The sequence below is a fragment of the Candidatus Nitrosocosmicus oleophilus genome, assembly GCF_000802205.1.
In the GTDB taxonomy this organism is placed as follows: Archaea; Thermoproteota; Nitrososphaeria; order Nitrososphaerales; family Nitrososphaeraceae; genus Nitrosocosmicus; species Nitrosocosmicus oleophilus.
In genome coordinates, this window is sequence record NZ_CP012850.1 from 57,672 (window position 1) to 115,342 (window position 57,671).

55 protein-coding genes and 3 pseudogenes are annotated in these 57,671 nt (G+C 33.4%); 33 read left to right on the forward strand and 25 right to left on the reverse strand.

Features of this window, described 5'->3' with window-relative positions; translation table 11 throughout:
- Positions 1 to 227: 227 nt before the first annotated feature.
- Entirely contained in the window at positions 228 to 950 is a 723-nt protein-coding gene (locus NMY3_RS00325) for a CbtA family protein (RefSeq protein WP_196816975.1), read from the reverse strand.
- Positions 951 to 992: 42 nt separating this feature from the next.
- The gene (locus NMY3_RS00330; protein WP_196816976.1) at positions 993 to 1,211 is read right to left on the reverse strand and encodes a CbtB domain-containing protein; all 219 of its coding nucleotides are present in this window, start codon (positions 1,209 to 1,211) and stop codon (positions 993 to 995) included.
- 319 nt (positions 1,212 to 1,530) lie between these two features.
- Between NMY3_RS00330 and NMY3_RS00335 the strand changes: the two genes are divergently transcribed.
- The 5 genes from NMY3_RS00335 (at position 1,531) to NMY3_RS00355 (ending at position 5,465) form a co-directional block, all read left to right on the forward strand.
- Positions 1,531 to 2,187, forward strand: a complete 657-nt coding sequence (locus NMY3_RS00335) for a DUF4443 domain-containing protein (protein WP_231100153.1) — start codon at positions 1,531 to 1,533, stop codon at positions 2,185 to 2,187.
- A gap of 213 nt (positions 2,188 to 2,400) precedes the next feature.
- Positions 2,401 to 2,802, forward strand: coding sequence for a ChuX/HutX family heme-like substrate-binding protein (locus NMY3_RS00340; protein WP_196816978.1), 402 nt, complete (start codon positions 2,401 to 2,403; stop codon positions 2,800 to 2,802).
- A gap of 198 nt (positions 2,803 to 3,000) precedes the next feature.
- Positions 3,001 to 3,198, forward strand: coding sequence for a hypothetical protein (locus tag NMY3_RS00345; RefSeq protein WP_196816979.1), 198 nt, complete (start codon positions 3,001 to 3,003; stop codon positions 3,196 to 3,198).
- Between the two features lie 307 nt (positions 3,199 to 3,505).
- The gene (locus NMY3_RS00350) at positions 3,506 to 3,994 is read left to right on the forward strand and encodes a cupin domain-containing protein (RefSeq protein WP_196816980.1); all 489 of its coding nucleotides are present in this window, start codon (positions 3,506 to 3,508) and stop codon (positions 3,992 to 3,994) included.
- A gap of 421 nt (positions 3,995 to 4,415) precedes the next feature.
- The gene (locus tag NMY3_RS00355) at positions 4,416 to 5,465 is read left to right on the forward strand and encodes a zinc-binding dehydrogenase (RefSeq protein ID WP_196816981.1); all 1,050 of its coding nucleotides are present in this window, start codon (positions 4,416 to 4,418) and stop codon (positions 5,463 to 5,465) included.
- Between the two features lie 124 nt (positions 5,466 to 5,589).
- On the opposite strand, the pseudogene NMY3_RS00360 reads toward NMY3_RS00355, so the two are convergent.
- A pseudogene (locus NMY3_RS00360) lies at positions 5,590 to 7,006 on the reverse strand (carotenoid oxygenase family protein).
- A gap of 164 nt (positions 7,007 to 7,170) precedes the next feature.
- On the opposite strand from NMY3_RS00360, the gene NMY3_RS00370 reads away from it, so the two are divergent.
- Together NMY3_RS00370 and NMY3_RS00375 are read left to right on the forward strand one after the other, a co-directional pair.
- Positions 7,171 to 7,998, forward strand: a complete 828-nt coding sequence (locus NMY3_RS00370; protein WP_196816983.1) for a helix-turn-helix transcriptional regulator — start codon at positions 7,171 to 7,173, stop codon at positions 7,996 to 7,998.
- Positions 7,999 to 8,256: 258 nt separating this feature from the next.
- Entirely contained in the window at positions 8,257 to 8,862 is a 606-nt protein-coding gene (locus NMY3_RS00375; RefSeq protein WP_231100154.1) for a TMEM175 family protein, read from the forward strand.
- A gap of 349 nt (positions 8,863 to 9,211) precedes the next feature.
- Here NMY3_RS00375 and NMY3_RS00380 read toward each other — a convergent pair whose 3' ends face one another.
- Together NMY3_RS00380 and NMY3_RS00385 are read right to left on the reverse strand one after the other, a co-directional pair.
- Positions 9,212 to 9,742: a DsrE family protein gene (locus tag NMY3_RS00380; protein ID WP_196816985.1), complete on the reverse strand. Its 531-nt coding sequence runs from the start codon at positions 9,740 to 9,742 to the stop codon at positions 9,212 to 9,214.
- 351 nt (positions 9,743 to 10,093) lie between these two features.
- The gene (locus NMY3_RS00385) at positions 10,094 to 10,540 is read right to left on the reverse strand and encodes a hypothetical protein (RefSeq protein ID WP_196816986.1); all 447 of its coding nucleotides are present in this window, start codon (positions 10,538 to 10,540) and stop codon (positions 10,094 to 10,096) included.
- A 257-nt stretch (positions 10,541 to 10,797) separates the two neighbouring features.
- Here NMY3_RS00385 and NMY3_RS00390 point away from each other — a divergent pair, with 257 nt between their 5' ends.
- Complete coding sequence (locus NMY3_RS00390) at positions 10,798 to 11,715, forward strand: DNA-formamidopyrimidine glycosylase family protein (protein ID WP_196816987.1); 918 nt, start codon at positions 10,798 to 10,800, stop codon at positions 11,713 to 11,715.
- 61 nt (positions 11,716 to 11,776) lie between these two features.
- Here the strand turns inward: NMY3_RS00390 and NMY3_RS00395 are convergent, their stop codons facing one another.
- Entirely contained in the window at positions 11,777 to 13,618 is a 1,842-nt protein-coding gene (locus tag NMY3_RS00395; RefSeq protein WP_196816988.1) for an ATP-dependent DNA ligase, read from the reverse strand.
- Between the two features lie 268 nt (positions 13,619 to 13,886).
- On the opposite strand from NMY3_RS00395, the gene NMY3_RS16610 reads away from it, so the two are divergent.
- From NMY3_RS16610 to NMY3_RS00415, 5 genes and pseudogenes are all read left to right on the forward strand, one after another.
- Complete coding sequence (locus NMY3_RS16610; RefSeq protein ID WP_231100155.1) at positions 13,887 to 14,084, forward strand: SDR family NAD(P)-dependent oxidoreductase; 198 nt, start codon at positions 13,887 to 13,889, stop codon at positions 14,082 to 14,084.
- 16 nt (positions 14,085 to 14,100) lie between these two features.
- Complete coding sequence (locus NMY3_RS00400) at positions 14,101 to 14,745, forward strand: SDR family oxidoreductase (protein ID WP_269464949.1); 645 nt, start codon at positions 14,101 to 14,103, stop codon at positions 14,743 to 14,745.
- 58 nt (positions 14,746 to 14,803) lie between these two features.
- A pseudogene (locus NMY3_RS00405) lies at positions 14,804 to 15,491 on the forward strand (MGH1-like glycoside hydrolase domain-containing protein).
- 29 nt (positions 15,492 to 15,520) lie between these two features.
- Positions 15,521 to 15,754 carry a hypothetical protein gene (locus NMY3_RS00410; RefSeq protein ID WP_196816990.1) on the forward strand — a complete coding sequence of 78 codons (234 nt, stop codon included), beginning with the start codon at positions 15,521 to 15,523 and terminating at the stop codon, positions 15,752 to 15,754.
- Between the two features lie 46 nt (positions 15,755 to 15,800).
- Positions 15,801 to 16,199, forward strand: a pseudogene (locus NMY3_RS00415) (MGH1-like glycoside hydrolase domain-containing protein); the annotation flags it as partial.
- A 118-nt stretch (positions 16,200 to 16,317) separates the two neighbouring features.
- Here the strand turns inward: NMY3_RS00415 and NMY3_RS00420 are convergent.
- Positions 16,318 to 17,190, reverse strand: coding sequence for a dienelactone hydrolase family protein (locus NMY3_RS00420; RefSeq protein ID WP_196816992.1), 873 nt, complete (start codon positions 17,188 to 17,190; stop codon positions 16,318 to 16,320).
- Between the two features lie 798 nt (positions 17,191 to 17,988).
- Here NMY3_RS00420 and NMY3_RS00425 point away from each other — a divergent pair.
- The 5 genes from NMY3_RS00425 to NMY3_RS00445 all read left to right on the forward strand — a co-directional run bounded on the left by NMY3_RS00425 (position 17,989) and on the right by NMY3_RS00445 (position 22,708).
- The gene (locus NMY3_RS00425) at positions 17,989 to 18,198 is read left to right on the forward strand and encodes a hypothetical protein (protein WP_196816993.1); all 210 of its coding nucleotides are present in this window, start codon (positions 17,989 to 17,991) and stop codon (positions 18,196 to 18,198) included.
- A gap of 395 nt (positions 18,199 to 18,593) precedes the next feature.
- Positions 18,594 to 19,649 (forward strand): NAD-dependent formate dehydrogenase, encoded by a 1,056-nt coding sequence (locus NMY3_RS00430; RefSeq protein WP_196816994.1) that lies wholly within the window; start codon positions 18,594 to 18,596, stop codon positions 19,647 to 19,649.
- A 300-nt stretch (positions 19,650 to 19,949) separates the two neighbouring features.
- Complete coding sequence (locus NMY3_RS00435) at positions 19,950 to 20,216, forward strand: hypothetical protein (RefSeq protein ID WP_196816995.1); 267 nt, start codon at positions 19,950 to 19,952, stop codon at positions 20,214 to 20,216.
- Positions 20,217 to 21,322: 1,106 nt separating this feature from the next.
- Positions 21,323 to 21,703 carry a response regulator gene (locus tag NMY3_RS00440; protein WP_196816996.1) on the forward strand — a complete coding sequence of 127 codons (381 nt, stop codon included), beginning with the start codon at positions 21,323 to 21,325 and terminating at the stop codon, positions 21,701 to 21,703.
- Positions 21,704 to 22,207: 504 nt separating this feature from the next.
- Positions 22,208 to 22,708: a hypothetical protein gene (locus tag NMY3_RS00445; RefSeq protein WP_196816997.1), complete on the forward strand. Its 501-nt coding sequence runs from the start codon at positions 22,208 to 22,210 to the stop codon at positions 22,706 to 22,708.
- A gap of 544 nt (positions 22,709 to 23,252) precedes the next feature.
- Here NMY3_RS00445 and NMY3_RS00450 read toward each other — a convergent pair.
- The 6 genes from NMY3_RS00450 to NMY3_RS00475 all read right to left on the reverse strand — a co-directional run bounded on the left by NMY3_RS00450 (position 23,253) and on the right by NMY3_RS00475 (position 28,190).
- Complete coding sequence (locus tag NMY3_RS00450) at positions 23,253 to 23,717, reverse strand: hypothetical protein (RefSeq protein ID WP_196816998.1); 465 nt, start codon at positions 23,715 to 23,717, stop codon at positions 23,253 to 23,255.
- A gap of 3 nt (positions 23,718 to 23,720) precedes the next feature.
- Positions 23,721 to 24,179 carry a hypothetical protein gene (locus NMY3_RS00455; RefSeq protein WP_196816999.1) on the reverse strand — a complete coding sequence of 153 codons (459 nt, stop codon included), beginning with the start codon at positions 24,177 to 24,179 and terminating at the stop codon, positions 23,721 to 23,723.
- A gap of 543 nt (positions 24,180 to 24,722) precedes the next feature.
- Positions 24,723 to 26,285, reverse strand: coding sequence for a cytochrome c biogenesis protein CcdA (locus tag NMY3_RS00460; protein ID WP_196817000.1), 1,563 nt, complete (start codon positions 26,283 to 26,285; stop codon positions 24,723 to 24,725).
- Between the two features lie 11 nt (positions 26,286 to 26,296).
- Positions 26,297 to 26,515: a hypothetical protein gene (locus NMY3_RS00465; RefSeq protein WP_196817001.1), complete on the reverse strand. Its 219-nt coding sequence runs from the start codon at positions 26,513 to 26,515 to the stop codon at positions 26,297 to 26,299.
- 129 nt (positions 26,516 to 26,644) lie between these two features.
- Entirely contained in the window at positions 26,645 to 27,067 is a 423-nt protein-coding gene (locus tag NMY3_RS00470) for a hypothetical protein (protein WP_196817002.1), read from the reverse strand.
- Positions 27,068 to 27,575: 508 nt separating this feature from the next.
- Positions 27,576 to 28,190 (reverse strand): hypothetical protein, encoded by a 615-nt coding sequence (locus NMY3_RS00475; protein WP_196817003.1) that lies wholly within the window; start codon positions 28,188 to 28,190, stop codon positions 27,576 to 27,578.
- A 222-nt stretch (positions 28,191 to 28,412) separates the two neighbouring features.
- Here NMY3_RS00475 and NMY3_RS00480 point away from each other — a divergent pair, with 222 nt between their 5' ends.
- From NMY3_RS00480 to NMY3_RS00490, 3 genes are all read left to right on the forward strand, one after another.
- Positions 28,413 to 29,183, forward strand: coding sequence for a copper resistance CopC family protein (locus NMY3_RS00480; RefSeq protein WP_196817004.1), 771 nt, complete (start codon positions 28,413 to 28,415; stop codon positions 29,181 to 29,183).
- 1,049 nt (positions 29,184 to 30,232) lie between these two features.
- The gene (locus tag NMY3_RS00485; protein ID WP_196817005.1) at positions 30,233 to 30,475 is read left to right on the forward strand and encodes a hypothetical protein; all 243 of its coding nucleotides are present in this window, start codon (positions 30,233 to 30,235) and stop codon (positions 30,473 to 30,475) included.
- 27 nt (positions 30,476 to 30,502) lie between these two features.
- Positions 30,503 to 31,813, forward strand: a complete 1,311-nt coding sequence (locus NMY3_RS00490) for a sialidase family protein (protein ID WP_196817006.1) — start codon at positions 30,503 to 30,505, stop codon at positions 31,811 to 31,813.
- A gap of 220 nt (positions 31,814 to 32,033) precedes the next feature.
- Here NMY3_RS00490 and NMY3_RS00495 read toward each other — a convergent pair whose 3' ends face one another.
- Together NMY3_RS00495 and NMY3_RS16820 are read right to left on the reverse strand one after the other, a co-directional pair.
- Positions 32,034 to 32,657, reverse strand: coding sequence for a hypothetical protein (locus tag NMY3_RS00495; protein ID WP_196817007.1), 624 nt, complete (start codon positions 32,655 to 32,657; stop codon positions 32,034 to 32,036).
- A 166-nt stretch (positions 32,658 to 32,823) separates the two neighbouring features.
- The gene (locus tag NMY3_RS16820; RefSeq protein ID WP_196818435.1) at positions 32,824 to 33,144 is read right to left on the reverse strand and encodes a winged helix-turn-helix transcriptional regulator; all 321 of its coding nucleotides are present in this window, start codon (positions 33,142 to 33,144) and stop codon (positions 32,824 to 32,826) included.
- A 2,157-nt stretch (positions 33,145 to 35,301) separates the two neighbouring features.
- Between NMY3_RS16820 and NMY3_RS00505 the strand changes: the two genes are divergently transcribed.
- From NMY3_RS00505 to NMY3_RS00520, 4 genes are all read left to right on the forward strand, one after another.
- Positions 35,302 to 35,556, forward strand: a complete 255-nt coding sequence (locus tag NMY3_RS00505; RefSeq protein ID WP_196817008.1) for a hypothetical protein — start codon at positions 35,302 to 35,304, stop codon at positions 35,554 to 35,556.
- Between the two features lie 567 nt (positions 35,557 to 36,123).
- The gene (locus tag NMY3_RS00510) at positions 36,124 to 36,717 is read left to right on the forward strand and encodes a dihydrofolate reductase family protein (protein ID WP_196817009.1); all 594 of its coding nucleotides are present in this window, start codon (positions 36,124 to 36,126) and stop codon (positions 36,715 to 36,717) included.
- A 1,245-nt stretch (positions 36,718 to 37,962) separates the two neighbouring features.
- Positions 37,963 to 39,012, forward strand: a complete 1,050-nt coding sequence (locus tag NMY3_RS00515; RefSeq protein WP_196817010.1) for a cupin domain-containing protein — start codon at positions 37,963 to 37,965, stop codon at positions 39,010 to 39,012.
- 446 nt (positions 39,013 to 39,458) lie between these two features.
- Positions 39,459 to 39,899 carry an SRPBCC domain-containing protein gene (locus tag NMY3_RS00520; RefSeq protein ID WP_196817011.1) on the forward strand — a complete coding sequence of 147 codons (441 nt, stop codon included), beginning with the start codon at positions 39,459 to 39,461 and terminating at the stop codon, positions 39,897 to 39,899.
- A gap of 548 nt (positions 39,900 to 40,447) precedes the next feature.
- Here NMY3_RS00520 and NMY3_RS00525 read toward each other — a convergent pair.
- A complete protein-coding gene (locus tag NMY3_RS00525; protein ID WP_196817012.1) occupies positions 40,448 to 40,690 on the reverse strand; it encodes a hypothetical protein in 243 nt (80 codons plus the stop codon).
- A gap of 412 nt (positions 40,691 to 41,102) precedes the next feature.
- On the reverse strand, positions 41,103 to 41,642 hold the full coding sequence (locus NMY3_RS00530; protein WP_196817013.1) for a VOC family protein: 540 nt from the start codon (positions 41,640 to 41,642) through the stop codon (positions 41,103 to 41,105).
- 343 nt (positions 41,643 to 41,985) lie between these two features.
- Between NMY3_RS00530 and NMY3_RS00535 the strand changes: the two genes are divergently transcribed.
- Complete coding sequence (locus NMY3_RS00535; protein ID WP_196817014.1) at positions 41,986 to 42,288, forward strand: hypothetical protein; 303 nt, start codon at positions 41,986 to 41,988, stop codon at positions 42,286 to 42,288.
- A gap of 630 nt (positions 42,289 to 42,918) precedes the next feature.
- Here the strand turns inward: NMY3_RS00535 and NMY3_RS00540 are convergent.
- A complete protein-coding gene (locus tag NMY3_RS00540; RefSeq protein WP_196817015.1) occupies positions 42,919 to 43,815 on the reverse strand; it encodes an arginase family protein in 897 nt (298 codons plus the stop codon).
- Between the two features lie 238 nt (positions 43,816 to 44,053).
- Positions 44,054 to 44,494, reverse strand: coding sequence for a hypothetical protein (locus NMY3_RS00545; protein WP_196817016.1), 441 nt, complete (start codon positions 44,492 to 44,494; stop codon positions 44,054 to 44,056).
- 334 nt (positions 44,495 to 44,828) lie between these two features.
- Between NMY3_RS00545 and NMY3_RS00550 the strand changes: the two genes are divergently transcribed.
- A complete protein-coding gene (locus NMY3_RS00550; RefSeq protein WP_196817017.1) occupies positions 44,829 to 44,999 on the forward strand; it encodes a hypothetical protein in 171 nt (56 codons plus the stop codon).
- A 241-nt stretch (positions 45,000 to 45,240) separates the two neighbouring features.
- On the opposite strand, the gene NMY3_RS00555 is transcribed toward NMY3_RS00550, so the two are convergent.
- Positions 45,241 to 45,711: a hypothetical protein gene (locus NMY3_RS00555; RefSeq protein WP_196817018.1), complete on the reverse strand. Its 471-nt coding sequence runs from the start codon at positions 45,709 to 45,711 to the stop codon at positions 45,241 to 45,243.
- Positions 45,711 to 46,013 (reverse strand): winged helix-turn-helix domain-containing protein, encoded by a 303-nt coding sequence (locus NMY3_RS00560; protein ID WP_196817019.1) that lies wholly within the window; start codon positions 46,011 to 46,013, stop codon positions 45,711 to 45,713. The genes NMY3_RS00555 and NMY3_RS00560 overlap by 1 nt, the downstream gene beginning before the upstream one ends.
- A gap of 186 nt (positions 46,014 to 46,199) precedes the next feature.
- Between NMY3_RS00560 and NMY3_RS00565 the strand changes: the two genes are divergently transcribed.
- From NMY3_RS00565 to NMY3_RS00575, 3 genes are all read left to right on the forward strand, one after another.
- Positions 46,200 to 46,823 carry a hypothetical protein gene (locus NMY3_RS00565; protein WP_196817020.1) on the forward strand — a complete coding sequence of 208 codons (624 nt, stop codon included), beginning with the start codon at positions 46,200 to 46,202 and terminating at the stop codon, positions 46,821 to 46,823.
- A 332-nt stretch (positions 46,824 to 47,155) separates the two neighbouring features.
- Positions 47,156 to 47,788 carry a CBS domain-containing protein gene (locus NMY3_RS00570; protein WP_196817021.1) on the forward strand — a complete coding sequence of 211 codons (633 nt, stop codon included), beginning with the start codon at positions 47,156 to 47,158 and terminating at the stop codon, positions 47,786 to 47,788.
- Positions 47,789 to 47,906: 118 nt separating this feature from the next.
- Complete coding sequence (locus NMY3_RS00575) at positions 47,907 to 48,140, forward strand: YwbE family protein (protein WP_196817022.1); 234 nt, start codon at positions 47,907 to 47,909, stop codon at positions 48,138 to 48,140.
- A 347-nt stretch (positions 48,141 to 48,487) separates the two neighbouring features.
- Here the strand turns inward: NMY3_RS00575 and NMY3_RS00580 are convergent, their stop codons facing one another.
- On the reverse strand, positions 48,488 to 48,949 hold the full coding sequence (locus NMY3_RS00580; RefSeq protein ID WP_196817023.1) for a hypothetical protein: 462 nt from the start codon (positions 48,947 to 48,949) through the stop codon (positions 48,488 to 48,490).
- A gap of 515 nt (positions 48,950 to 49,464) precedes the next feature.
- On the opposite strand from NMY3_RS00580, the gene NMY3_RS00585 reads away from it, so the two are divergent.
- Positions 49,465 to 50,529, forward strand: coding sequence for an MBL fold metallo-hydrolase (locus NMY3_RS00585; protein WP_196817024.1), 1,065 nt, complete (start codon positions 49,465 to 49,467; stop codon positions 50,527 to 50,529).
- Positions 50,530 to 50,890: 361 nt separating this feature from the next.
- On the forward strand, positions 50,891 to 51,235 hold the full coding sequence (locus NMY3_RS00590; RefSeq protein ID WP_196817025.1) for a hypothetical protein: 345 nt from the start codon (positions 50,891 to 50,893) through the stop codon (positions 51,233 to 51,235).
- 257 nt (positions 51,236 to 51,492) lie between these two features.
- On the opposite strand, the gene NMY3_RS00595 is transcribed toward NMY3_RS00590, so the two are convergent.
- Positions 51,493 to 52,806, reverse strand: coding sequence for an endonuclease/exonuclease/phosphatase family protein (locus NMY3_RS00595; protein ID WP_196817026.1), 1,314 nt, complete (start codon positions 52,804 to 52,806; stop codon positions 51,493 to 51,495).
- Positions 52,807 to 52,934: 128 nt separating this feature from the next.
- Positions 52,935 to 53,081, reverse strand: coding sequence for a hypothetical protein (locus NMY3_RS00600; protein WP_196817027.1), 147 nt, complete (start codon positions 53,079 to 53,081; stop codon positions 52,935 to 52,937).
- Between the two features lie 373 nt (positions 53,082 to 53,454).
- Here NMY3_RS00600 and NMY3_RS00605 point away from each other — a divergent pair, with 373 nt between their 5' ends.
- Complete coding sequence (locus NMY3_RS00605; protein WP_196817028.1) at positions 53,455 to 54,315, forward strand: Ku protein; 861 nt, start codon at positions 53,455 to 53,457, stop codon at positions 54,313 to 54,315.
- Positions 54,316 to 54,421: 106 nt separating this feature from the next.
- On the opposite strand, the gene ligD is transcribed toward NMY3_RS00605, so the two are convergent.
- Positions 54,422 to 57,403 carry a DNA ligase D gene (gene ligD, locus NMY3_RS00610; protein WP_196817029.1) on the reverse strand — a complete coding sequence of 994 codons (2,982 nt, stop codon included), beginning with the start codon at positions 57,401 to 57,403 and terminating at the stop codon, positions 54,422 to 54,424.
- Positions 57,404 to 57,671 lie beyond the last annotated feature (268 nt).

The window sequence follows — 57,671 nt, forward strand, 5'->3', positions numbered from 1 at the left end:
TAGACGGATCGAGTAACCATTGGTCCATGTTCGATCTGATTAAGAAACTAAATTTTAGTTGTATTTACAAAATAATCGTTTTATAATTAACTAACTACTTGAATATCAAGATCGAGACTATCAAATACACACATCTTTTATGTCAAGTTGTAATCGATACTATAGTAGGTGATTGAGAATACTCAGTGATCCATTAAAGTTCTTGATAATGGTAAAAAAAGATGTTGTTAGGCAGTTATTCTGGCTGTTTCATGGGGCTTAAATTTATTCCACATAATTCCAAATATAGTACCTAGAACTAAATAGAACATAACCATGGTACCAAAAGTAACGGCTCTAAATGCGTTGACTAATTCCATTGGAGCAGTTATTTCATCAGGATTTGCTGGAAATATTGCATAAATAGAAGCAACCAGACCCAAGTAAATTACAATAATTACATACTTGCTGTAACCAATTCTTCGTAATTTATACATGAGAATACTGACACCCAAAGCTATTAATCCAGATGCCAGTTGATAGTTAGTATACAAACTATCCCTTAATCCAATAGTCTCCGGATCTCCTACGGCAGGTGGGTTTGCAGGATACTTGATGAATGGAACAACATATAATGATAAACACATTATGGCTGCTAAAATAAGTGCTTTTTTCCTATCGTCCGAGGACGGCAAATACTTTCTTGATATTACATAAACAATCCCTAAAATCGCACCATATGTTAACCCCAAAAATGCTCCTGCCGCAAAAGTTCCTTCCTTTTGCCACACCCTGTATGAACTCAATTCATCAAAATCAACTACCTCGCCAGATGCAATACTGTTATCCACCTCAATTCCTATAGCTTGATCTATAAATGGCTCTGCAACAAAGTAATTAACGCCTGCTAAAATTACTCCAGCTATAATACCAGACAAAAGAGATATAAAAATAAATGTTAAAGATTTCATGATCTATAATCTACTTCACTAATGTATATGAAATAACAAAAATTAATGGCACGGGAATCCTGCTGCATGTCTTATATCATGAGTAAATTCATGAAGCCACATTGTGTCATAAGCTTCACTTCCCTGCACCAAACTAAATAATTGGCCTTGATCATATCCGACTATATATATACTAAAAATTGCAATAATGGCTAAAACTGCGATTGAAACCTTTGGAATTCCATCTTTTTCTACAACTCTTTGATCATGATGTAGACTCATGATGCATTTACCATTTTCGAGATATATAAAGTATTGTATGGTTTATCCAACAATTCATGATTGAGACTAAAGGAGAAGTCAAAGAGAATAAAGTGACGCTTGAATCCACAAAAATCTGAATTTTTTACTAGTTTAATACCACATTATGTAATAGATAAAATTTTTGAAACATAGATTATGATCTTTGGTAATAGATAGTAATTTGGAGTTGAGTATTCAGAATCTGGTATCGACATTAATTATCGCGTCAATCATGAGAACCAAATAAAAGAAGAGATAAAATTAAATTTGCAAGATACTAATTTATAATGTGCATCTTGTGGTCAATACCCTAAAAGCCATATCTAGTAGATACGCACCTAGTAGAATTCTTTCTTTCAACTCTGCCCATGTATTCAAGACACTACAACTATTAAAAAGGGATGGGCACGTTAGTAGACTTTTATTGATTAATGAGCTGGGTTTAGGAGAAGGCTCCATAAAGACTTTGATAAAGCATCTTAAAATGGAAAAATTAATTCTTACAACTCAAAAGGGAACGACGATGACTGAAAGGGGGGAAAAGATTTTTGAAGAGATGTCACAATATATTTGCTCTGAAACACAAGTACCCAAAAGCTCGATATCGATTGCTGAATATAATCATGCCATTCTTTTAAGAAATTTGAAATTTGCTATTAAGCGAGGCGTTGAGCAAAGGGATGCAGCAATTAAAGTAGGAGCAAAAGGAGCTACGACACTCCTGTATAACAATGGGAAATTTCTTATCCCGGGTTCTAAATTTAACGCTCTAAAAGAAGAAAAAGCTATAGAGAAGTTGTTGAAAGACAATCTAAAGCCCATAGAAAACGATATCATCGTGATTGGAAGCGATGACAATAGCTACATAACTGCTGAGCTTGCATCTAAATCTGCTGCACTTCAAACGCTCGAAAATCATGAAGATCATAAGGGATTAGAATTTATCATTAGATAATTTATAACATAATAATAAATAATGAAAAACAAGGATCAGTAAATGTATTATTCACATAACGCAAATTAAATGTCAATGATGATCAATAAATAATGAAACATAGTAAAAGGCCCTTTCCTTCGTAACGTGCATCAAATGTAAATAGAACACATCCCGATCAATATTACCAATTCTTATTAATGTGGCTTTTTTACAACATATATGAATAATCCTGTGAGTACCATTTTCGAGGAATTAGTAAAAGATGTAATTTTACTTGATGACATTATGTTATCGATAAGAAGTGATGGTGCAATAGCAGAGGTCAGACTGGAAAAAAATACTCCATTTCGAATTAAGGAACCATGGGCTACTATAGGAGATGAAAAGGGGGCATGGCATGTTCACGTCAATATCCAAGAAACAAAAGAGGCCAAGTTCATCATTGAATCAAGCGAAGATGGTCGAAAAAGATACAGTATTAGATTCTTTAACTCTGAAAATAGATTAGTCATGCGTGTGAATTTTACGAAAATGTATAATGCAGAAAATGAGGTAATTAAGGAAAGTTTAACAAGATATGAAAATTTATTCGCAAAATACGGGAAAAAAGAAACAATAGTGTTACAACCCTGATGCTACCAGATATGATTTTTCCCCAAGATACCAAATAGTTGTAATGAAAGTAGTCCCCCGCTCATCCAGATGATTTAGAATTCTAAAAAATTTAGAAATATAATGTTTAAAGTTATTGTTAATGAAATTTCTAATTAGAGTTTCAATTCCAACTACACAAGGTAATGAAATGGTAAAGGATCCAAATTTTTAAAAAATATGGAGGACTATATCAAAAGTACAAATGCTGAATCAGCATATTTTACTGTTTACGAAGGGGACAGAACAGCAATTTTCACAATTGAAGTTATCTCAGCAGATCAAATGCCAAAAGTTTGCGAACCCTTGTTTATGTTGGGTGGAAAAGTGCACTGGAATATGGTAATGACTCTTGATGATTTAAAGAAGGGATTGTAACAAAGGCAAGAAGAACAGCTCTTGTTTTTGTATCCCCGTTTTCCTTGTTGAGACGCCAGCATTTTAATATAGAATTATGGAATCTTCTTGAAATAACAATCGTGATTTAACAAATTCATTCAAATATTGGAACGAGAATAATATTTCACTCCAATGATCCCTTCTCCTATGCAAGGATGTGATTTCTTAATAAAATTTGCTCAATATTTGACAATAAGGGTCTGCAGATGAAATGTAATAAGCACTCTTAATATTGGACTTTTAGGTTTTGCAAATATTTATATCATAATATTGTCATATATTGGTTATGAATGTAAATAATTCCAATAATTTATCACATTCTTCAAATGACGATGATAAGTCATTTCAACAGTTTGATTTAGATGGTATAGATTTTAACATAGTATTATCAGGAAATAAAACAGGTGGAAAATATTCATTGCTTGAATTGCACTTCTCGACAGAAAAAGAAAACGAAGTCCCCTTGCATCTGCATAGTAGAGAAACCCTAGTAATTTATATCCTTGAAGGAAACTTTTCCTTTAAATATGGTAACGAGAAAATAGATGGAAATCAAGGAACTCTTTTAAAATTTGAAAAAGATATCCCACATTCATATAGAAAAACTGGAAAAACTCCAGGACGATTGTTAATATTATTTTTTCCTGCAGGCTTTGAAAACTTTTTCCTAGATTTAGGACTTAACCAAAGCAAAATGAAACAGTCTCGCGAAGAGGATCAGGTTCTATTACATGTATTGGAAAAAAAATATGGTGGAAAATTTGTGTTTGGATAGGATATTTTTTATATAGTAGCAGGGAAAAGATTACTAAAATCAAATTGTCTATAGGAATATTAAAAAGTAATAAATTAAGCCTTGAAAATGAATTTATTGTTTTATCAATTTTATCGTTCTAAAGACAACTATAAAATCGTATGTAATGCCTCAAAAAATCGCATAAGATGAACTTTTTGATTCTTTCTCAAGTCAAAAGTTGTGATTATCAAAGAATCCAAAATTAATATGAATAACAAAGATTCCTCCTAGAAATTCATATGTGGGAAAAAGGGAGAAAATTCCAAAAAGTTATGACAAAATTAATAAATTTAACAACATAAGACAACAAGATATATTTTGATCTTCCATTTTTCCATATAGTTGTGAAAAGATTTTTCTATTTCTTTAACGCCGATTCAATAGAAATGGAGGCAAATAAATGAAGGCGGCAGTTTTTCGCGAACATGATAAAGACCCCGAGAAGGTTGTAAAAATAGAGGACATTGAAGTCCCAAAATTAAAACCTGATGAAGTCTTGATAAAAGTTGAAGCAACTTCATACAATTATAATGACTTGTGGGCTATCTGGGGGAGGCCAATTAAAGTTCCAATGCCCCATGTTTCGGGGACGGATATTTCGGGGACTGTGGTGGAATTAGGTGAACAAGTTACATCTCTTGAGAAGGGAGACAGGGTCGTATCCCACGGAAACCTAAGTTGCAGAATTTGTAGTATGTGTACATCAGGTAGAGAATATGATTGTGAAAAAAGATTAGTTTGGGGTTTTCAAACTGGTCCTCTATGGGGAGGATACTGTCAATATGCTCATCTACCAGAAGTCAATGTAGCAAAAATAAGCGACAACATATCATTTGAGGACGCAGCAGCGGTCTCGATGGTAGGAATGACCTCCTGGCACATGCTAGTTGATAGAGCCAGAATGAAACCAGGGCAGACAGTTTTGATAATGGGTGGAACAAGTGGCGTAGGAATGGTAGGTATTCAAATTGCAAAACTATACGATTGCACTGTCATTGCAAGTGCAGGCAACCAACAGAAAATGGATAAATGTTTAGAACTCGGCGCAGATTTTGTCGTAAACCACAGACAAGAAGATTGGTATAAGAAAGTAAGAGACATGACTCAAAAAAAGGGAGTTGATATTGTGTTTGAACACATAGGTAAAACCGTATTTCCACAAGAGGTATCCCTTTTAAAAATGGGAGGAACATTGGTATCTACAGGGGCTACTACAGGTTATGATTCCACGATAGATCTGAGGTATCTTTTCTTTAGAGGAATAAACATAGTGGGTGCAACACAAGGTACCAAAGCGGAGCTTGAGGAGGTTTTGTTTTGGACTTCAAAGAAGAAAATTAAACCATTGATAAACGCAGTGCTACCATTTAGTGAAATGGTAAAAGGACACCTGATGATGGCTAGAGGAGATCAAATAGGTAAAACTATCACGACACCGCAAAAACTCTAAATTTAAATAAAAATATTAATCTATGAGAAAAAAGTAAAGAAATCAAAAAATATGGTAAACCAGTGGGTTAATGGAACAAGCGTAGAACCACTCATTCTACACCTTGTATTATTTGCTATAGATCCTATGTTACCTCATCTCCATAATACTGACCGTGAATTCCAAATGGAATGTGATGTGGTACTGATGCTCTTGCAATTTCCTTAAATGATTTTGAATCTAGAACTAGTAAAAAGGATTTACCACTATTTGGATCAAGAACGACAGACAAAACCACCCCATCATCTTCCACTTTGGCACCATGTCGAGGCACAAAAACTGGTTCTCCGGGTTGACAATTCTGTTCAGTCCAACTAACAGAGTCTCCAGTTTGTACATCTATCTTGACTAATCGATATGTAAAACTGGTAACTGATGACATCCCTACAGCGTATAAAAAGTTATAATTCCTCGTATTAAGCTGATAATTTATCCTTGGTAACTCCAGACCCTCATGCATTATTTTGTATCCCACAGACCCGTCGTCTAGACCAATCGTAAAACGACGATATTGACTAACCGGAATATCCATGGGGTCGTTTCCTCTCAATACATCAAGATAGAGAGAATTTATAATGTTATTGTCTTTGTACGTTATCATATCAATGACTACCTTATTATCTACTTCAAATGCGTTTATGTGATGAAACGCAAAGAAAGGTTCAGAGGAGTAGATCCCAACTACCTTCCCATCCAGTCTATTTATTAATGTAAATTTTGTTCCCTGTTCTGGTCTCCATTTAAAATTCTCAATAAATGGTCTGCCTGATAAAAGCAAATCAAGGGAATTAACTACAAGCGGAAATTCTACCAAGACTATATAATGTTCAGTTAAACCAAAACTATGCATGTATGAAGGTGTCTTGGCTTCAATAGATGCTATCAAATTACGAGTCTTTCCAGCTGTAATGCTATATACATTATACTTGCTATTACGAGAAAAATGAGTAAGATAATTGAATGATTCGTTAGTATTATGATCGTAGTGGGGATGAGCAGTAGTAAGGTTCCCTAATAGTTTGTCATCATATCTCAATACCCCAATCGTATCAAGTGTTTCAGGGTCGTATTCGATTGGAATTGGAGTTTCTGTCATAGCTATAAATTTATTATCAATTTTTGTTATGTTGACGTTAGTGTTATCTGTAGTATCATATGAGAACATCGAAGAGACCTTGCTAAATATTGAACGGCAAGGATCGGTTGCAAATTCACGAAATGATATTTTTCCCTTTTCTTTTGTCTTGATAAAAGCATTGCTTTTTATGAATTGGTTAGTATGCTACTTTTCCAGCATTGAAGGAAAATTTGTGGAGCATAGCCAATCCATCAAACCAATGTTTTAGAGATTGTTTATCCAAGTCAAATTTGGCTGGCCCATTTCTAATAAGAGATCCTGACAGCCATTCAGGGATTTTTCCCTGCACGTGTAGATCATCAAGCATAACTTCTTCCTCTAAATTGGTAAATCCCAATTGTGACATGTTCTTTAAAGTAGTCATTTCTAACAACGATCCTCATTTATTACCAATATATGTGACCTCATTCCCAAGTGATTTAGATACCGTATGAAATTCTTTACATGATTTGTCGAAGACAAATATTTGTTGTAATTTTTTTTTACTTTTTTTTCCATACCTAACTATTGGAATTTGAACTAGATTAGATGTTTTCAACGGCATCGTTTAATATCAATGAATGTATTGATAGATTCGAAATGCAGCAATTAGCTGATCTTTTATTCATTCTTGCAAGTTTGGACAGATTAACCCTGCTTTCTGAAATAGATATGAACAAACAAAGACTTTCGCAAATTAATTCCAAAATTTCTGCTACCCCCCAAGAGGCTTCCAAACATCTCATGAGATTACGCAATGCAGAAATAATAGAAAAGGACTCAGAGGGATTTTTTAATCTTACATCATTTGGTAAAATAATATTAAGGTTACTACCCGGACTAGAATTTGCAAGTAACAATCGGGAATATTTCTTGTACCATGATTTGTCACTTCTTCCATTGGAGTTCAATGAACGACTTGGGGAGTTATGTGATTCAGAATTTACAGACAGAGTAGGACCTCTTTTATCATATATACAACAAACAGTAACCGAAGCGGAAGAATACATCTGGTTAATGGCAGACCACCCTATTGGAGGTGACGAATACGTAGGAGGAAAGAAACTAGAGATTAGTAACGTAAAATGGAGAGTAATTATCCCAAGGGGAACCGATTTTGATGAAACAACTCTCCGATCCCCACCACTATTGACAAAGCACAAGGGAAGAATTGAATATGCATTGATCGCAGATTCAAATGATATTAAAGCAGGCATCGTGTTAAACGAAAAAAGAGCCGGAGTGTCTTTTCCAGATATGACAGGAAAATTAGATTTTAATAGTGGGTTTAGGAGTAACGACCCGTTATTTCATAAATGGTGTTTTGATCTTTTTAATTTTTATTGGAACAAGGCAACAAGAAAAGTGGTGGTATAGTCTAGATGTATGGGCTAATTCAATCGGATTCCTGTTCTTTTTGTACTTGTTTAGTTGGTCCATTTACATAAAAAGAAATAACCAACATACAGTATATTGGTAGTAGTAGCCGCTAGGATACCTGATATTGGTTGCTAGAGACAAGAATTGAAAAGATATTAACATTCAATGGATTATTGAGATTTTTTACAGAGACCAAATTGAGTGATCATATCATTTTTATTTGAAGTTAACTATCAAGTGCAGATAATAATGGTTATGCTCAATAATGTTAAACTAGATCACGTAACATCATTTGGAGACGCTGTATTTGCTTTTTCAATTACTTTCATAGCAATTTCCATACAAATACCGCCTTTGCCAGACAATCTTTCTGAACTGGAAGTTGTAAGCAGGATGCTTCAGCTTATCCCTCAGTTTGAAATGTATTTCACAAGCTTTGTTGTTATAGGAATTTTTTGGATAAAATATCATTTGATTTTCAACAAGATAAAAGATTCTCAAAGTATAATGTTGTGGCTCAACCTTATCCTATTGTTCTTTGTTACTTTGATATCATTTGGAACTTCACTTAGATTTGAAAATCAATACACATCAACTTTTGTCCTTTATGCACTCATCTTGACTGCTACCAGCAGTTTACTTTCGCTAATATGGATTCACGCAACCAGATATAATTTATTGAAAGACGATAATATGACAAACCGTCAGAAAAAATTATACATAATTCAAGGAATTATCCCTACGCTAATATTTGCTAGTTCTATTGGAATTGCGTTTATAAATTTGCAACTTGCACAATATATGTGGATTCTAATTATCCCATCACAGATATTTTTTAAGAGAAAGACTCACTTAAATTAACTCGAGCCGGATTTGAATTCATTTTTTTCTTCTGTGTTAGAAACCTCATTTAAAGATGATAAATTTGGACCAGTAAGATCTTCGGATATGGGTATTATTAGATAGTTGGATTGGGTAGGTTTAATGTTAGAAAAAGTCGTGATCATTTTTATAGAAGCCGAATTGTAATAATCGGTTAAAGCTTTGATAAGATATACAAGTTTCTTTTTTTCCTTTCCATATACTAGTAATAAATAGACTACGTGTGGACTTGGGTTTGTTAATATTACTCGAATTTGAAATGGATTTTGTTATGTAGGTATGTTCACTCCTAGAATATGAATATAAAAATAAATAAAATTTGGATTTACTAATAATCGACTACAGTAGTTTTATTTAGCAAATTAGCCATTAAAGCAGGGGATCCGATTATGGATCCTTTTATTATGTCAGAATTATTATATCCGGCTATTTTCAAGCATACTTCACAAATCACAACGTTTCCCCCATTATTAATAAAATCAGATACATTTTTTGTCAAAGGTTCTAATCCCAGATAATGGTGGGGATTCTTTACTCCTATTTGTACACCCTCTATACTGAGCATCAAAGTCACATTATAACCCATTTTTAACATGGTTTGAGAATCCAATATAGCAATAGTAGACCTCCAAGGTTCATCACTACTTAGATGGTAAACAAGCTTGGTTTTATTAGCTTCCTGTGCAAATACAGAAGGCACAGAGGGATTAGAGAAAGAACGTACATCGTTAAAAAAAATCACGCTAGCGGTTGTATAAAAAGAGATCACAAATCCAAAGATAAGAAGCATGGAAATAGATGAATTAAATTTGAATTTAATTGCGCCTAGACTGGTCTCAATCATATGAGATAAGGTCATTTAAGGTTACTATTAATCTTTATAGTTTTGATTTGATAAATGTGGATCCTAAAATAAATTCTACTTTTATTGATGATATCATATATTTTCTTTATTCTAGTTGCAATAAATTTCACAATTCATGGAAATGGGTCAAATAGTGATTGATAGCTGATTGTGTTTGATTAGGATCTCTAGTCCTGTTTCTGTTTCTGTCTCTGTTTCCATTGACGGATCCAGATAATTATGAAATACAAAATAAATAATAAAGCAAGCAGATTATGATATCAACTACCAGCCAATTCATTACCTGATTACCCTCCCCCTCCATGATACTCTTGATTTTTAAGAAAATCACAAGAAATAAGATGCTTAGCTTTGTGCTAATGCGTTACTTCCTGTGTTTTCTTGACTTTGGACGTTAATGTTGTTACCAGAACCGATTGTGTCTCCACCAGATACTACTTGGCTGTTTTGGCTAGAAGATTGAGATTGACTGATACCTTGTTCTGCAGAGTTTCCACCCTGTCCACCTTGTGCTAATGCATTGTTTCCACTGTTCTTTTGGTGTTGGAAGCTGACATTGTTGCATGAGATAAAGGTTGTTACACCTGATACACATTGTGCATTTTGGTTTGATGATTGTGATTGGTCTATGGACTGTTTTGCTTTATTTTTCTTGTTGTGTGTGGCTAAAGCATCATCTACATTGAGCATTGGACTGACAAATAGGGCTAATGCTACCACTATTGCAATGGATGCGACAAAGAGCTTGTTGTTTTTGTTCTTGTTTTTGTTGTGAATATTTGTTTTATTCATAGCTTTAATACTGTAGAAAAAATATATTGGATTTGCTAACTAGGTGCAATACTCTAATATTCTAGCAGTTTTAGAATTATCATTATTGGTTGGATTGGATTTACAAATAATAAGAGGTTGTGTTTTTCAACTCACTTGGTTTTAATACAGCAAAACAGTAAAAGATTACTACATTACATACCACAGCTAGTAGCGATAAATAGTAAAAAAAATAATAGCAGAATAAAAAGTATGATGTAGACATTCTTTTAGTAAGTATGTCAGAGGGGCCCGAGGTAAAGATTACTGCAGACAAGATATGGAATGCGCTATCGGGAAAAAGAATTGCTAATATTTTGCATAACAAAATTGACAGTAGTCTGGAAGATAAAATAATTGGATCCTCTACAGAATATGTGAAGACATTTGGAAAAAATATTGTCATTAAATTTTCATCTGGGGTTTATCTAAGGAATCACATGATGATGTGGGGAAAATGGCGAATTTATGAAAGAGATGAATATGAAAGTGGGACTGCAAAATCACCACCTCGTTCCTCCTATACAAAACTCAAGCACAAAAACACAGATAAAATCCAGGTAAAGAGAGAAGAGGTATCGGATGTAAGAAAAGACTCTCGGACTAGATTAACCATTATTACATTGGACAAGGTTTTGGTTCAGTTTAATGGCCCCGTATTGCAATTTTCATTGAATGATCCTGCAACTATGGAACCTATCGCATCATTAGGCCCTGATGCAATGAGCCCTAATTATGACAAAGATACAGTAATGGATATTATGAAATCAAAATCTAAAAATACAGGAATGATAATCTCAAATGCCTTATTAGATCAGAAAATTTTGAGCGGAATCGGAAACAAGTATAAGTCAGAAATTTTATTCTTAAATAATACCTATCCTTTTGAAAAAGTGACAACATTCTCTAATGATGAATTGAATAGACTTGTGATGGATGTACCCAGAATATTAAAATTTGGATATCAAAATAGCGGTAGAACAAGAAGGCCCAAGACCACGGATAAAGAAAAGATCTCATGGGATACCACACATTGGGTATTTAGAAGATCTGGAAAACCTTGTTGGATATGTGGTTCCAAAATTGTATCAGAAAGAAAATTAACAGCAAGGCCAACTTTTTGGTGTCCTAATTGTCAACCAATCAAAGTCCACTAACATTGACAAATAGGCCGAGTCTTTTAATCACATCAGTTACATCAGGTAACTTTAAACTGTTTCATGGTTTACTTTTGTTTTTTATATGAAATTGATTTTGATATATTGTATCAATTTTTTCTAATTCATCAATGTCTTTTAGTTCTTTGTCATATCTGATGTTTTTTATCCTAGGAAAACGTAAAGCATATCCACTGTTGTGTCGATCGCTTTGTTGAATAGTATCAAAGGAGATTTCTAGAACAATTTCGGGCTTTACAATAATCTTACTACCTTCATCTCTTATTATGATGGACCTTAATTTTCTGGTCATGTAATCAATTTCTTTATTGGATAGACCTGAATATGCCTTACCTATTATTTTCAGATCACCAAAAACATTCTCCCCGTTTTCCGATGCTAATTGATTGTCGACAATACTAGTGGCGTAATCTTTTACTGCCAAAGTATAATCTGAAAGTGTTCCTGCTCGTTTTCCATGACCATATTCAGCAATTACTACTACCGCATCAATAGTATCTAACTCCTCCTTCAATTTTATCCAATATTTTCCTCTCTTACCAGGATAATACTGTGATAAAGGATCCTTAATGACCAATCCCTCATGTCCTTCATTTCTACTTTTTTGAAATCTATTAGTTATTTCATCCACAGATGAAACCGCCTTGCTTTGAGCAATAGAAATTATAGAGTCTTTAAATTGAAAATTTGTTAACAATCTCTTTCTAGATTTAAGAGTATCTTTGATTACCTGTCTTTGATCATAGAGCATTATGTCATATACAACATAACAAATTGGTATTTCAGATAAAATGGTGTTTGTCATGCTTTTTCTTCTCAACCGCTTTTGTAGTTCTTGAAATGGTAGTGGTCTGTCATCCTTGAAAGCTATTAGTTCACCATCTAAAATGAAATTAATATCGTCCCGATCGATGTTATCGGCATCACTCTTATCAGGATGTACATCATGCTTTTTTGGTCTTGTTTTTGCTTTTTTTATTCTTACATCCAAGGCAGAGTGAGTTAATTCTGGAAATGCATATGAAATATCGGCAAGATTTCGAGAGTAGAGTTTACAAACATTTCCGAATTTGTGCATTTGTACTCTAATACCATCATATTTATATTCACAAAGGAGCGGCCTGTCAAAATATTTGACAATCTCTTCTGCAGTAAACATGACATCAGCCAACATGAAACTCATAGGGACATATGGTTTAATCGTTACTAAGTTTAACTCATCTCTTTTTGACAATAAAGCAACATTTGCAATGTCTCCTGACATCAACATCGCTTCTCGTATACTCTCGACATTTTTTTCAAATGCTTTTGCAATGGCTATTTCTATAAGACCGTCATAGGAACCTATACGCATTTCATTGGATATTATTTTTACAAGGTATTTAGCCTCCAAAGGTGAGCATCTTAAAAGCAATCCTTTTAAGATATTTTTTTTGTCGTTGTTAGACCTGGGACCTCTAAGATTGGCTATCTTTTTAAACTGATCATATATTTCCTTTAAAGTTGGTTTTTCTTCTAGAGTTTCTACGCTATTGAAAAGTGTTACTATCTTTTTATTAGAAATTGCATACTCGGCAATAGTACCCATATCACCATGTTCTAAATGAAGCCGCATAACATCTGTCTGATCTAATCGAGAGATTTCTAACAGAGACTGTAGTATTGTTCTAAACCCTACATTTAGATTATAAATTGATCCCTTTGGGAAAATCTTTCCAGACAAAAATAGAACCGCGATAGGTAGAGAATCGTCATCCAAACCTGAAATATATTGTACGATTAAATCGACTTTTTTATTCTTGCTTGTCGTACTCCTTATTGATTCACACGACTCAACCAAGGCAGAAAAGTAAGATACCTTGTAATGAATATCATTTGTCAAGTTAATCGTCCCCAATCAACCTATGATTAGAGAGAATTTTACCTCAATATTAGGTACTGTGAGAACATTTCTAGACAGTCCGTGATTTATTATGTCAATACTGATCGAGTTCAAGGGTAGGAGAATGACAGTTGATAGTATGATCAAAAAATTTAGTCTACTCGCACGTATTGATAATTTTGTTCCTTTATAATCTTATAAATTATCATGATCTAGGTTTCAGCCTGATCTTTTTAAAATACCTTTCATTAATATCACACAACATAACATGAATAACAATAATCAAGATAATGAAGGTGTACCAAAGTCGGGAGAAAGGGTAGCAGTAATAACAGGTTCTAGTAGGGGAATAGGCAGAGCAATTGCTTTAAATTTTGCAAAATCAAAGGAATATTCATCCATAGTAATTAATTCAAGAAGGATAGATGAAGCCGAGCTAGTAGTACAAGAAATAAAAAAACACTAGTTGTGATTCGATTGCTATCCCCGGAGATGTTTCACAAGAGAAAGACTGCATAAGATTGATTGATGAAACAGTAGATAAATTTCAAAGATTGGATGTATTAGTCAATAATGCTGGGATTCAAAAGGACATTCCACTAACCGAAACAACTCTTCAGGATTGGTATAATATTATATCAGTAGATCTTACTGGTCCATTCATCTGCAGCAGAGAAGCTGTAAAACAAATGAAGGTCCAAAATAATCCTTGCGGCGGATGCATAATTAACATATCCTCTGTTCACCAGATTATTCCAAGACCCCACTATGTAGCATACGCAACCTCAAAAGGTGGAATCGAGATGATGACAAAAACCATGGCACTAGAGTTGGCTACCGACAACATCCGGGTAAATATCGTTGCTCCGGGCGCAATAGACACGGATATGAATATTAATTTGCGTACTAATGTTGAGGAACGTGAAAACACTTTAAGAAAAATACCCATGGGTAGAATAGGAAAGGACGAAGAAGTAGCAAACGTAGTGGAATTTCTTGCATCCCATAAGGCTAGTTACATAACAGGAAGCACTGTTATAGTTGATGGAGGAATGACCCTATATCCCTCATTTATTCTTGATTACGATCATAATTCCATCCATATTTTTCCAAAAGGTTCAATGTGAAAGAATGTAATAAGGAAGACAATATTAGAATGCGTATTAATGAAAAGTCAGATTATAAATGACAGATCTAAAAAGGCTGCTACAAAAATGTGAAGAAGTATTAGACAAGAATTGTAACGGATCATTTACCATACCTTCTGCAACACTATATCCTCATCAATGGAGCTGGGATGCTGCCTTTATAGCACTAGGCAATTCCTATACCCATACTGAAAGAACAATCAAGGAAATGCAATTTTTGTTTGATGCCCAATGGAAAAACTGCATGGTACCTCATATTGTATTCAACGAGAAAAAAAACATATTTTCCTGCAGCAGATTTTTACGAAATTACTCGTTCACCAAATGCCCCAGAACATATAGGCACATCCGGAATGACACAACCACCCGTGCACGCTCTTTCATGCTACTATATACATCAGAACTCCGAACATAAATTAGAAACAACAACCTTTCTCAAAAATATTCTTCCAAAATTAATGAATTTTCACAGGTATCTTTTAACTGATAGAGATCCGGAGGAGTCAGGTCTTGTCACTATTTTACACCCCTGGGAATCTGGAGAAGATGATTCTCCAATCTGGGACCAGACTTTATCTCGAATTTCTTTTACGAAATCGGATCTTCCAGATTTCAAAAGACTAGATATTATTGCAGTAGGAGCTTCCGAAACGATTCCCAGTGATGACGAATATAACAAATTCATCTATATGATAGAAATCATGAAAAAATGCCATTTAAAATAAAGGATTTATTATTTAGTAGCATTCTGTATATGGCCAACAAGTATTTATTAAAAATTATAGGCATACTGGAGGAAGCTGAAGGACTGGGATCAGCAGGAGAGGTTCAAAATTTAAAATCAAATTCTAAAGATGAAATTAGTAAATATAACAAATACAAGGTGGAAATACTACATTGGATAGCAAGAACTGAACGAAATTTCTATCGATACTTTTTGCCACCTTATTATTCTAAAGTAGGGAAAAGTGAACTTGTCTATTTCTAGATTATGACTTAATAGCAAAATACTGGATTAAGACCGAACAGTCTCATCACTCATTCCATTATCAACTGGATTATTATTACCGGAAGAGGCCGAAACGATGGTCAAGTTTTTAAAACATGCTTATCATTATGGTCCTGGAAAATATTCTCACGAACCCGTGTTGCCTAGCACTGTCCTTCGGGAAGAATATTTTAGTTCCCTTACTTATTGGCGGGGACCTGTTTGGATAAACATGAATTGGTTCTTCTGGTTAGGATTATTAGACTATGGGTACGAGAAAGAAGCTGAGGCGATAAGACAAGGAGTATTTGAACTAGTGCAAAGACATGGAGTTAGAGAGTACTATAATCCTTATCAAGGTAAAGGATTAGGAGGTAAAGATTTTTTATGGACAGCCGCACTAGTAATTGACATGCTCCATCACCCAAACAAAAAGAAAAATTGATGCTCTGCTTGAAAATGCTTCAGAATATTAGAAGAAATATTACCATTAATAATTATCGGAACAAAAAAGATAGGATATAAATTATTGAATTATTCAATAATTTTGTCTCATCACCCAACTAGCTTTGTAAATATTTACCTAAAAAGTCTAGAGTTTTTTTCCATGCATCTGCTGTCTCAGTAGGAGCGTAATTATCGTTAGATGGATTTGCAAAAGCATGACCAACATTAGGATAAACATAGATCTCGTTTGGCACTCCAGTATCATTTAAAGCCTTTTGGAATTGTTTTACAGAGTCAACCGAAATTGATTGATCCTTACCTCCGAATATTCCTAGAACTGGTGCTGTAATATTCGAAATCGCTTGAGAATCGTTGGTTAGTCTACCGTAATAGATAATTGTGGCGGCAATAGGGTCATCCTTGCTGTTGATGGCTAATTGCAATGACTGTTGACCTCCAAAGCACCAACCCAATGATGCTATTTTTGATGGGTCGACATTATCAAGGGATCTCAAATAACTTACAGCTCCTTTCATGTTTTCTATCGCAATGTTCGGGTTTTCTCTTATCTTCCCAGTTAGTTCTCCTGAGCGTTCTGAATTGTTGGTGACGACTTCGCCGTTAAATAGATCCACGGCTAGTACCACATATCCATTTTTGGCAAGTAGGTTAGCTGATTCTTTGATATAATCATTCAATCCCTTGTTTTCATGAATAAGAATGACGGCAGGAAGTTTTGCTTTTTCGCTGCTTTGGTTTTGGTTTGGGTAAACCAAATAGCCCGTTGTATTTCCTCCAAAATACGTTACCGTCTTGTTTTCTATTGATTGAAGATTTGCACCGGTAGATGAACTATTGTCTCCAAAACTCACCAGAGTCATAGCAGATAAACCCGTAGTTTGTTGAGCATGGATTGTCGGTGTAGATGCTATCAAGTAGGCAGGAAATATAAAAATTGCTAGTAATGTAATTATGGTAGATTTTTTCATCAAGAATAAAAACATATTATTGCTTTTAACTATTTTGTAAATCCATTAATGTTTTGATTATACTGGTAAGATTTATTTTTTATTTAACCAGAACGATTCCAATTCGTAAATATTATGATCAAAGAAGTGTCTTTGAAAACAATAAAACTTAATTGAATATTGAAGTGGGGTAGAGGTTTTCTTGGTGTTATCACTATTAAAAAAGGATTTCAAAATACTATTAGCAGAGCAACAGATTTACTTTTCAGAATTACTTGTTATTTTGAAATTGGATTCTTATGATCTTCAAGAGATAACCTATACAGGACTGTTCAAGCGAAGACATTCCATCTAAACAAAAGCCATTTTCTAAACTAACTTCTCCTATTAGTTCAATAGTTCGGAGCCATTGACCTCGTAACCAAAAGATCGGCGAAGGATAAAAAAGGTGAGGAACCTAAACAGACCGATAGTCCAAGGAAGCCGAAGTCAATAATATTAGAGAATAAAAAGTGTTCATAAGGATAAGCCTTGCAAGCCTGAAGGAAATACGATAATAATTTGATAGTAATGATAAATTTTTGATAACAGTCTTTTATACTTTTTATTTGAATAGGTGCACGTTTAATGGAAATATTATCAAAGACTGAAAAGAAAGCACTTGTCATAGTATTATACAAAGAAGGTTAAACGTACAAAGAAATAGCAGAGATCGTAAGAATTTCTCCAAGAGATATTGGAAGAATAATTAATGAATATTCTGGAGAAAGGACAACCATTTACACCAAATCTAGTACTTCGAAAGCTTACGATCTATTTTTGAAAGGCAAATCTCAGATTCAAGTTGCTATAAGACTTGATCTAAAATATGAAGAAGTAATGAAAGCTTATGATGAATATTTGAGTCTTCAAAGAATTAGATCTTTTGAAACTATGTACAAGACCTACAAGAATTATAGGTCTGATATACTTTTAATAATAGATAAAATAAGATATCACAAGATTTCAGCACAAGAGTTTAATCAATAATGCAAACAGATAGATGAAAATTGGCCATAGTACGCATAGAATATTTGTTTAACATGGTGATTATGGTGAAGCTTAGAAGTTAAATTTCAAACTAATAGGTTTGCCATTATTGGTTTGTTGTAAATAAATAAATTATTAACTAATATTTCGTTGGTTGCAAAAGGCAATGGAATATGTTTCGGAATTTGTACCTATAGAGAAATTCCCAGTCTTTTAGAGATCATTTTTAGATCTTAGTATAAATTATGATTCAGGTTGCACATAGTTTAACTTATCCTTAGATAAAGATAGATTTTCCTTAGCCATATAAGGTGCACTATTGTATTTTCCGGCTAACTTGATAAGGATTATTAAATATATTAAAAACTTAAATCACTTTTCTAGTTTTAGAAATTATGAAAATTGTTGCAGTGTTATATCCTGGAGGAGAAATAGCAAAAAGGACACCGGCGATTCTTGGTTCGGCAGAGAATGCTCTTGGCTTGACAAATTTTCTGAAAGATAAAGGACATGAATTTATTGTATTAACAGATAAAGAGGAGGAACTTGATAAACACATTTCTACTACTGATATTCTGATCACTACCCCCTTTTGGCCGGCCTATGTTACCAAAGAAAGAATTTCCAAAGCTTCTAACCTCAAGCTCATCTTAACTGCAGGCGTAGGATCAGATCACATAGATTTGGCTGCAGCAGCAAGTAGTAAAATAACTGTTGCAGAAATTACAGGTAGTAATGTGGTAAGTGTAGCTGAACAGGTTGTGATGCATATCTTGGCTTTAGTGCGAAACTACATACCAGCTTATAAACAGGTTATAGAAGGTAGATGGGATATAGCAGAGATAGCATCAAACGCGCATGATCTAGAAGACAAGGTTGTTGGAATTATCGGAATGGGAAGAATTGGACAAAGGGTTTGTGAAAGGTTGAAAGCATTTGATGTTAAAATGCTTTATCATGATCAAATTCCTCTACGGACTGCAGAAGAATTTGTGTTGGGTGTCAGATACACCCCTAGAGATCAGATCGTAGAACAGGCTGATGTGATTACAATAAATACGCCTTTAACGCCAGAGACCGATGGTATGTTTAATCGAGATCTACTTTTTAAAATGAAAAAAGGTGCATATCTTGTTAATACAGCTCGAGGAAAGATCGTAGATACTCATGCTCTTGTAGAATCTTTGGAGGAAGGTCATTTAGCAGGATATGCTGGCGATGTTTGGTATCCACAACCGGCCACAGGAGATCATCCTTGGAGACATATGCCTAATCATGCGATGGTCCCTCATTATTCTGGAACAACCCTCGAAGCACAAAACAGATATGCGAATGGAATAAAGGATTGTCTTATGCGGTTTCTAGAAAACCGTCCTCTTGAACAACAATACCTTATTGTCGATAAAGGTGGCGTGGTAAGCCCGAGTTACAGCTACGCTTTCAAGAAATAAATGGTGCTTTAGTCATTAGGCTCGATCTCGATCTATTTTTATTGAAGATTAAAAACGTCATATTGACATAATTTTATAGCTGCCAGATACATTTTATTTGTCTCTTAAGTCCTTTCATAAAGTTTCAAAAGGCCTTCCCCGTCCACAAGTCGAACCCAAATACCATCTAGTATATGAAAAGAATACTATCGCAAAAATTTCTTGCAGTTTTATATTCTAAGAATAAATTTCATTAAAATCTCGCAGTAACGAGTATCCAAACTATGATATGATTAATTTAACTTATACATTTCGACTATAATGAGTAACATAACAAAAACTAGTAAGATTGGTATTTTTGCAGTGATGTTTATCGCAGCAGACTTGATTGGTTCAGTTCTTACAATTGGTGACAACATTGCATTTGCAACCAAAAAACACAACGACGCAGAACAAGAAATTGAACAAGATCAGGATAGCGAACAAAATGCACAATGTGTATCAGGAGAAATTACCTTTGCTTCATGCAATAACGTAGGAATACAATTACAAGAACAATTAGGCGACTTGGCTTTAGGTCAACAATAAACTATTTTTTTTAATCAAGTTTCTATATTGTTACTAATGCAGGTTTATCTTTTATTTCTGCGCCATTCTAGAGATAGTTTAAACTCCAGTAACTGGAGAATACCTAGTATGATAAGGTTCTCTAATCTTGTCAAAAGATCGAATGCAGACTTTTCTTTTTCAACAAATAGTTTTATTACTAAGAATAAGAATACTATAGTCCTCCAGACCAATGAAGGACATTTTAATAAAACAGACTGTAAAATATACACAGATCAATAGTCAGTCACCTATGCCCTTGATAAATTAGAGGACTAGCTAATCCTGAAAGATATTTTATTTTTAGGTGCTGGTCTTGGACTGTTTTTAGCCGTCAGAATATTAAAAGGGGTAAGATCCCCACAATTCTCAGGGTGTTTAATATGTTCTCCTTATTAATACCTATTTATGTTATAATAGCATAGAACTTAATTCCCTTAAAGCTTAAATTCTAAATCTACATTCCTTTATTTGAGGAATTCTAGCCAGTGTCTCTCTCACCTGTGAGAAGTTATACTAAGCCCCTTCTCATGGGTAAATGCTAGTCTTTTAAAGAGCAGACAATCGAAACTCAAAGCTTAAAATGTCTTATACATGATATACGTAATAGCGACTAATTATCTAAAGAAATAATCATCCTTATTATATATCTCGGCCTTCATGTTACTATTAGATGTATTTATGTTATATACACAAATATAAAGATAAATGAATATTTTATTCCCATTATCAGAAAGATGTGATATGTTTAATTACTTAGTTGATTAGAAGTTAACAACCTAGAAAATAGTAATAGGCTACATTCATGTCATAGATAGTGTTGTAATAAGAGTTATGACAACGAAGGGTAAGTCGCAAACTACTTTCATTGATTCCTTATCAAAACCTATCAAAAACATGAGGCCTGAGATCAATCTGGATGATGACGTGATCACAAGTTTACTGATGCCTTCTTACTATTTTCTAGGAATATATTATTGCTTGCCTTTTATCATTCTCTAATTTCAAGTTCTAACATATAGATTCCAAATATTATTACAACCTTAAATCTTTTTTAATGGGCATGACATAATAATGAATTATAAGAAATGTCCTTACCCCATTCGGTCATGGTGGTGGACGATGAACCGGAGATCGCAAATCTGTATGAAGAATTTCTACGAAAGTCTGGTTTTATTTCGACTTGTTTCATCGACCCGCTACTTGCACTTGAGCACTACAACCAAAACCCTAATCGATACTCTCTTATTATCACGGATTTATGCATGCCTAGCCTTGACGGAATAAGATTCGCTAAAAGGATAAGAGAATTTGATACCAAAATAAAGATACTATTAAATACAGCATTTTATTTCAATGAAATGCCAGATACCGAAGAATATAGGGAAGCCAAACTAACTGGACTAATTCAAAAGCCTACAAGGCTCTCAGAATTAAGACAAAGAATAATAGAGTTGTTGTCGAAATGACCACAATTAATATTTTTTTGTGTCATTAGTTTGATTCAAAAGGATTAATCTATTTAAAAGGTATTTCAAGTTCATCTTCTTTATTCACGGCCATTGCTCTAGTATTTATTAGTAATTTTTTAGTTGAGTAAATAATAAAAGGTCCTACACAAGAGATGGTGTAAGACCGTAATGGAAGTGTTTCGACTATGGTAATTAAATATATTTCAAACATATTAAAAAACATTTTGATATTCAATTATTGATTGACCAATTATATAAAACTAATATTTTCTTATAGCTTTTAGTTTTTAAACACCATTTTATAACAATAACAGAATAGACTGTCAAAGCAACGAAATAATAGATGAAAAGAAAACCAAAATGTTTGAAGTAATCTGAAAAGCCAGTTTTGATAAATTGCCACATTAGTACAAAGCTATTCAACGAAAAAACAGATGCGACTGGTTTTAGAATCTGCAAGGAAATGCTTTAATTACCAAAATAAATGTTAATGAGGTGAATATGCATCTAAGATTTGAAAAAAAAGTAATGGTTTATGGTTTATCCATTGCAATATTAGCTGGTTTAACATTTACTATAGGTCAATTATTAGTGGAAAATGACAACTACGTATTGGCTCAACAAGAACAAAAAAATCAAACATCAATACAACATGATGCAAAAGGCCATGAGTCTCATCAAGTCATTATTTTTCAAAATTCGAGTGACGGTCTAAAATATTCAGGAACAGTGACATTTGATCTTTCAAAGCCTGCAGACGTCATATCATTCGAAGAAATCACAGATGGACAACCTGCAAATGCAACCAAAAAGATTTGGGAGGTCGGAGACAAAAAATTCGTACCGACCACACTTTTAAAAAATGTAACTGATGGATCTATTGACTTTAATGGAAGCGGCATACTAGCCCACAGTACTTCTAGCGACATATACACAGGCTCCTATATTCTTAATGACACAGCTTTTAGCAATAACAACAGCAGTAGCAGAGGTATTCAATAGATCTTTTTTGCTAAAAATACCAAGTATTAGTGCTGAGAGGAAGCAGCCCGTTAAGGGCATGGCTATAGCCGATAAGTTAGTTGTATTGATGATTCTCCATTAGGCAGACATCATATTCATCTAATTACGTTATGACATCTTCAATTTCTGTTTCTATCTCATTTTTTAGAATTTAATCTTCTTATCTGCACACAGATCTTTAACTCCTCCTCAGCGAGTCTTGTTAATCCGCGAGCCATTGTCATGAACATTGACATTGCATTTTTGGTAGCGATCACTTTTCACTTTATTTGATCAAACAAGTAGTCAGGTAGGTAAGTACCCTCTCTGAGTCTTGTAAATAGTGATGAACTTGTCGAGGTTCAGTAGCCTCATATAATCATCAAATAGAGTAACAACGTGATCAGTTTCCAGATTCAGAACAATGGTAATATCTACTCGATAGGACTCTCATGTTATATTCTATAAATTTACATTGTAGTGACTAGTTAACACGAGGTGGTAAGAATATCCTCCAGTGGAACATACTTACCTTATTCTAATTTTATGATCTCATTGCAAGGATATTAAATTTATCACCGGTAGAAAAGCCCATCATAGTACCATCTAATATAGGTATCAAACTTGGATTGGAGATTTCTTCGTTTTGTTTGGATGGAAAAGATAATTCGCCTAGTTTAGTACCCGTTTTGTTTAGTACCACAACATTTAGAATTTTTCCAGAGTCTCCATGACCAGATTCCCCACCTTCTTCAGATTCAGGGAGGGTGACAAAAGCCATCCAGATATTATTGTTCTTATCTACAACTAGATCCATGTTCGTATGGGAGGATGATACAAAGTCTGATGTGTGCACTGGAATTGGATCACTAAAGGTTTTGCCCAAATCATTAGAATTTACGGCGTAGTAACCAGGTCCATCAGTTCCATTCCCTGTAAAATATCCAACATGTAGTGTTCCTTCAGAGTCGAACTGCAGTCCAGGTCCAACCGATGGACAACCATTCATATATCACTCAAGTTTTTGGACTTTGACAGGTTCTGAATATTTTAGGCCTGAACCATTATCAAGAGTATGTGAAACTACTATATCTCTCGTAGTAGAATAAATAGGAACCTCTATTAGACCTTGTTGCAAGGCAGTCTTATCTACATACTCAGAATCAGATTGGTTCGAGATATATTTATCAGAATAGTCACTTAATAGAGCGTTCGTTCTTTTGCTATCACGCCATGAGAAGTATATCTCCCCGTCTGGTCCAGGTGTAGTTGCAGTATCACAGCATTGGCAGCCTTCTTTATCCAAGGTTAATTTTTTAAAAGTATTTCCATCGTCAGTAGATCGCAGTATGTTTATTTGGGTAATGTAATCTAGTTTGTCCATATCATATGCTACCGAGCTTTCATTTACCGCTACCAATTCGTTATTTACATAGGGTATCAATATTGTACCATTCTTTGAAATAGCCAAGTCAGCATACAGCTTCTCACTGATGGGTTCATTCTTTGCCGGGTAGCTAGTAGGCTCAAAGATTTTACCATCATCAATTGATTTAGCTAGTGGTATATCACCAATACCCCAGAATGTCTCGTGAGGAACTATCTTACCCCAAGATACAAAAATTTCATTGTTGGGCCCAAATCGAATCGGAGGAGAAATGTATGCAGGATCAGCATCTCCTTCCTTGGTTTTGTGCTGTTACTGATTCATAGTCAAAATCAACACTAAAGATAGCAAGGAACAATGTTGATATAAATATTGAAAATAAATGTACATAATCAGATGTCATAAAATGTGTCTGTTTTAATATTTTCATAAATGATTTACAATTGTTAATCAAAGATATTTTTTAAATAAGGTGTATAGTACAATCATAGAACTAATGCTTTTGAATTAAGAAGAAAAATTGAAAATAACGTAGTACAAGTATTCGCAATCCATCATGTTTCTCTAGATGGCCCAAGCTAAACTAAATAGAAAAGAAATTAAGGATTGGATTTGCTAAAAAAAATTCTACCCTAGCATAGGGAATGTTCCTCCCAAAGAGGCTGTAATAATAGTCAAGTATCCCGTGAGTAATAGAACACCCATAACCATCAACAATGCAACACTTATCCTGTGAATCCATGGCATATACTTGTTTAATTTCTTGTATGTTACTAAATATTTGTCAATGGCAAGTGCTGATAATATGAATGGAATTGCCAGTCCGCAAGAATAGACTACTAGTAGCAGTATACCATCATATAGAGAGGTGGTTACTGCAGCTACTGTCAGGATACTAGCAAGTATTGGTCCAATACAAGGAGTCCAACCAGCTCCAAATCCCATGCCTATTAACAGCGAACCTACATGTCCTGCGGGTCTCTGTGTGAATTTATATCCTCTATCTCTCTGAGCTCCTGGGATCTTTAATATACCAAGGAGATTAAGACCAAAGATTATTATCATGATTCCACCAATGATTTCAATCCAGCGACTATATTCGTGAAATACAGATCCAATTGCAGTAATAGAAGCTCCTAAAGCAACAAAGACTAGTGAAAATCCCAATATGAATAGGCATCCTCTGATAAAGGTTGTTGATTTTATAATAGATATTTTCTGTATAGATTCTTGGTTTTTGAATTCTTCTTCCGCTGCTGTTTCTATCCCTGAAACATCTGCTTTTATATCGACGTTGGAACCTCCTGTCGAAGAAGACTTTTCATCGTTTTCGGAAATCGATTTTCTTTTGTTATTCTTATTTAGTAATTCGTCAGAGCTCATCCCAGTTATGAAGGCAACAAAACTAGGGATTATTGGTAAAATGCATGGTGACAGAAAACTCAAGATACCAGCCGCAAATGCTATGGGTATCCCTATCGTAGTAATATCACTACCTGTTCTGATATCGGTATTGGAATCTTGATTAGCTGCGGTAGCAGTACTAGCAGATAAAGTAGAATTAGACAATGCATTAGAAGATGCGAAAGCTGGTGAGACCTTCATAATAGCATCCTCTACTAAGGATTTGGTACTAGCAGACATTGGATTAAACTGACCTTTCCAGGTATGATATATAGTTCCGTTCTTATCTATTAGATAGGAATCAGGGACACCTATAGCTTTAAAGGTCCTGGTAAAAGCATCATTAGGATCATGCCAAATAGGATATGTTATATTCATTCTGTCAGTAAATAGTTTTATTCGGTCATCCATTCCAAAACTATCAACACTTACTCCAATAACTTCTAGTCCTGTATCCTTGTACTCTTCATACAATTGTTCAAGTCCAGGCATTTCTTCCCTGCAGGGAATACACCATGTAGCCCAAGAGTTCAATATGATAAGATCACCAGTAGCATTTACAACAGTTAGTGGTTTTCCATTTTCAAGGGATAGCGCTTGGTAAGATTTTACCTTATTCGCGGGAATTGATTGTTCTAAATTTTCTGATGCAGTTGTCTGTCCAAAAATATAATAATTTTCTATTTCTTTGTCTAAATTCAAAGTAATAGTAAAAAAAATCAAGAATGAAAAAATCATCATTGATGGAATGACAGTTGTACAGTTTGAAGTTATTCGTTTAAACATGTTCGATTACCTCACATGCCATTTTGAGTTTTTATATTTGTACTATAAATTTGATTAGTTTGAGGATCTACAAATAAATCGGCTCCTTGTGAACCGCTATCTGTAACAGGGATAGAAACTGATTGTTGAATCTTATTTGTTAATTGAGATTGTGAATTAGAAAATTGACCTAGTCCAATACACAAAATCATAACAGATAGTGACTGCAAAACGGCGATTGAAGGTCTCACAAAATTATACTCTTTAAAAAATATATAATATTTCTTGTACATTAGTCGAAGAAAGGAAGAGTATATCTTTCTACGAAATTAGAAAATCATCATTGGAGAACTTTCCATGATAATAGATAGAATACATGATCACAATCCCGGTAGAAAAACAAACGTTTTTGGTATATTATTTGGTGATTTCCCATAAATTAGAGTTATTTCATGATGAGGATGTAGTACAATATCCCTGATTTGAGTACCATTTTTTATCATATTGCCATTAACGTATGCAGTTAAATTCTTATTGTCAGCAACTGTTTGATTGATATCGCTATTAATTGCAAATTTCTGGTTCCACAAATCAAAAAATTGACCTAAATTGAAATCTCTGTGGACATGTGATTCAATATGAATGATACCGGATTGGTCATGAGTATGTAGCCAATAGAAGCAATTATCTGTTATTCCTTTAAGGGCAGGCACAGTATAATTTTTACCGTTCACTAGAATATCAAGATGAACATGAATATGATATCCAAATTGTTCCATTGGACCGCACTCAATATCATCCACTGTGATACCCTAGGAATGAATTGATGAAGACATCAAGTAAGACCGATAATTTGAAAACAAAATTATGGAAATCGCAAAAGTAGATAACAAACCAAAAATCCTAACGTTCAAGATATCTTTATTTGTAATTGAAGCATTATTTTTAAAGTCCTCGTGATTGCTATTGAATCTTTCATCGTCTCACTTCTCTATCTATGATCTGAATATCATGATTTATCCTTATCCCTTTGAGTAATAGAAAGAGACGTGACTTTCTTAATTTGTTTTTGATTCTTTCTAAAATGCATAATACCAAATATCAATATCATTATTGACAATGTTGTTACTATGTACAGAAGTATGTACAGAAGTGTCATCCAATGCTTATTGTGCTAAAGCAAGAGGCGATACAAACGATAATGTATATTGTACAGCAATAATTAGAAAAAAAGAAATAAAAGATTTTTGGGAAATCATGTTAATCCCCGTATGTTCCTGCATTAAAAAAAATCAAAGCAGCTTCTTACTATTATTCAGTTTTGTTCAGTTCTTGAGCTATCTCAAGTTGTGAAATATATGGTTCGGGGAATCCTGTTCTATCCTCAGGACATCCGAAACCTCCTTGCAGTGCCTTTCTTACCACATTTTCGGAAATGTCAACTGTAGAGTTATCAGAAGGTGCAGATTCTCCTCCTGATGGTTGACATGAGAATGTTACATCAAAGTTTGTTCCATTGATGTTTCCATAAATCCTATAGTCAAATGTTGTTGCAACTGTTGGATAAAATGTCTCTGACTCATATTTTCCTACTTCACCAAATGCAGGATCCAAATTAGATGTCATGTTCTTGTCACCTGCTAATATTTCCACTTTTAACATGTTTTCTAGCCCAGTAATTGGTTGGGTCCCGTTTGCTCTACTATTGGTTGGATCTGAAGCATTTGGCCAATAGGCATCTAGTGTTGCTGCAGTTTTATCATCTACATATAATGGTTCATTTGCAGAACCAATAACAAACAAGTAATCTTTCCCATTAATCTCATAGAGTGCTCTTTGGTGAGCATATGACATTTGCAATATTGGAGACATTATCATAGATAATGTAATTATAACTCCAACAAACATTAAATGAATCTTATTCATCGTCCCTTTTACTATAAATAACATTATAATGTTTGTTGTACAAGAATCGAATAATCAGATCAATATGAAAGGAAACGAACAAGGTTTACAGAAATTTTCTATGTTATCTCTCAAAAAAAAAGAAATAATCTATTTGCGAGAAGATGATATTGTAATAAATATCTTATATCACTTCGAACGTTGTACAACAATCGTTTTTAATTCTGCTGCCCAATATAAGATATGAAGATACTTTTTATTGTCTTTTTTGCTCTTTTATACGTTGTAGGCACAGGAATGTCTTTTTTTCCTGTATATGGCCATGCAAACCCGGTCACATATGATCCGTCTCCAAACAAAGTATTTGATTCATCTCAGTCTTTACCAGACAAAGTTACAATAACCTTTTCGGAAAAACCTGAAGTAAAGGCAAGTAGTATAAAGGTTTTAAATTCAAATAATGAAAGAATTGATAACAACGATTTGAAGATAACCGATTCCGATAGGGCGTTGTCAGTATCGATAGATAAATCAAAAATTACACCAGGAATATATACGGTAAACTGGGCGGCATTATCTAAAGATGATGGACACATTACCAAAGGCTCCTATGTATTTTCTTTCGATAATAAAAACACTCAACAAGCCCAAAATTCTCAAATAATGTCGAATGCGAATAGCTCTACAAGTTATTCTAAGAATTTTACAACCGCCGATAATATAGTTCTTAAATTTAACATGATTCCCTTTAGTGTAGGTCAAAACAACTTTACGCTTGGAATCTCGCATGTAAATGGAACAGCAGTTGAAAATATCAGAAATGTATTTTTGGAATTCAATAACCCAGAAAAGAATTTGGGACCAATTGCTGAAACCATGGACAAAGTAGGAGCAGGAAACTATTCCAAATCTGGGAGTTTTATCAGTCAAGAAGGCAACTGGCAGATAAAAATAACCGTTCAAAGAATTGGTGAATATGATATCAATCAGAAATTGGATATTCAGGTCAAATAATCAACAAATATTGGAATAAGATATTGATGCAAACATACACCACAGCTAACAGAAATAGATTGGTGATCAAAAATCAAATTATTTCGGCGGAAACATTGCAGTTTGAACATTCAAACTAATTGACATCATTAAGGATAAATGGAGAAATTCCATTTTTCCTTTGACGAAAACCAAAAACAAACACAATGTTTGTTCAGACAATTTAAGATAGATCATAATTTAAACACAACAGGACATTCGTAGAATGTACTAATACACCATCTTATTCTCAACTCGTATCAATATCTGATTAACGTAGTTTTTGAAGTCATGACCAAATTTTGTTCTTTTGTATAACAATTCGGTTTACAAACCATGATAGATACGTGAGAATTTAATTTGGTGTTCACAACAAGATGGAATTCATTAATGGTTCCTAATACTATATCTTACCAATCTGAAAAAAGGAAATTCAGGCGATTATAACGGAGACTAGTATTATTATCTCAATTCCCAGGGACAATCTGCACTTTATCAGCCCCAAGTACAAGAAAATGAAATTGACATGGTTTGTGGATTATGAAACTAAAAGTCGAATGAATTGGAGTATTACATTCAACGAATGTACAAGAAAATATTTTAAGTATGATTTCATTTCTAACTTTGACCTGCATTCAAATGGCAGGAAAAAAAATACAATGCTAGTGTACTCTTCAACTTTAAATAATGATAATATTTGCTCCAATATTATCATTATTTGAGTTTAATCAGATTACAAAATCCAAATATTAGTGCTTATTCCCATAGTTAGTAACTTGTATTGTTATTTGGGTCAAGATTCCAACAATTAGAAATAGACATGGAAGCGGACATTGTTGAGTTTATTTTTAATTTATGAGAATTATTTTTCAAGTGCTCTATGAATTAGATTATGAGTTAGACGAATGTACTGTAGTATGTAAAATAAGAAATAAGAATCATGTGTAGAACCGGAATAGTTTTTCTTTTGTATTACAAGACTGGCTGATTCCTAGTCTAGTCTTTTTAGTTAACCATCTGAGTTTGCCATGGTGGATTTTGAATTCGATAAATGTACAAGAAAGGCTATTAATGCAATTGTAAATCATCACCTTAACGAAGAAATATCCATAAATAATTTTAAGATTTTAGGAATAATTGTACTCATTACTACTTTTGTATTTAGTAATAATTTACAATATCACAGCACAGCCTTAGCATCAAGTCAAAATTCTACTACAACATCATCAAATATGTCTAGTTCGATCATCGCTGCTATTAATGGATTTATCTAATCCATTAATAGTACGAATGGAGGCGATATGAGTCAAATTATCAATAGCAGTTTAAGTCAGGCTTCTTATACTACTTTTAATAATGCTTCAACGCCAGCCGTTGGTATTGATCCTACAAATAATAACATATATGTGGTCTATTTTAAGAACGAAACAGGCGGTGCAAATTTATATATTCAAAAATCAACTGATATGGGAAAAACATTTTCTCAACCAATTAGAGTAAATGATGTCAAGGATTCTATCAAAGTAGAGGAGCAATGGAGTGCCCCAGCATTGTCTATTGGACCTAGTAATGACATTCATGTGGTATGGTACAAAGCTGATCATAGCAATCCTGATAAATATCCATATGGTCAGGTTACGCTCCAATACAGCAAGTCTGTGGATGGTGGTATAACCTTTACGCCCGCTGTAAATCCGGCACCAAATGATCCAAAAGGTGAACAATATTATCCATTTTTGGCTGTATTACCAGATGATAAAGTATACATTTCATATCTCAATTTAGACTATGATAAACCCACAGATATGTCTGGAACTCCTACGGTATTGAGAGTGGTAAGTTCTCAAGATGGCGGTAAGACATTTTTGAATAGTACAGTAGCTGATCACTCTGCATGTCAGTGTTGTTCTACGGTTGTTAAATTTGGACCCCAAAATGACATTTACGTTACATCCAGATCTACATTTCAAAACAATTCAATTGCCTTAACCAACGATACTAAAACGGATTATCAAATAGATGGAGGTCAAAATCAAACTATAATTAGAGACATTACGGTATCACATTCTACAGATGGACCAATAGGACAGAATTTCACCACTCCAGTACAAGTAGGAAATGATCGTTGGTTTATGAATGGATGTCCAGATGCAGGACCTGGAATGGATTTTGATAAAAGCGGTAATATGCATATAGCATGGTTCACAGGAAGTGAGTTTGCACCAGAGGGACCAGGATTCTATTACACAAAATCTAATGATGATGGTGCTACTTTCAATAATCCAATTCCAATCCATTTGCTTTCAGAACAATGGATTCCACCTACCACCCAGTATCTAAAGACCGATAAGTACGGAAACTCATGGATAGTATTTGTAAATTCTGAAGGTCTAAAAAAGAGCGATACTTATAGTGAAGATTATAGTTTTGAAGGTCACGGTACTGTACACTTGGCAGTTGTAGATAAGAATGGGATCATAGTAAAAAATGGTAACTTTGCTCCTGGCGACATTACAAAACATTACCCCTTTACTACTGGATCTGATGACCTAATGTTGATTTCATGGATGGACGGTGACGATGTTAAACTGGCTACCTTACCGGTGCTCTAATTTTTTTAAAAACATTACAAGATTGATATTTTTTTTAAAAATCTCTGATATTTGATTAACTATCATTTAGGAGTTGATAACTGTTATAATGAATTAGAATTGGTGTGATCATTCATAAGGGTTTTTGTTATCTGATATATTAGATATAGAAATCGCTAATTCTCTTACATATTCGCACTCGTATTCGACTTCATTAGACCTACATCAAAAAATAGATAGATTATGTTTTGGTTCCATTTAGCATTTGAGCAATTTCAAATTGAGATGTGTAGGGTTCTGGCAATCCGGTTCTATCTTCTGGACATTCTAATCCGCCAATCAAAGCTTTCCTGTCAACTCCATTTGAGATCGTAACAGTAGAATTATCCGGAGGTACATCTTCGCCTAAAATTGGATTACAACTAACTGTGTTATCGAAACTTGTTCCATTTATGTCTCCATATACTCTAAAACTAAATGTTGTTGGAATGGTGGGATAAAAAGTCTCTGATTCATATACACCCAGTTCTCCAAATGCTGGATCTAGGTTTGATGACAGGGTTTTATTTCCAGCCATTATGTCTACCTTTAATGAATTTTCAAGTCCCGTAATTGGTTGTGTACCATCCGCTTCTGGATTAGTTGGATCTGTCATATTTGGTGAGGCTACTGTTAATACTACGTTTGTTTTGTCATCAACAGCCACAGGTTCATTGGCCCATTCTACCTCCATGAGATAATCTTTTCCATTTATAGAGTACAGAGCTATCTGATGCGCAAAGGAGGATTGTAAGGCGGGAACTACCAGTAAAAGTGCAGAAATTCCAAAACAAAGGACCATATTCATGAGAATTTTATTGGTCAATGTTACCTCTAATATGCTTAAAGAGTATATAACCAATCTTGTTCAATCATCGAAGTTCAGTATAGACGCTAGCAGGAATAAAACTAATAATTTTTTAGAAACAGAATAGATGATCTACACACAAGCAACAATGCGAGATAGTTTTCTTCTTTTATTTGAAAGTAATTCACAGATTGTCAATTAATGAAATGTAGTTATCAACACTGCGGTCTAATAAAGTATCAGCGGCTCTGTATAGCAATTTCTCAACTAATTTTGGATTCTTTAGAGAAAATTCAAATAATTCATCTCTTTTCTTTTTTAAAACGATGTTTGATTCAAGCAATCTTTTTAGATTCCATGAAGTCGTAGAAGGTGCCTTATTGATATGTAATGTTATTTCAGAAAAAGATGTTCTTCTTTTGGTATGTAGTAGGATTAGTATTTGTCTTGAAGTTTTATTCTTAAATATCCAAGCATCACCGCTTCCTCTACAGGTGTTAAAAATGGATAGTACCTAGTAATATTACCCTTCTCGGACCTCAGTACTTTTATCATTAAATTCTTTTCTAAAGTCAAAAGATGATAGGACAAAGTTCCATTATTAGATCTCGTGAGCCTCAATGACTCTCGATATCTTATTCCTGGAATGTGTGATATGATGTTAAAGATTAAAAGTTTATTACCTTCTTTTTGGTATTATTTACTTTTAATTTCTGTAAATGGGATTTTTCTATAGTGGACAAATCCATCATTTTTTATCAGATCTTAGGACACCACAAGTAAACAGAACGAGCATACACAATAGCAATATGTGTGAAAAATCTACCTCAATCATAGGCACATAAAACGTTGTAGCAAAATGACTAGCTTGTAACAAATAAAATATTTCTAGAATTAAAAAAATATGAAACTAAAGAAGGTTAGTAATAATTTCTTGCTCTTTAACTTGCGATATGAAATAAGTGATATTGTTGTTAGGAATATTGCAATATCTAGACTGAACATATGAATTAGAATATGAATTAGAATATGATAGGACATCGTTGGATGCGTTATGTGAGGAATCAGGAATGGATATGCAATAATGGAACTAAAAGATAATGATAAAACTAAAAAGAGGTTGGTTTTATTGCTAAGGAAGTTCTTTATATACCCATAAAAATAAGAATTATATTCTCCGTTCAGCAATGAATTTATAATTTAATAAATAGTTTAAAAAGAGATTGGTACAAACATGAAACTAGGTTTGTTTGATAATATTTTATTTTTCAAAATCGAGCTTTTCATCATTAGTTTATTTTATAGGGTTTCTAGTACATTCAACGAATGTACTAGAAGTTATTTAAGTTAGGGTGTCGAATCATGTATGACCGACCCATTATAGGAACAAGTACAAAAGCAAATACTAGTGTCTCTTTGCGATAGTAAATAGTGGCAACAGATCTACGCAATCCTGTCATTATTTACTATTTGCTGCAATCGTAGAATAATGGTTTCGTAATAACAATTTTCCAAATAATAAGAATTGTGAAATATGATATATCAGCTAATTATATGTGTTAATTGCTTTCTTATTTGGTAATGATTTATTTTAGAAAGTGTTAGTACAAATTTTCAAATATAATTAGGCATTCTGCCATTTGCTAAAATCAAGAATATTAGAATTGTGAAGAATATCTAATTATAGTGTAAGATGACTTTATTTAAATTTGAATGACCCCACTTTTCATGAAGGCTAAGGCTGTACACAAGATTAAATAATAATTATGATTTTGGACAAACAGAAGGAATAGATGCAATTTTCATATAAATCATATAAAAATTGCATATTTAACAAGTACTAAGTATCTAATTTTACTATATGTTATTTACCAATCAGTCCTAAACATATAAGCACTAAACTTGAAACAAAGGAAATACTGTGGGATTACCCAATGGAGATTTGGCTCATTATGATCACTACTAAAAAAACAAATCTCTCCCACTTTATTTCTAAACCTTTTATGATTACTTTATTCTGATTCAATAGGAATATTACCAATATTCTTTACTTGCAGTGATGATTGTGAATCACACATCCTCTTTTTACAAATTTGTGTAAACAAATGCTGTATTGTTGTTTGCCGAAGGGATATGACTTGTTCATGTATCAATGGATTCATTAAACGCTATTTGACATCTCACTCAGGTTCTCATTGTATTACCAAAATTATTCAAATACGGCTGCAAATTTGCAGAGTTAAGCGCAAATAACACCAAAATAATATCCGTATTGCATGTATGATAATTTCTAAATAGTGTATCGTTGTATTCATATTTACACAACCCGTATTTCACAACCCCTGAAAACTGTAATATTGTGGACAGAGAAATCTGGAAAAGTAGCGGCATACTAATAATCTATCCACAATATTTAACAGATTATTCCCATGATTTTTCGCTTTGGATGTTCATGTTGATCTTCTAACTGGTGTTCTATAATAAGAATACTTGACGTAATTATTATGCTATATTTTCATATGTATCTCTTTTCTTTCATGTTATATGTTACCAAGTATTTATTTAAATTTGAATTGCAGTAACATTTGTCACAACAGTCAAATCTCTTATTTTAACTATTAATTCTACAATATGAATAAATCAAAACAACAAATCAAACAACATGAAAAAAACATGGTTAGTTGCAGTATTTGTTACAACCGTCTTGATAGGGTCAATAGTAACTAGCCAGGACAATTTAGCATTTGCAGGTGGAAAACATAAAAAATCTAATGAAGCACAACAGGGAATATCACAACTTCAAGCATTGAAACAAGCATCTAGTGTGAGCTCGGGAGGGGATACCCTACTATCAGGAAATAATTTGGGATTCCTTTTTAATCTTAATGAAGGAAACAATGCATTAGGACAACAGTAAGTTTTTCTAGAAACAGCAATTAACAAACCTATACCATATTTTTTTATTTTCTTAAAAACGATTTTACAAATATTATATCTTCGTATTTTAGATTAATTAATCACAACAATTGTTCTAACATGTAGGAATTGTGGAAGGATATGTCAATCAAAAGTAACAGGAGCACTGGTTGTTAGGTTGAACCCATTACATAATCAGATTTGTTACTAATCCCCATGGATATATTCAACCTGAGATAAGATTTTCAAATATTCAGAACTTGGTTAGGATTCTACTCTGCTTTATTCTTGACCATCTGGAGATACACCTGATCTGACTTTTGCGTTATTTCAAAACTTGTAGATATGGAGACTAAAATTGAATTAGAGACAACAATATGTGAAGAAATTATTGAACAAAAAGGACTTTTAATATACTTTTGATCCCCTGTATACTTATTAGGACCCTTCATGTCCTACTATCAATGATTAATCCTAATTTTCAAAAACGTTTTTTTTTTTTTGGATCGATGAAATTAATTAGAATTGGAAAGCAGGATCCTTAGATGAATTATAGGAGAGAGAAAGAATGAACGATAACAAAAAGGCAATGAGAAAATTAAAATTACATGTAGAAATATCTATAGACGGTTGTATAGCTGGACCAAATAATGAAATGGACTGGATAGACTTTTCTTGGAATGAAAAACTCAGAGAATTTGAAGACAGGTTGCATGATCCAGTTGATACCATTCTCTTGGGAAGAAAAATGACTAATGAATTTATTTCCTATTGGTCGAATGTTATTAACAAACCTGAAGACCGGGAATATACATTTGCTAAAAAAATGATAGAAACATCAAAGATTGTTTTTACTAAATCTCTAACCAAATCAGAGTGGCCAAATACTGAAATAGCAACTGGCGACCTAAAGGAAGAAATTACAAAGTTAAAGAGCCAAGAAGGTGGAGATATCATAGTTTATGGTGGTGCTTCATTTGATTCCTCATTGATTAGAGAAAACTTGATTGATGAATATTATTTGTTTATCAATCCCGTTGTAATTGGGAATGGGAAGACCATATTTGGGGATTTGAAAGAGATTCGTAAACTATCCCTTATTGAATCAATAACGTTTGACTCTGGAATAGTTTTGCTCCACTATGAAGTAAAGAGAAATTGAAAACATGAGATCTAAATAAATAAATGGAAAAAATCTTTGGTTTTTTTATGTATTATTCCATTCCATTCCGCAAACCACAGTGTAAAGATACCGGTTCGGATCACTCCTGACTCACTTATTTCATCATATTATCCAAATTCCATCTTATTTATCATTAAAACCTGTGATTAAATTCAATATTGAACGTATCTCCCATAGAAGAAACAGATTAATTAGCCAAAGGTTAATGCAGCGCTTGCATGTAGGTAACAGTATAATTATAATAATACGCCTACACTTAAAACTTGAAATGTTAAGCAGACTTCCCCAATATCAATCAATTAAATCAAGGAAATATGGACAATTTTTTAGACTAGGATTAAAGACTATGTATAATATAGTATGTATATAAATATTTTATTTATCTTTTATTATAACATTATTGAATATCCTATTTATACCAAGTTAGAAGAATTTTATCTATACGGCTAAGGTGTTAACTGCATCCGTATAGTCCAATAGAAATGAGGATTAGGGGTTTATTGCCATAGACAATAACCTCATTTCTTGGTCTCTATAGTAAGGAACTTTGGTTATAAGATCGAATGTATCCAACAAACATTACCCAAACAAGTATCATTAAGCATTGGTTTTGTTTTGTTTTTTTTAGCCAATATTGCCCGAACCACATATGTGAAAATTATTGGAAAATGAATTCTTTTATGATTTTTCCTGTCAAATAACATCAGAGTAACATGAATTATTTATTAATAGTTTTATTCGATTAGGACAAAAATATTAACTTTAACCTCAGCTTAATGTTTCAGTCGGACCATTCAATTTTTCTTATTGTGTTTATTTGCATTATAGGATGAGGATGTAAAATAATGCATCGAAGAATGTACAATAATCTTTAGTAAATTATTTTCTTTTTATCATGTATAGCTCCAAATGGATTAAAAGAGAACATGGATCCTGTAAATGTACCGTAGTAGGCAGTTATTGTGAGACTTTTAAAATATCAACAAAAGTGGGTAGGAATTATATAGCGCCAAATGTGTGTGACCTTGTATAGTTATTCATGTTTAATTTGGATTATTTCTTCGTCTCTGAGAAGATGAAGGAACGATATCTATATCCTATATTATTTTGAAAAATTGGTTGCTTCATAAACCTATCATGAGTCATTAAGATCATCAACAATTGTCAGCTAATATTAAAAGATCTCATCACAAAATTTATTAACATTATCAATAAAAAAAGAAAATGAACGATCACAAATCTTCTCCTATCATTTTTGATTTGGATGGAACAAAACCTCAATTTTCTACGCCATATGGTAACAGGACGATAATGAATGCGGATAACTTTCCAGTTTTAAAAGGGATGGGAGCAGTCTTACTTCGCCTGGAAAAAGGTGGAGTTCGGGAACCCCACTGGCATCCGAATGCAGTTGAGTTGAATTACTGCATTTCAGGAAACGCTAAAATGACTATCTATAGTAATAATGCTCAAAAAGATACATTCATGATAAATCCTGGACAATTGACTTTTATACCTACAGGATGCTGGCATGATATTGAAAACATTGGTGAAGAAGAGTTAAAAATTGTTATTGTTTATGATAATGAACGCTTTGAAGATTTGGGAATATCGGGATCGGTTGGGTCTTTACCTTCACGGATTTTGAATAGCATCTTTGGAATTAACTCACCCGGATTATTTGATGAATTAGAAAACGCATCATCTAAGGATGTAATATTTGGCAGGAAAACAATTGATAATTCTAAAATCAGTAGTAACAACGAGATCGAAACATCAAATTTGCATACCTTGAATCTTATTGATACTACCCCCCAGGTCCAGACTCCTGGTGGAACTGCCGTTTTGGGAAGTTTACCCTATTTTCCAATACTCAAAGGTCTATCAGTATTTCTCCTGGATCTAAAACCAAAAGGAATAGTAGAACCTCACACTCATCCGAATGCTGGAGAGCTGAACTACGTCATAGAAGGGAAAGTTCGATTTACCGTATATAGTCCTAACAAGGAGATAGAGACATCTGAAATAGGCAAAGGTCAAGTCTTTTTTGTTCCTGCAGGATATTTTCATTATCTAGAGAATTCAGATGATGTAAATAACGGTACAGTAGCTTCCTTTTTTGGTAATGAAAATCCAGAGTTTATAGGGCTGGTGGGAGGCCTCAGCTCATTTTCTGACGAGGCACTTGTAGCTGTATTTAATACAGACCAAAAATTCTTTAGTAATCTTCCACGACTGGTGAAAAATGTGTTAATTGCTCCTGGATTAGGTTGAGACTTGAACAAACTCATGAAATTAAACTCTACAGGCATTCTATTTTTTTATCAATATCCTTAAATGAAATCCTAATTCAAATTATATCCGAGTAAGTATCCACAATATATTCTATAAAGATATTTAGGTGATTTTAGGCAGATTGCCGATATTAGAGTAAATCAATGAGTTTATTTGAATAAAAAAAGTGGTATGCGGTCAATATGCTACTACATTATGTTTTGTTTTGATTTTTCTTACGGATTGTGTTGATAAATCTATTGGTTGTCATAAATAATCTCTAAAAAATCAGTTACAACTTGTATAACTTAAATTCCTTCTCATACCCATTCATACCTATCTCTGTTTTGGAATGAAATGATATTTAAGCCAAACAACTAATTTCTACTGGAAAAGGCATATCATCAAGAAAGTATAAACGACTACTTTTATCAATAGGATATAAGTTGAAAGAAATTCTTACAGAGATCGATATTAACGCATCTGCTAGTAAGACATGGGAAATACTAACAGATTTTGGAAACTTTTCACAGTGGAACCCTTTCATCCATCAAATAGATGGGACACCAACAGTTGGCACAAAGCTCAAAATACATCTTCATACATCAGGTGGAAAGAATAGAACTTATCAACCAACAGTAACTAAGATGGAACCTAATCGTGAGCTTCGTTGGTATGGAAAATCAATCATACCAGGATTTTTCAATGGGGAACGCATTTTTACGATTGACTCGTTTGAAACAAATCACGTGCACTTTGTACATAAGGAGATCTTTACAGGAATTCTTGTAAGTATCATTGGAAATAGTTTGGATAAAGACATGTATCAAAGTTTTACGAAAATGAACGAGGCCCTAAAACAAAGGGCTGAACAGATGGCCATTTGATCGATATCGAAATTTATTTCCCAATAATCACGATGCTAATCGATATCCTTGAATAATCAATAAAACAATAAATTCGACTTGATAAGGATCGATTATGTAACTTTATCGATATCTATGAACCTTTCTGGGATATGAGAGAACATGGTATAGAGTTAGATAGCAGTATGGTCGGGACAAGATTATTTGAATAAACATCAATTAATAAATAAACAATATTTTTCTACACACACTGTCATAATTGAATTTGATCGACATAGAGATGTATTTGTTACCATCACCATCAACCAGATCTATTTGGTTTTGTTTTCGACCTTCCGAATATTTGCTAGTAATGTCAAGGGTTGAATATGTATTTAAAACGATAACTAAACAGCGATATCCAATGTTGTGATTGTGGCTTTACTTTTTTGTAGAACCTACACGGGTTTATTTTGATAGGTTATAGTAAACAGTTACTATTACTCATTACTACTTGGAAACATATTTGGAGTATTTCTTTCTTTTCCAAATAGGATTTTCGAAAGAATTGATTTAAGTATGAGATTAAACTAATCTTTTACCTTATACAGATTTTCAGCCTCTTCCTTTGTTACTCTAAACCATAAGTTATGTCCTTCATATTTCTCTACCAAATTCTTAGGGATTGAATATACCTCTTTGTCAACAACACCGGTCTTTGTAATTACATTGTCTTGTCGTACTTCTTGTACTTCTCCAAGATCAGCATCATTAATACCTCTTGCTTCTTTTTTTATGACGTCGGCAAAGTCAACGTTATTGTCAGTGCTCATAAGACCTCTTACTTATTAAACATTAAATACTAGGATCTTTTTCTTAGCATCATTATTTTGTTTTTGTATTCTTCAATACTAGTTAAATTGACAGCCCCTTATTGAATCAAGACACCAAAACCTTGTAGATGGATTGCTATTGGATACAGATCTTAATAATACGACCTCGTGTATTTTTCTTGATCAACTTTTAATAACTTTTAATAGATATATTCATAACAAAAGCTTGACAATCTCCCCATAAATTAATGTATGATCATAAGAAAAGTGTAAAGAAAGATAATCTCAAGGTTATCGATGAGGTACGCCAGCTCTGATTGCAAAATCTATAATGGTAATTAGCTTCAATAGTTTCATACGAAAGAAAAAAAGGAAACAGAATTTTAAAATTTTTCATAAACCAAAATTGATCCTAAGATTTCTCAAAGGCTTGAATTAAAGTTTGTATATCGAGCTTATGCATTTGAAGCATTGCTTTCATCACCCTTTGTGATTTTACTTGATCCTTATCTTGTATCATTTTAAATAGAACCTTGGGTACAATCTGCCAAGAAACACCATATTTGTCCTTGAGCCAACCACATTGCTGTGCGTTCTTGTCACCGCCTTCCGACAGTTTATCCCAATAGTAGTCCAGTTCTTCTTGAGTGTCACATAGCACTTGAAATGAAATGGCTTCGTTGAATTTGAACACTGGACCACCATTAAGGGCCATAAATTTTTGATTTTCTATATCAAAGTCTACTGTCATCACAGTACCTTCTTCCATTCTGTGAATTTCATATCCTTCTTTTCCATATCTGGTAACTTGACCTATTTTTGAGTTTCTAAAAATTGAGACATAATAATTAGCTGCTTGTTCAGCTTGATTATCAAACCAAAGAAACGGAGTAATTTTCTGTATATGGGTTGGTTTCTCTTCATCTGTTTTTGATATATTTGAGTCATTCATGAAGAAAGATATAAGTTGAAAATATAAAAGTGTGCAAGGGATCAAAAGTATAGTCACAGCTCTATTTTAAAGACATAAAAAGAGAGGCATTACGAATGCAATTTATGTTCCATATTAACATAGGATTCGTTCTAAAAACATCATTAAAGGAATAGGATATCCTATTAAACCAGTAAAGTAGCTAATTTTTTGCCCCTAATCTCTTCACCCATATCTCAACAAAGCGGACTTGACGTGGATGATAGTTCTTTACTAGAATCTAATCCTACCTCCCAATAATATTTGATGCTGAATTCATTATACTATAGTAAATAATTAATTAGCTTGATTCTAACTACTCTGTATGTCTGATAACCCCATGCGGATGAGGGAATTTATGGATGCCAATTCGCCTTTTATTTATTTTTTCTTTGAAGGTTTAACGCATGAATTAATAATCGATTTTGACAAGGAGATCTTGGTTCTTCGTCCATCTAATGATGATAGAAAAGCCCATCGTAATGAATTTGAAAAATCAGGTGGTAACCTTTTGTATCTTAATTTTTTACATGATGCAAAAGAAAAGTCGATTACAATAACAGATCAAAATGGTATAGAAGTTATTTACTTTAACTATCTTAGCTATTTTAAACATGGAAGGCTCTAATCAATATCCAACTCTGTCTGATTTACATTTATTTAAAGATATAAAATTAGCCTAGAGTAACGACTAATTATTTAATTTACTTTATTTTATTCCTGCGATTCAACTACAATATAACTGAGTCCCACATTGACTCCCATCTTAATGCCTCAATAAACTCCAATGAATATAAGAACGAGAAGATTTTTACCTTGTTTGATTTATGGCATTATGAAATTGAGTTTTATGTAAATTCTTTGACATTTTGATTTTATCCTTGAATAGTTTAACCAAAAACATTCTTTCTACTAGATTATGCCATTAAATCCATAAGAATTGAGTTAAATCAAAAATTAAATTTCAAAAAGTTTTTTAATATGTTCAACTATATTCAAACTACCGACAATTTCTCCCTATAAGGTCTTGCGTTCTACATGTAAGACCTTATTAAAATTTCATACTATAGGCCAGGAAAAAAGACGTTGATAAATTTCAATTACGAGTACAAGATAAATATTCCCGCCGGTCAATCGATGTAATAAATCAAAAAAGGGAAATCAGTCCATTTGACAAGTCTTTACAAAGATAAATGTGACTGCGAGTTTACAGAACCAAAGCAAAAATGTTTGAAAAATTTCATAAATACGGTTTGCCTCATAACAAACCTGCCACTATACAGGATACAAAATTTTTTGCAATAGATCCGCTAGGATCCAGATTTGGATTATAGATGGTTATTGTCATTCCAATTGCCTTTTGAGACGAAATGAGGATTTTTAGAAGGTAGGATAATTCGGAAAATTCTAACCCGCCATTACCCAATCTATAATCAACGGCTGGCATTATTCTGTCATCCAATACATCGGCATCTAAGTGAATCCAAAAACCAGACAAATTCTCTCTCGTTAGAAAATTTGAAACTGCCAGAGAGGCGGCTTTTTTAATTCCTAAATTTCGTACATCAGATAGATCTAATACCCGCATATTGGTATTTCTTATATCGTTACTTCCGTAACTCTTTGATTGTTCAGCATCACGATATCCAAATACTACGATATCCTTATCCAAAACAAGTGGTTTTAGACCTTCAATATTAGAAAGAACATCTGGTCCTCTGCCTGACACAAAAGATAATTCCATATCAGCAACTTCCCCAGTCGTTGAGGCCAGAGGTTGATAAAAATCAGAATGTCCATCAATAAAAAACAATCCATATCTTCCAATTTTTCTCAATCCTAAAAGGACGCCAATGAGAATGCTGCAATCACCTCCAAGAACGATCGTAAAATTCTTCTTTTCTGTTTCAATATTTACTATTTTAGAAAGATCTTTTGAAAATAACGCAATAGAAGCACCATTCAACAAATGTGTGATTGGGTCTCGTTTAGGATCGTAGTACATTGATGGTTGAACACGGCCCGCAAAAGTTGCATTCAATCTATCCATTAACCCTGCTTTCTTCAATGCTTTTGGGAGATTTTGTACTCCCGAATTTCGTAATCCAAGGATTGAAGGGGCATCTATTATTACATATCTTGATCCTTTGGCCAATCTAGATCATAAACCATGAAGTTATTTTTTAGGTTATGCATAATTTTTGATTAGATGGAATCAGATCTTGTTTATGTATAAATTTCAAAAAACAGTTGCTACATATAAAATAGGAAAATTGATAATAATCTTCTAGAGTTGAAAGAAAATTCTATGGGTATTAGATTCATAAAGATACATCTGTTATATTTGAAGTATCAAATGACTATATAGAACAAAAGGAGGAGGAGAAGATTATTTAGCTTTGTGCTAATGCGTTACTTCCTGTGTTTTCTTGACTCTGGACGTTAATGTTGTTACCAGAGCCGATTGTGTCTCCACCAGATACTACTTGGCTGTTTTGGTTAGAGGACTGAGATTGACTGATACCTTGTTCTGCAGAGTTTCCACCCTGTCCACCTTGTGCTAATGCATTGTTTCCACTATTCTTTTGGTGTTGGAAGCTGACATTGTTGCATGAGATAAAGGTTGTTACACCTGATACACATTGTGCATTTTGGTTTGATGATTGTGATTGATCTATGGACTGTTTTGCTTTATTTTTCTTGTTGTGTGTGGCTAAAGCATCATCTACGTTTAGCATTGGACTGACAAATAGGGCTAATGCTACCACTATTGCAATGGATGCGACAAAGAGTTTTTGGTTTTTGTTTTTGTTGTGAATATTTGTTTTATTCATAGATTTGATACTGTAGAAAAATATATGGCATTTGCTAACTGATTGCAATACTCTAATATTCTAGCAGTTTTAGAATTAGACTAAAAGGAGCATCTCAATGGAAAATAATTAATCAATTTTTTCTAAATTGCGAACAATTATCTAATCTTAGATTGGTGGATTATTGTCTAGCTGTTTATTATGTTTTTTCCACCCCTCAAATTTAATTAATTACACTATGTTCGATGGTTCTGTTTGATGACACTGATAGATTATTTAACGCATGGCTTGAGTAGAGCGGTTAATTCCTGATTTTACCAAAACTTTTAAGAAGCATCAAATCTCAAAAATAACCATGGTCAGAAATTTAATACCCACTTGTAGTAAATGTGGTAGCTTCGTCAGTGATCACATAGAACCAGAAGTAGAAAAAGAAGGCCAAATTAAAGAAGGAAAATATGTTGACAATGTTTGGGTTTGTAATGAATGCCTAAAGAATAAACATCTTGATATGAATACAAAGTAACCGATATGTCACTCCATATGAAAATATGATTGATCGGATCTAAATTATTCATTTAGATATTTAGCATAAAGTCAAATAACGTGATAGTATGTAATTTAAATTTGTTTACCAATACTATACACGTCAAGACAACCTATATAACGATTGATTAATTCACAATCGCAAAAAGAATATCGTTTTTATGAATAGATAAAAGTTAGTCTGGTGACGCCAGAACTATGACATAAAGTTATTTGGACGGTTAGGCATCATCTTTTCCCAAATCTTTGTCAATTTTTTTCTGTAATTCTCTGTATTTCTTGTATTTCTTGTCCCATTTTGAAAGAATAAACCACTGCCTAATCCCTATACCCAGCCACACGATAAATACAATCACAGGAATTAGTGGCAAGTATCTAAATGGAGAGTGAAATCCAGAATTAGAAGTAGAACTGGAGCCATCCCCCCAAGAATCATTCCTTGTCCAATTATTGTAGCCACCATCATGAAACGGAAACCCAAATAGCATAAATGTTAACATAAATGCTATCGGTGGAATAATCATAATGGTTAGTAACATAATAATGAAGAGTTTCTTGGTTTTATTTAGTTGATCAATTATCCCATCCATTATGTAAAAAATACTTGAATCTGATCTTGTATTGTTGTTATCAGAATTATCTTTGTTGTTATCAGAATTATCTTTGTTGTTATCGCCGTTTGATTTTTTCATTAATCTCGCCCCTCCTTTTCATTATTTCTTGGAAATAGTTCTTCATAAGGTGCTAGAATTTCATTCAAAATTAATCTTCCTCTTTCTGAGACCTTGTAGTTGATTATGACCTTGCTACCCCAATTTTCTTCCATTCTACTGATCAGTCCTTTTCTAACCATATCATCCAAGATTTCTTTATGTTTAACATTATTCAAACCACAATAACTCATAAGCTTACTCTGATTGATTTCACCATATTCACAAAGTTTCAAGAGAATATCCTTCCTGATAAATATTCGATCACGGTATTCATGAACCACAATGAATCAATTAAAGAGGGCAAAGTTCTTGATAACAAAATGTTTTCATATGTCCAATTAGGGTATCGTTTGACCATTCTGTAAACATATTCATAGATATGCAGATATTCATCGAATAAACATAGTACAACATACAGATTATGTATAAAACCATAGGGGAACAAAGTTACGTCTCAATGGTCCGACATGGTTAATATAATCAAATATTACATTTTCAGGGTGATAGAATCACAAAAATTAAGAATAGAAAAATCTATGAAAGCTACTGCCACTGTAACATCCGTAACAACAGTAGCAATTATTGCATTTTCAACGCTACTTGTTTTGTTCTCTGGACCTACCGGCAGTAGCATCACTATGACAGCCTACGCAGAGCAAACAGACACTATCAACCTCACAAAGATAGTCAATGCATCAAAAGATAAAGTGTGGAATATCATCTCAAATGTGGATAAGAATCCAGACTATTGGCCAATATCGATTGTAAAAAACATTAGCAAATCAGACAACACTGTGGAAAGAGAAGTTACTGTTCCTGCACCACCCCTCATGGACAACAAGGCTCACCAAATAATATCTCTTATTCCAGATCAATTTACAATTATCGAAAATCAAACTCAAGGCGCCGTTACGGGAGTAAAAACTATATCTTTACTACAGGCGGAAAATGATGCCAATAAGACCGAAGTTAGCATAGTTTGGAATCTAGACTTGTCTAAAATACCTGGCATTGGAAAGGGATTCGCAAAAGACGGCATAAGTAAATCTGTAGATGAAGCACTAAACAAGATTGCGGATGATTCTAAATAAACAAAAAGGGAATGTTCGGAAAGTAATAAGTAGGAATTGGTACCACCTTTTGACGTCAGAATTGGAAATACTTGCCCATCAATAAGTATTTGGATTTTTTATATTACCGCTCAGCAAGGCAGAATTTTATGATTTTCTAATCACTATTTTTAATTATTTGTATCTTTTGGATTTTGGCTTGAATTAAAAAAAGATCTCTACTTTAGTGTTCCTTATGTACAAAACAATTTTTGATATATAATAGATAGTGGGACAATAGTTCATTGGATTTGAAGTGAATATATCATTAGAACTTCATGTGACAAATACATCAAGATGGAATTAATTATAGAATGAAAAGAAATAATCATAGTATTGTACAAGTTTGTAAAGAAAATGAAGTTAATGCATTTATACCAACGAATACAGCTTTATCTTTGTATATGCCAATGCCAACCCAAGGAGCAACAAAAATTAGCAAAATAATGACTAAAAAACTCGAAACTGTCGGATCTACCTCGTCTGCACAGGAAGTCGCCATAAAGATGAGGGATAAACAGGTTAGTTCAATTGTAGTAATGGATGATAGATTTGGGATACCTCTAGGAATTGTCACAGAGAGAGACCTTGCAAGAAAAGTATGTGTTACTGACAAGAATAGTACTCAATTATTAGCAAGCCAAGTAATGTCGTTTCCTCTAATTACTGTGAATGCTGATTTATCATCTTCAGATGCAGCAGATTTGATGTTAAAGAACAAGGTAAGACATTTACTCGTCATATCTAAAGATTCAAAACAAACGATGGATAATGATGAGGCGCTAGAAAATAAAGATCTCATAAGACCTGTTGGTATAATTACTACAACAGATTTTATAAAATTTAGTCTAACCTCTGATACGGATTCGGATAAAGATGCAAATGAAGATAAGAAAACTGAGGATATTTTAGAATATTATAGAAATGACTCGAATCATTCAGATTAAATCTCTTGAGTGACTATATGGTGAACAAAATAATTTATCAACTAAAATCTGTTTACATTAATCCCACAGATAGACTCATTCAATTTCTTTTATATATGATCATATAATTAATATGCCATTGTCAGGGAATAACAGAGAAATTATCAAAATTGGGTCAACAGTAAGAGTGATAAAAAAAAGCGACCAAAAGACAGGAAAAATAAGTGAAGGAGTAGTAAGAGAAATATTGACCAAATCCAAATTTCATCCCCATAGAATCAAAGTAATTTTAGAAGATGGAATAACGGGTAGAGTTAAGGAGGTAGTCAACGTATCAATTAAGAAGGACACATCAAAAGAAAAACTCCTCTAAGAGCAGAAAATTCTCAGATATTATTTGAAAGAGTATAGCCTCTATTCATGGTTGCTATTCTATAATTCCGTTCCTCTATCATAGTAATTCATCTTCACATAAGTTTTCATATCAAGAAATAGATCGATCCTATCATCATGATAACAAGATAGAAATCTCATTTTGGTTTGTCCTGTATTTTTGGCATCTACAAGTACTGCTATGGCATGGTGGCTCAACAAAGTGGTACAGAATAGGCAAAGATGGAAAGAGCACCAAATACATAGAGATGTTTTCCACTAGATCGATATCCATTATCATCGGAATTTGTTAAATTCAGTGATCATGTTCTTTTATTATATATTCAATTATTTTTTCCCTTGTTCAGCCTCTTGCAAATATTTTTCTAGTCTTTCTTGAATGGCTTCTTTTGAAATAAGGCTAAAAGACGCAAAAGGTTTCTTTAGTCTTGCCTCCCGAGCCCACAATTCGTACAATCTTCCCTTGATTCTATTTACATCACTATTTGTTTTTGATTCTTTTAAGACTTTTATAAGAAATGTCAAACCCTCAGAGGTAACAGACAGATGTGATTTAGATAGCACGGCATCCTCTTCGATATGAATTAGACCATCATGCTGTAAGTCCTCTAAGAGATTCCACAATTCAAGAATTGTTGGATAGTCATAAACTAAACTTAACTTTAGCAATCGCCAGATGTCAATCAAAGTGAATGAAGAGACCTCATCAGATTCTGACGCCTTTTCTGTCGATTTTACATATCCTAAGTGAAATAATATCCACATCCGAACGAATTCATAATTCTTCATTTTTATAAACTACACTACCTTCTATTCTAACACTTTTTATTCAAAAACTTTCCAAACTTATGTGACTACAATTCAAAAATCAAGAATGATGAGCAGGATTTTACCATATCTATTCCTGTAATTAGATGCAAGTATGATATAGAGTATAGCTATGTTCTTTTTTGAGTAAATTACTTAGAATATACGCTGTTGTTATTGTCACCGGTGTAGTTCTCTATTTCACTATTTTTGGTAATTGTTTTGGACCAGTCCATTTATATCGTTGACATCACATAAAAAATGTATTACAATCGCTATCGGATTGCACTAATTAATTCTAGCCGTTTTAGAATTTGGAATTTGAATAAAAAGAGAATATTTGAATAGGAATCTAAGAGGTTTTTTCATATAATAGAAACAAGAGATTCGATTTATTAACACCAAAACAATAAGATCGATACAAATATCACATACTGGACTTTTTTGATTCAATTCTAATAGGAAACTTTTTTTTAATTAAACTCTCATTTGTGTGTGTGACACTCCCCGAAATTGACAGTTTATCGATTACCTTATTAGTGGATAATTATACTGACAGGCTGTTACCATCAACATCAATAGCAATTCGCCCTCCAATGATGAAAAATGAACAATTTCTTCCTCCCCCTCCACCAGTGGCAGAGCATGGTTTTTCAACTTTGATTAGAGTTGCATCTAATGACAATGTGGCAGGTCAAAACAAAGGCCAATCACTCAAAGAAAACATGATATTATTCGATTGTGGAACCAGTGAGAATGGCGTTTTATCTAACGCTGAAATATTAGGAATAAATTTCAATTCCATAGATTCCATCATACTTAGTCATGGACATTTTGATCACTTTACTGGCCTCCCAAGTATCCTCAAAAGAATAGATAAGCCTATTAAATTAATTTGTCACCCGGATGCCTTTTTGAAAAGATGGATAATATTCCCTAATGGCAAGGATAAGGCAAGATTGCCTTTTCTCGATAAAGGGGAACTACAAAGGCAAGGAGCAGTCATAGTGACAAAGAAAGACCCCAGTTTAATTTCTCAAGACAGCATAGAAGAATATCAATACGAGATGAACGAGAATATTGTTGCCGACAATTCAATACCTAAATTACTGATTACTGGTTGGATTCCACGAACGACAACTTTTGAAAAGGGATTTCCGTTGCAGTACAAGGAAGACATCAATACAAATAACCTTATTCCCGATCCTTTGGTAAATGATGACCAAGCTATTGTCGCAAATATTAAGAACAAAGGTTTGATAGTCATAAGCGGTTGTGCGCATGCTGGTATCATTAATACAATTAGATATGCTAAATCCCTTACCGGAATTAACAAGATCTATGCAGTGATCGGGGGTTTTCATCTAACTGGTGGAGGAATTTATGAGGATGCGATCGAACCAACAATAACTGAATTAAGAAAAATAGATCCAAGATTTTTGATCCCATGTCATTGCACGGGATGGAAAGCTACCAACCGGATAATTCAAGAACTACCTGAAAAATTCCTACAACCTAGTACTTGTACTACCTTTACCTTTACCTTCGATTCGACCCTCTAACGTAACTATGGTTGGCATGGGATACGAAAGTTTAGTATATACTCAAGTCTGCTGAGAAGTACTTTTCATTTAAAATGCTTAAGACATGGTCACCATAACATACTACTTTTTATCTAATTCAAACGGATTATAGTAATAAAAAATGGTGAATGAATAACAAATATTGACCATTTACCTCGATGTCTCCCGGTTCGAACTAACTCTTGCTACAATCGACTTGCATCTTCATGCAGACAATATTTGACTTACATACTACAATGCAAATCATAAATATTTGAATTTGTTAAGATAACACTGCTATTATTTTCTGCTTCAAGATAATGTAATATAATGATGGAATTGTAAACTAGGAATATATTAGATGAACTGCCTCACACAGTCAAACATAGAAATAATAAAAGACAACAATATTGAGCATAGGACAAATCAAATATTTTACATACAAGTCGAATATAACCAATATATGATCTTTGAATGCCCATCTGGACACATTTGTTTCAGTAAAGATGAACTAACTATTTGCGGAATGCGAGGATGTAACAAACAAATAGATATGCTAAGCCCTGACGATATCAAATGGTTTTACAAAATTAATAAAAATGGACTGTGTATTACTAGGACTGACCTTCATATGATAATTGAAGATCCTAGTATGCCAAATGACGTAAAGAAGCAAATACAAAAAGTATTTACCAATATTTCTTGACACTACATAGCAAGAAATCACAAAAGAATTAAGAATTGATATTAAAAACGGGTAAACATTGTAGATGTAAATCCAGCAATGACAACAGAATCATTTTATTATAATATGTAAATAGCCAATACCATAATATCATGGTGCTACCACTTAGTAATAGTTTCTGTAACAAAATAAAAGTAAAAGTAATACCAGTTTTTCAAAGATTTAAATGAAAATTTTTGATATCTTGGAAAATAATTAAGATAAAGTCATTTTGGATGTTAAATATCAAGATCAACCCATAATGCAGCGTGATCTGAAGCTGCGTCTTTAGCTGTTTTTACCTCAGGAAAATGGGGAAAAAGATCACCGTTTTTACCTCCCCAAACGCCTCTTCTCTCAATTCCGCCAAGCTTAGCCTTCTTAGCTAATTCTGGAGACATCAATATATAATCTAATTTCCCTGATTTGGTTCCATTACCATGGGTACCTGGTCTACCATCTCCCACAAATTTTTCATGCTTCATAATATCCAATAAATTGGAGTTACTGCCAAGTAGAGCGCGTAAAGGAGTACTATCAGGAGTATCGTTTAAGTCGCCAATAACAGCGATAAAATCAAATTTATTATTTAATTCATCATAAATCTTTCGCACTTTCTTTGCTTGACGTGTACGCTTCTTGTTATTGTCTTGTTGAGCACCAAAGCCCTTACTCTTAAAATGATTTATTAACAAAAACAGATCATTTCCTGAAGGAGTAGTTAAATGATATTCTGCACAATCTCTACTAAATATTAATCCATCTGGATCAACATCATCCACATGACTGGTCATCGATCTGATTTCAAATCCTTTTCTACTGATAATGCCAACATCAATACCTCGTTCATCATTACCGTCTATAAGCATGGTGTGATCGTATGACTGTCCCTTCATCTTTGGGATCACCATCTCATTGAACCGCTTTAGAGCAATCCTATTTTCAGCTTCAATTACACATAAAACATCTGTTTTTAATTCGTTAATAACTCTCGCAGTATTTTCAATGGCTAATTCTTTGATTGTATCTTTTTTAAGTTCAAACCATCCTATCCAATCATCTCGCCCATTTGCTAAGATGACGTAAACACCTTGTTGTTTTTTAACTAGCTTTTCTCTGACTTCCACAAGACGAATGAATTTACTTTCTCGTTTGGTTAGTAACCCATTATTTCGTTTCATTATTTGTAGTAACTCTTTTTTGATTTGTTCAGAGTACATCTTATTTTGAATCAAATTAACCAAATCATCAAAATCCTTTAGGACTGTTTTGCCATCTTCCCAGGAAGGCAAATTCATTACCGAAGGTCTTTCAAACATATTTTCTACATTGAACGAGGCTAATCGCATATATCCATCTGTTATGATTAAGATAATATAAATACTTTTTATTATATTGCCAATAAGTGACAATGTCCAGCCAAATGTATTAAACAACATAACAAAATTTGTTTGGAGAACATCACCATTCATATTATGGATTTTCATATATCTTCTAATTACTTCATTACTCATCTTGTTTGAACCCATTGTATGGAAATTGTCTGAACGCATTAATATTTTATCCAATGGATTTTCTGTTAAAGACTATCACAGGATATATAAATGATGTAAAGAAATTTGATAAATAATACTAACTGACTATAAGAATATTAATTCTTCATAAGATAGGTATTTGTGAATCAGCATCTATGTATTGTTGCACTCATTACCACTAGAATGAATGCTACTACAGTACTAGAGAAACAAGTTTCAATAACAAAGGATAGTAAATAGTGGGTTGCTCCGTCGTTACCACCAGACGATATATCTTGTTCATCTATTTCCATTAAATACTATCCTTTGTTTTTTGTTTCACATCCATCTACTACTTGACAATATACCTTATCCAATCACTTGAAAAAAGATGTTCATGAATGAGTCACGTACCATTTCCCTTGACTTTAGATGCAATTTGAGATCTTAACGACAAAGTCCCAATTGAAAATAGAATAACAAGATAACAGAAATTCGTCCCTGTAACGATCCATATAGTTTATTGATCATATTACCCTTGTACATACAGACGGTTCTAATTATCAATCTAAAAAAGGCAACAAAAATTTACATACTATCTTTTGTAAAAAAATTCTTGTTAATAATAAAATGATAATGTATGTATTACTATAAATACACAGATAGTCATGTTGTTTTAGATTACTTGTGGGAACCAGAAGTGTTTGGAACGGTAGTATTTCATTTGGATTAGTAAACATTCCAATAAAGTTATTTACAGTATCGGATAGCAGTAACGAATATTCATTTAACCAATTGGATGAAAAAGGACACAAAATTCAGTATAAAAGATGGTGTCCAATAGAGGAGAAAGAAATACCTTATGAGGAGATAAAAAAAGGGTATAAGATCGCAAAGGACGAATATATAATAATAGAAAAAGAAGATTTGGATAAGATTAAAGCAGCAACTACCAAAACAATTGATATTAAAGAATTTATTGACATTAAAGATTTTGATACTGTTCTTATCGAAAAGAGTTATTATGTCTCCCCTTTTACAGATAAAACAAGTGGGAAAAGAAAAAGCAAACAAAAGGAAAGTGTTTTATCAGCATCCACCAAGGCCTATAGATTATTTGTTAGTTCACTTAAAGAAACAGATAAAATCGCAATAGGAAAGGTCGTACTAAAAGATAGAGAACATTTAGTCGCCATTCGTCCATATCAAAGGGGTATGGTAATGCATCAACTAATGTATCAAGAAGAAATAACACCTATAGATGAAATAGATGGAATGCCGGGGTCTGAATCTTCTGTCTCTTCAGCACCTATAGATGAGAAAGAATTGGAACTTGGAAGAATGTTAATAGGAAATTTGACTAGTTCACAATTTGACGCGACACAGTATTCGGATGAATACACAAAACAATTAGAAAAAATGGTAACTGCAAAATCTAAAGGGATCACATACAAAACTGAGGAAAAAGAAGATTCATTGGATACTAGTAATAACCTATTAGAAGCTTTGAAAGCAAGTGTTCAAAGAAGTAAAACTGTAAAGAACTAACATAAAATTTAGACAGAAAATCTTACCCGGTGTGCCTTAAAAGAAGAATTGATATAATATCATATCTTTTAAACAGTTGGTTATTGACATATAGGTTCTATTTTTCTTAAACTTTGAAATAGGAAATGCGTGCAAGTATTTCTTCAAGATCTTGTTTATGTGATAAAATATCCTTCCAGGGATTTATTTTTCTCTTATAAAGGCCGGGTACGGTCTTTATCGTAAAATCAGTGGGTATAATATCTGCTAGTTCTTCCCATGTAAGTGGAACTGAAACAATAGCATCTTCTACGGGTCTTGTTGAAAAAACAGAAGCTAGTGTTTTCCCAATAGAATTTTGATTATAATCTAAAAACACTTTTCCTTTTCTATTCGTTGTTTTCCATTCCGTAGTAATTTGACCTGGATTGCGTTTATTGAGGATTTGAGATATTATTTGAGCAAATTCCCTCGTTTGCTTGTGTGTGTACTTGTTGATTATTGGAACAAAGATGTGTAATCCTGTTTTTCCCGAAGTTTTAAGATATGATTTAATATTCAATTCATCAAAAATACCCTGCAAACTTAGAGCAATATCCACTGTCGTTCTGAAGGCCCCTAAACTATATGCTGGTTCCTTAGATTCATTTTCATTATCAATATTTATGTATGGATCCAAATCAAAAACTATAAAATCAGGATAATTTAATCCACATTCTTCCGTTTCTATTACATCCATCTTATTGCATTGATCATAATTATTAACCCTACTATTCCATGGATGTATTTCAATGCATCCCAAATTTACAAGCCATAGTAAAGTTTCCTTGTTATTACATACTATATAGTTGATCTCATCATTATTTGATTCTGAATATACCTTGACTGTTCTAACATAGTATGGTTTTATATTTTTCCAATCCTTTTGATAAAACGCCTTTCCATATATGCCATCTGGGTATCTACTAAGAGAGACGGGCCGGTCTCGAAGGTAAGGTAGAAGAAGTTCGCTTATTTTATCGTAATACTCCATTAAATCTCCTTTTGTAATAGCTGAACGATATTCTGTTGCGCTCCAAAATTCCTTTTTCAAATTGGAATATTGTTGGTCAAGGTCAGCTATAGGATCACCGTTCTTGTTATTAGTTATTTTTAAGTCACCACGCTCTTCTTTCTTTATGATATCTGCAAACTTTGGTGAATGCATTGGACTCGAAAACTCAATGACACATTGGCCTGGCGGCTTGTCTTCTCTTAGTCTTAGAAATATCGGTGCCCGCATTATCTTATTACCGGTCCAACCGTTAAATTTCACTTCTATTACTACTATGGGTCTTACCCATACTGTTTCCCTGTTAAGATATGGAATGTAATCAACAGGACAATAGGGAATTTCTATTTCTCTTAGTTTTTTATGAATTAATGAGAGGTTTTCGAAACTAAATCCACTACCCGTATGACCTATGAATCTTAAGTTGTCAATGTCATTTTTGGAATTGACATTCTTATTATTATTATTGGTATTAGTTTGGGTATTGTTTTGAGTATTATCGATAGCCGCTAGCAGGAGAGATCCAAAGTAACTTTTTCGGTTGCCCTCGCCCCATGTATAGCCTATCACCAAACAGTCCTGGGTTTTGATATTCTTTATTTTAAGCCAGTCTCTTGTACGGCTACCAGAATGATATTTGCTGTTCCTCTGCTTTCCAATTATTCCTTCCAAGCCCATCTTCCTTATGGTCTCAAAAGCATCTATCCCGAATTCCTCGACAAAGTCAGATATTCGTATTTTTGAGTTTGAATTCTTAACCAGTTTGACTAGTATCTTTCTTCTTTCTGTAAATGGTAGCTGCATGAGGTTATTGTTGTCTAAATATAAGATATCAAACACATAATAAACTGCTGGGTAAAGTTCGGACAAAATTTCAATGCTCTTGATAGAATCAATATTCATCCTCTTTTGATGGTTTTGAAAATTAGGGGAACCATCATTATCCAAAATAACAATTTCCCCGTCTAATATGACAAAGTCTTTGAACATGTCTTCTTTGAGGGCATTTTTAAAAGTGTGCACAAGTTCAGGATAGCGTAGGGTAATTGTGTCGCCTCTCCGGGATTTAATTGTACAAGTTTTAGTTAGCCTATCCACAAGAGTGATTGCCCTTACCCCATCCCACTTTATTTCAAATATCCAATCCTTATTGTTAAATGGTTCATCTGTAAGAGATGGTAACATAGGTCTTATTTCTTCAAAGGAAATTTGTTTTAACGATCGATTAGTTGACACTAGGTTCACAGTGTCAAGATTATGATCTCCCAATGTATCCAGCGTATTTGGATTCTCTGGGATCTCTGCAGAGTATTTTATGATATTGTTACCAGTTTTCAAATCTTTTTTTACAGTCTTATCAGATTTGTATTGCGTTAAGTCACTATTTTTTTTGCCTGTCAACACCGATTCAGGTCTATTTTTTGTTATATCTTTTTCATCACTCTTGTCGCTATTGTTTGAGCCACGTGCAAATTCATCCTTTAATTTAATTAATAGCCATTGATTTTTAGTCCTAGTTTTCACCAAAGAAAATTTGCCTCTTAATTTCTTCCCATATAGCACAAATGTAATCTTTCCATATTTTTTTTCTAGTTCAGACACGTCTGAAACTTCCGGTATTTCCTCTAGGTGTTCTTTCGTAGGATATTTCGTTGAGGAGTTTTTTTCCAGGCTGTATTCGCCAATATCCCACACGATTACAGTTCCAGCACCGTAGTTTCCTTCAGGGATAACTCCTTCAAAGGACAAGTATTCCACAGGGTGATCTTCAGTTTGTATTGCCAATCTCTTTATGGATGGATCCAAGGATGGCCCCTTAGGGATGACCCAAGATAAGAGAACATCCTCTTTAGTAGATTCCAATCTAAAATCATAATGCAATCTTGTCGCTTCATGTTTTTGGATCACAAACCGAGGTCTTGATTTTGATCGGCTATGATCGTCGGTTGAGATACTTGCAGCAGCTGGATCTGCAAAATTTTCTTTATTCAGACTATTGTTTCCATTAGGCTCAGGAGAAGCCCTAAAATTTCTTTTCCTCTTGTACTCGTCTAACATGTCCAATTCATTATAATCGAATATCCTTGAATAATCAGAAAACTATAAAATAAACATATAGATAGATTTCATGACTCAAAACGTTAGAATGAAAAACCTACCGAAGTTGAATAACTATTTTTATGATTCGGTTTGAAAAGATCCGTCCTCTTCCATATGTCAACTATAGGATTTATTTTGATGGTTTGACCTATTCATGTATAGACTAAAAAAATAAATCCACCAAATCCTAACAACATCATTCCTGCAAACATGAAAAACAAGAGAT

What these genes read in the sequence shown, in the direction of transcription:
- NMY3_RS00600 (WP_196817027.1), bottom strand. Translation starts at nt 53,081, where the DNA reads ATGGAAATAGATGAACAAGATATATCGTCTGGTGGTAACGACGGAGCA.
- ligD (WP_196817029.1), bottom strand. Translation starts at nt 57,403, where the DNA reads ATGTTAGACGAGTACAAGAGGAAAAGAAATTTTAGGGCTTCTCCTGAG.
- NMY3_RS00450 (WP_196816998.1), bottom strand. Translation starts at nt 23,717, where the DNA reads ATGAATGGTTGTCCATCGGTTGGACCTGGACTGCAGTTCGACTCTGAA.
- NMY3_RS00385 (WP_196816986.1), bottom strand. Translation starts at nt 10,540, where the DNA reads ATGAATAAAACAAATATTCACAACAAAAACAAGAACAAAAACAACAAG.
- NMY3_RS00580 (WP_196817023.1), bottom strand. Translation starts at nt 48,949, where the DNA reads ATGAAGAATTATGAATTCGTTCGGATGTGGATATTATTTCACTTAGGA.
- NMY3_RS00510 (WP_196817009.1), top strand. Translation starts at nt 36,124, where the DNA reads ATGAACGATAACAAAAAGGCAATGAGAAAATTAAAATTACATGTAGAA.
- NMY3_RS00545 (WP_196817016.1), bottom strand. Translation starts at nt 44,494, where the DNA reads ATGAATAAAACAAATATTCACAACAAAAACAAAAACCAAAAACTCTTT.
- NMY3_RS00390 (WP_196816987.1), top strand. Translation starts at nt 10,798, where the DNA reads ATGTCAGAGGGGCCCGAGGTAAAGATTACTGCAGACAAGATATGGAAT.
- NMY3_RS00440 (WP_196816996.1), top strand. Translation starts at nt 21,323, where the DNA reads ATGTCCTTACCCCATTCGGTCATGGTGGTGGACGATGAACCGGAGATC.
- NMY3_RS00530 (WP_196817013.1), bottom strand. Translation starts at nt 41,642, where the DNA reads ATGAATGACTCAAATATATCAAAAACAGATGAAGAGAAACCAACCCAT.
- NMY3_RS00435 (WP_196816995.1), top strand. Translation starts at nt 19,950, where the DNA reads ATGAGTAACATAACAAAAACTAGTAAGATTGGTATTTTTGCAGTGATG.
- NMY3_RS00550 (WP_196817017.1), top strand. Translation starts at nt 44,829, where the DNA reads ATGGTCAGAAATTTAATACCCACTTGTAGTAAATGTGGTAGCTTCGTC.
- NMY3_RS00345 (WP_196816979.1), top strand. Translation starts at nt 3,001, where the DNA reads ATGGAGGACTATATCAAAAGTACAAATGCTGAATCAGCATATTTTACT.
- NMY3_RS00525 (WP_196817012.1), bottom strand. Translation starts at nt 40,690, where the DNA reads ATGAGCACTGACAATAACGTTGACTTTGCCGACGTCATAAAAAAAGAA.
- NMY3_RS00590 (WP_196817025.1), top strand. Translation starts at nt 50,891, where the DNA reads ATGAACTGCCTCACACAGTCAAACATAGAAATAATAAAAGACAACAAT.
- NMY3_RS00445 (WP_196816997.1), top strand. Translation starts at nt 22,208, where the DNA reads ATGCATCTAAGATTTGAAAAAAAAGTAATGGTTTATGGTTTATCCATT.
- NMY3_RS00350 (WP_196816980.1), top strand. Translation starts at nt 3,506, where the DNA reads ATGAATGTAAATAATTCCAATAATTTATCACATTCTTCAAATGACGAT.
- NMY3_RS00595 (WP_196817026.1), bottom strand. Translation starts at nt 52,806, where the DNA reads ATGCGTTCAGACAATTTCCATACAATGGGTTCAAACAAGATGAGTAAT.
- NMY3_RS00515 (WP_196817010.1), top strand. Translation starts at nt 37,963, where the DNA reads ATGAACGATCACAAATCTTCTCCTATCATTTTTGATTTGGATGGAACA.
- NMY3_RS00475 (WP_196817003.1), bottom strand. Translation starts at nt 28,190, where the DNA reads ATGAATAAGATTCATTTAATGTTTGTTGGAGTTATAATTACATTATCT.
- NMY3_RS00570 (WP_196817021.1), top strand. Translation starts at nt 47,156, where the DNA reads ATGAAAAGAAATAATCATAGTATTGTACAAGTTTGTAAAGAAAATGAA.
- NMY3_RS00480 (WP_196817004.1), top strand. Translation starts at nt 28,413, where the DNA reads ATGAAGATACTTTTTATTGTCTTTTTTGCTCTTTTATACGTTGTAGGC.
- NMY3_RS00555 (WP_196817018.1), bottom strand. Translation starts at nt 45,711, where the DNA reads ATGAAAAAATCAAACGGCGATAACAACAAAGATAATTCTGATAACAAC.
- NMY3_RS00325 (WP_196816975.1), bottom strand. Translation starts at nt 950, where the DNA reads ATGAAATCTTTAACATTTATTTTTATATCTCTTTTGTCTGGTATTATA.
- NMY3_RS00380 (WP_196816985.1), bottom strand. Translation starts at nt 9,742, where the DNA reads ATGACCTTATCTCATATGATTGAGACCAGTCTAGGCGCAATTAAATTC.
- NMY3_RS00410 (WP_196816990.1), top strand. Translation starts at nt 15,521, where the DNA reads ATGGCCAACAAGTATTTATTAAAAATTATAGGCATACTGGAGGAAGCT.
- NMY3_RS00505 (WP_196817008.1), top strand. Translation starts at nt 35,302, where the DNA reads ATGAAAAAAACATGGTTAGTTGCAGTATTTGTTACAACCGTCTTGATA.
- NMY3_RS00330 (WP_196816976.1), bottom strand. Translation starts at nt 1,211, where the DNA reads ATGAGTCTACATCATGATCAAAGAGTTGTAGAAAAAGATGGAATTCCA.
- NMY3_RS00460 (WP_196817000.1), bottom strand. Translation starts at nt 26,285, where the DNA reads ATGTTTAAACGAATAACTTCAAACTGTACAACTGTCATTCCATCAATG.
- NMY3_RS00535 (WP_196817014.1), top strand. Translation starts at nt 41,986, where the DNA reads ATGTCTGATAACCCCATGCGGATGAGGGAATTTATGGATGCCAATTCG.
- NMY3_RS00490 (WP_196817006.1), top strand. Translation starts at nt 30,503, where the DNA reads ATGAGTCAAATTATCAATAGCAGTTTAAGTCAGGCTTCTTATACTACT.
- NMY3_RS00370 (WP_196816983.1), top strand. Translation starts at nt 7,171, where the DNA reads ATGTTTTCAACGGCATCGTTTAATATCAATGAATGTATTGATAGATTC.
- NMY3_RS00420 (WP_196816992.1), bottom strand. Translation starts at nt 17,190, where the DNA reads ATGAAAAAATCTACCATAATTACATTACTAGCAATTTTTATATTTCCT.
- NMY3_RS00430 (WP_196816994.1), top strand. Translation starts at nt 18,594, where the DNA reads ATGAAAATTGTTGCAGTGTTATATCCTGGAGGAGAAATAGCAAAAAGG.
- NMY3_RS16610 (WP_231100155.1), top strand. Translation starts at nt 13,887, where the DNA reads ATGAATAACAATAATCAAGATAATGAAGGTGTACCAAAGTCGGGAGAA.
- NMY3_RS00355 (WP_196816981.1), top strand. Translation starts at nt 4,416, where the DNA reads ATGAAGGCGGCAGTTTTTCGCGAACATGATAAAGACCCCGAGAAGGTT.
- NMY3_RS00565 (WP_196817020.1), top strand. Translation starts at nt 46,200, where the DNA reads ATGGTTAATATAATCAAATATTACATTTTCAGGGTGATAGAATCACAA.
- NMY3_RS00375 (WP_231100154.1), top strand. Translation starts at nt 8,257, where the DNA reads ATGCTCAATAATGTTAAACTAGATCACGTAACATCATTTGGAGACGCT.